Raw genomic sequence first — 57671 nt, forward strand, 5'->3', positions numbered from 1 at the left:
GGCCCCACCACCAGGATGGGACCGGCGGCGCGCGCATGCCGCGGTGTGGGCCCGCTCAGCTGCAGCACCGCACGCGGCTCCATGAGCGGGGCGGCGTAGGCGACCGCTTCGAAATCGTTGACCAGATGCACGCTGCGCAGATCGAGCGCGCCACGCAGGCGCCTGGGCGAAATGCTCCACGGCAGGTTGTTGCTGATGAAGGTGTCTTCGTCCAACGCGACTCCCGCACTGGCGATGACCACCGTATTTACGCGGCTCACCTGTGGCAGGAAGTCGGCCAGGATGGCGTCCAGGCTGGGGTACTCGGCACAGCGATAGGTGCGGTAATGCGCCAGCTCGATCGCGCCGCTGTCGGTCTGCAGCGCATGGCCAAGACGCACATGCGTGCCGCCGACATCGGCGGCGACGAAGCCGGTTGCGGCGGGAACGGCGGGCGAGACAGAAGCCTGAGCAGAGTGCGAGGTCGCAGCCACATGCAGTCCTTTGGTCCGTCTGATCGGCCCGTGCCGTCAGCGAGTACGGGCCTGTGTAGGAGTTGGTGACAACGATGTCAATGGTTCAGCCGGGTTGGATCGATCTTGCTGGCGGGCTCAAGTGCCAAATCACCCCCATCGACGGGTTGTATGCGGACTTCGTTGCGCAGGCTGGTCAACATCGCCGAGTTGGTGAGTTCCCATGGCGTGGCGGTACGCATCGGCGAGTCAGGCAGTTGGCACGGATGCGAAATCCGCGGGCCCAGAGGCGGCGCCGGCGGCGCTGGCCAGCACCGCGACCATCCATGCCAGCGGTGGTGCCCGACGCAGAACAGATGGGTACGCCATGCCGGCTCGGGCCGCGACCGCGACCGCTCACCGCAAGGCACATCGCTTCGGTCGGCGCAGCGCGGGTGCAGGCGGCCAGCTCTTCAGCGCGCTGCATTGCTCGCAGCGCCCGGCAGCGTGCTGCAGGCGGCGTTGTCGGTCGGCGGTGCCTGGGTGGGGTATTGCTGCCGACCGAGTACATAGGTCTGGCTGGTGGCGACGAAGCCATCGGCATAGGTGGCTTCGACGAAGTACGCGCTCCAGCCAGCTGCCGGAACCTGGACGGGCACCGCCACCTTGCCGCCGCGCGGCAACGGCAGCGGGGTCGCGTTGTAGCGGATGCCGCAGGCATGGCGGAAATCGCGCGCCTGGGGATTGCTGGCACTCCAGAGCCGCAGTTGGGTAGGGCGCTCGGACAAGCGCAGGCGGATCCGCGGCGCCGTTCCCGCCTGCAGCGTATCGCTGAGCTGCGGGAGCGCGCGCTGCTGCTGTAACCGGGTGACAAAAGGCACCAGGCTGTCGACCACCGATGCGCGGATGCCCTTATGCCCACTGTTGGGAACCATGCGCAAGGCTTTGCTGCCCGGCAATGCGTCGTAAAAGAAGCGCGTGTTATCCGGCAGGAAGAAATCGTCGCCGCTGGCATTGACGATGTACTTGGGCACCGACAGACGCTTGCGATACGGCGTACGCAGGTAGCTGAGCGGATCCTGCATCTGCACCAATTGCGCGAATTGCGGCGTCTGCAGCTGGGTGGTGATTCCCTGTTTGGCGTAGGCGTTGAAGGCGATCGGCCAATTGCCGCCGTAGGTCCGGTACATATGATCGAGCACGGCCGGCATGTTGAGGATGTCGATCACGAACGGCGCCACCGCCTCCACGCGCTGGTCGGCGATGGTGGCATGCCAGCTCGCCCAACCGCGCTTGGAGGCACCGGCCAGGATGAAACGATGGATCTTCAGCGGCGCCAGCTCGCGCTCGGCCAGCGACATGGTGCGTGCAATCGCCGCGGCCATCGGCACGTGCAGCAGCAGGGTCTTGCGCTGCGGCGGCGCTTTCAGGAATTGCGACCAGGTATAGGCAACGCTGTCATCCTCTCGGCGCGGCGCATCGTCACCGCGATAGCTCAGCGCCTGGTTGGGAATGTCGCTCAGCGCGATCACCACGGTGCGGCTGCGTTGCGCAAGTGCCGCCAGCGCTTCGGGCGTCAGTTCGCTGGCCGGTTGCGCCGCACTGCCCGCAGCCGCATTGCGGATGCCATTGGTGGACAGCAGCACGGCGCGGGTGGGCAGCGCATCGGCGGGGACGTAGATCGCCACATCGTGCTGCCACACGGCCGGGGTGACCAGCGATTCGGGCGACCAGGTCTGCGAGGTCAACACATAGTCGCGCCGCTCCACACCGTTCACCGTGCTGGTGGCGACCCGGGTATAGACCAGCGGTTGCCGCTCCACCGCGTCGTGATAGCAGACCAGCGCCTGGTCGAAGCCGACCTCCGGTCGCGTGCATTGCTCGGCGGCGGTGTCGGCCAGTGCCGACCCGGTGGTGAACAGCAGCAGCGTGAGGGCACAACGTGTCGACAAGGGCATCGGCATTCTCCGGATGCAGCGCGGTGCGCTGCGATGGTCAGCGAGCAGGCGTCCATCTGGCGTGTGCGGCAGGACGACAGACGGCTGCGCCGAAGTCTGGCAGACGCGTGCGTGCGGCGGTGTCTCAAGGGCGCAGGGTAGCGGCCCAAGCGAAGCCGCTATCGATCAACTCCACAGAATGCGACCACGGTGGCGCATCCGGTATGCGTACCTGGTGTGCGTACCTGCAGATGATGCTGCCTGCCGGCGAGCTTGCTCTGTCGGACGATAGCGCAGGCCGGCACGACCGGCGCACATGTCGCGGTGGCGACGGCGGATCTGGCCGCGCCCGCTGTGGTTGCGCGGGTGTGCCGCGCCGGCTGCCTGGTGGGCAGGCCGCAGCGTCACCGTGCGGCGTAGAGCGGCCAACACACGATGACGGGCAGTCGCCGGATGGGCACGGACGGCGCGCGGGGCCGGAGTGTACGAGCGGTACATGCCGATCCGCGTAGTAGTCTCGTCGGCAACGCTTACTTGATCCGCCGCACCTTGGCCGGGGTGTTATAGCCATCGATCTGCAGATACCAGACACCGACCAGGCCGGGTTTGATCTTCACCTTCGGGGCGTCCTTGCGCACGCCCGACAGGCTGGCCGCATCGGTCTGTTCCCACTCCTGCCCGTTGGCCAGGGTGTAGATACGGCCCTTGGAGAAGCCCTTGAACTCGCCCACGAGCGTGCTTTCGATCGGCTCCTTGCTGCCGAAATCGAAGAAGCCGCGGTTCTTGACGATAATCTCCTGGCGGCCGGCTTCCTTGGCCTGTTCGACCACCACCGCCGCCTCCTTGGCGACCTTGCCCTGCAACCAGTCGTTGAGCGAGGCCAGCTCGCTGGTGGTGAGCTTGTCCAGACCGGCGGCCTTGAACTGCTCGGCGCTCATCTGTGACTGCAGGTCGCCCTGCACGGCACGCTGGGCCAGCGCCGGCGTGGCGGTCAATGCAAGGGTCAGGCAGACCAGCAGTGGAATGCGGCGCGCGAGCGACATGGGAGCCATCCGTCAGTAAGAAGCCGCTAGTGTAGACGCTGGGCGGGCAGGCGGTTGCGGGTTGCCGTTGGCTCGCAGAATCTCTGGCGTCTGCCGGGTCCTGCCCAGTGCAGCCGCTCGATGAGCTGGGCATGGCGAGCGGGCAACAGAATGACCATGCCGAGCCGGGGGATGACCAGGTCGCTGTCTGCCGCGCAGGAATCGGTATGCCCTGGCAACGCGCGGGCGTGATTGAGTGGCGCCTAGTCCGGCGCGACGTCGGCCGTGGAAGGCTGGCGTTCGGCACGTGCCGGCCGGCGGTAGACGAATTCCGGTGCCACTGCCGCAGCTTCGCGCTCGGCCGTGGCGCGCACCTGTGCGTGCGCGGGCGAGCGCTCGCACACCGGATCCAGCGTGGCGGCATCGCCGCTGAGCGCCAGCGCCTGGCAGCGACAGCCGCCCCAGTCGATCTCGCGTTTGGGGCAGCCCTGGCACACCTCGGGCATCCACGCGGTGCCGCGAAAACGTACGAATGCCTCGCCGTGGTTCCAGATCTGCTCCAGCGTGCGATCGCGCAGATTGTCGAAGCGCATGCCTTCGATGGTTTCGGCGGCATGGCAGGGCAGCACGTCGCCGCGCGGAGAGATATTGACGAAGCGCTGGCCCCAGCCGCCCATGCAGGGCTTGGGCTGGCGTGCGTAGTAGTCGGGGGTGACGAAGTCGATCGCCAGGCGGTCGCCAAGCTCGCGGCGTGCAGTTTCTACCGCGGCAATAGTGCCCATCAATTGTTCGCGGCTGGGCATCAGTGCAGCACGGTTGCGCAGCCCCCAGCCGTAGTACTGGGTGTGGGCCACTTCGATGCGTTCGGCCTGCCATTCCAGCGCCAGCGCAATCATCTGCGGCACCCGTTCGGCGTTGTGCCGGTGCAGCACCGCGTTGAGCGTCAGCGGCAGGCCGCGCGCGCGCACGGCGGCGGCGAATTCGCGCTTCTTGGACAGGCTGTTGCGATACCCGGCAATGCGATCGGCACCGGCCGGGTCCACGTCCTGCACGCTCAACTGCACATGCTCCAGCCCGGCGGCCTGCAACTGGTCCAGCATCGGCTCGCCGCCGGCCACGCCGGAGGTGATCAGGTTGCTGTAAAGACCAAGCGCGCGCGCATGCGCCACCAGCTCGGGCAGGTCCTTGCGCAGCATCGGCTCGCCACCGGAGAAGTGCGCCTGCAGCACGCCCATGTCAGCGGCCTGCTGCAACAGCGAACGCCAACCACTGGTATCCATCTCTTCGCGCAGTGCCGCCAGCGCAATCGGGTTGGAGCAGTACGGGCACGCCAACGGGCAGCGGTGGGTCAGCTCCAGCAACACGGACAGCGGCGGTGGCGGCACGGCACTGCTCATAGCTTCAACAAACGCTTTTGGTGCAGGGTGCCGGTGAGTTCGATCACATCGGCTTCGATCTGCGCAGGATCGGCGTCGAATTCTGCCGCCAGCTCCAGCGCAATCTGCGCCAGCGAGCGCGCGCCGTCGAAACGTTGCGCCACCACCACGGCGATCTCGTCCAGTTCGACCACGCGCTCGGGTGCGAGCAGCACCCATTGGTCGCGTGCACGGTCGTGCTGCAGGCGCACGCCTGCGCGCAGGGCCGGCTGGCTGTCGCGGCCGATGCTGCTCATGCCGCAACCCGGCTGGCTGCGCGGTCGGGTACGAAGGCATCCGGCCAGACGATCCCCGGCGCGACATAGGCCACGTGCAAGGCATCCAGCTGCGCCCACAGCACCGAGCACTTGAAGTGCAGCGCAGCCTTGACCAGTTCCTGCTTCTCTGCGGTGTCGGCATGTTGCTTGACGTACTCCAGCGCGAAATCCGAATCGCGCGGCGCCTCGGTCAGGCGATGCTCGAAGTAGGCCAGCGCCTCGGGCGAGACGAAGTCGTAATGCTTCAGCATGCCGGCCACGCGCTGGCCGATGATGTTGGGGGCGAACAACTCGGTTAGCGAGGAGGCAATCGCTTCGAGCAGGCTCTTCTCGCGCACGAACTGCAGATACGCCTGCACCGCGAAGCGCGTGCCCGGCAGCAGGGCGCGTCCGGATTCGACCAGGTGGCGGTCCAGGCCCAGTGCGTCGGTCAGGTGCAGCCAGCGTGCGATGCCGCCGTCGGAGGCGCTGTTGCCGTCGTGATCGAGGATGCGCTGGCGCCAGATGCGCCGCAGCGCGGGATCTTCCATGCGCGCCAGGATCGCCGCGTCCTTCAAGGGAATGCAGCGTTGGTATTCGAAGCGGTTGAGCGCCCAGGCCTGCACCTGGCCGCGTTCGAGCTTGCCATCGTGCAGCAGCGCATGAAACGGGTGCTGGTCGTGATACAGGCGTGCGCCGATGGCGCGCAGCTCCGCTTCCAGTTGGTCCGGGGTGAGCAGGGCGGTCACAGGGTGATCTCCAGGCCGTCGTGCGCAACATCCCAGCCGTTGGCGCGCGCGCTGGCGTATTCGGGCGAATGGATATCGAGCACGGGATTGGTGGTGTTGATGTGGATGAAGATCTTGCGCGCCACACCGAGCGGTGCGAACGCCGCCATGGTGCCTTCCGGTCCATCGATGCTCAGATGGCCCATGCGCTGGCCGGTTTTCTGGCTGACGCCCAGTTGCACCATTTCATCGTCGCGCCACAGCGTGCCGTCGAAGAACACCAGCTCGGCGCCTCGCAGGCGCTCGCGCAGTGCGTCGGTCATGGCCGCGCAGCCGGGGATGTAGTGCACGCGGTGGCGGCCATCGTCGATGGTCAGGCCCAGGGTCTCCTCGTTGGAACCGGCCAGGTCGCCGCCGCTGCGCGATTCCATGAACAGCGGGACCTTGCCGGGCACCGAAAACGGGGTCAATTGCAGGCCCAGCAGCGACAGGGGCGTATCCAGCGCAAACGGCTGGCGCGACACGTAGTGCGGGTTGAGGGCGTCGAAGATCGGGTTCTGTGCCAGCAGGTCGAGTACGCGGCTGCTGGCATGCAACGAGAACGCCTGGCTCTCGCGCATCGACAGCAGCCCGGCGATATGGTCGATCTCGCCGCTGGTCAGCAGCACTGCCTCGATCGGTGAATGCCGCAGCCCGTGCTGCGGCCAGAGCGCAGGCGTGGCGAGAAGTTGTTGCCGGAAATCGGGTGAGGCGTTGATCAATACCCAGCGCTGACCGTCTGCGCTGACGGCGATGCTGGCCTGGGTACGACGTTGGGCACCGTCTGCTTGTTGCCAGGCCCGCTGGCTTGCGGGGGTATGGCAATTCCACTGCGGGTGCCCACCGCCGGCCGCCGATCCCAAGACAATGATGCGCATGGAGAGCTATTACCTAATCTGCCGGCCGCGGCCGGTCACGCATCGATGGGAAGGGCGGCAGGTGAGCTAAGAAACGGCCGGATCAAAACTCGCCGGAGACGTAGCAGTTGATTTCGGCGCCACAATTCACTTCACGGACGACAGGCTTCTTCCAGGTCTTCATCGGCTACCTCGCTGTGGGTGGAAAAACGCCGTCGCTGCGCAAGGCGGCGATGACGTGCAAGGAGCATAGGCAGGCGGTTTGGCCGAGTTGTAAAGAGCGCGTAAAAAGTCGATGCGATGCAGCGCTGCGTGTGCGCTATCGCACACGTCATGGCGCGCAGCGGTTACGAATCAAGCCCTTGCCGGGTGAACCGACCCTAAGTGCGCCCCGATGAGCTGCCACCGCCAGGCTGGAAATTGCGCGTTGTGGAGATGGTGATGCGCACGTTACCGTAGCTGCCAGATCCCAGTTATCGCCTGCCGCCGTGTCCACCGCTGTGACCAGTTCCTCATTCGATCGCCTGCAGGCAGTGCTGCAGCGCCCCGCGCTGGCATCGGTTGCTCCGGCATTGGGCGAAGCGCTGGCGCGCGCCTGGCAGGACGCACCGCCTGCGCCAGCCGACAGCGTGGCCTGGTCGCTGCTCGGCGATACGCTGGATGCACTGGCGCTGCTGGCCGCCGACGAGGCCACGTTGATCGCGGCATTGCTGTTCGACCTACCGACATTGCGCGGTGCGCTGGCCGGCCTGCCCTGGCAGCCCGCCGAACGCCGCGTGGCAGTGGAGGGGCTGCTCGACGGACTGGATGCGGCCGATCAGGTCTGGGCGCTGCATGCCGGGCGCGAGGCCGGACGCAACAGCGAGGGGCTGCGCCGCCTGCTGCTGTCCATCATCCACGACCTGCGCGTGGTGCCGATCCTGCTGGCACGGCAGCTGGCGCGCATGCGCGTGGCCGACCGCCTCAGCGAAGACCAGCGCCGCGCGCTGGCCCAGCTCACCCGCGACATCCACGCGCCGCTGGCCAACCGCCTGGGTATCTGGCAGGTGAAGTGGGAGCTGGAAGATCTGGCGTTCCGGCATCTGGAGCCGGAGACCTATCGCCGCATCGCCCGCGAAGTGGACGAGACCCGCATCGCCCGCGAACGCTATATCGAGGCGGTCAAGCGCACCCTGTCCGGCGCGCTGGCCGAGCAGGGACTGCGCGCGGAGGTGAGCGGACGGCCGAAGCATATCTACAGCATCTGGCGGAAGATGCAGAAGAAGCGGCTGTCGTTCGACCAGCTGTACGACGTGCGCGCGGTGCGGGTGATGGTCGATGACGTGGCCGCCTGCTATGCGGCGTTAGGGGCGGTGCATTCGCTGTGGACGCCGGTGCCCAGCGAGTTTGACGATTACATCGCCCGGCCCAAGGCCAACGACTATCGCTCGCTGCACACCGCCGTGGTCGGCCCGGAAGGGCGCACCATCGAAATCCAGATCCGCACCTTCGAGATGCACGCCCAGGCCGAGCTCGGCGTGGCCGCGCACTGGAAGTACAAGGAAGGCGGCAAGGGCGCCGAAAAGGCCTTCGACCGCAAGATCCTGTGGATGCGCCAGCTGCTGGAACAGGTGCAGGAGGGCGACCATGGCGAACTGGCCGGTGCGCTGGATGCCGAGCTGATCGAGGATCGGGTGTATGCGCTGACCCCCAAGGGCGAGGTCATCGATCTGCCGCAGGGCGCCACCCCGCTGGATTTTGCGTACCACGTGCACACCATGGTGGGGCATCGCTGCCGCGGCGCGCGTGTCAACGATCGCATCGTGCCGCTGACCTACCGGCTGCGCAGCGGCGACCGCGTTGAGATCATGACGGCCAAGGAAGCGGATCCGCGCCGCGACTGGTTGCTGGCGGCCAATGGATTCCTGGCCAGCGGGCGCTCGCGCGACAAGGTGCGCGCCTGGTTCCACAAGCTCGATCGCGCACGCAACGTGCAGGCGGGCAAGGATCTGCTCGACCGTGAACTCAAACGCCTGGGCCTGCAGCACGCAGATCTGGGCGTGGCCACGCGCAAGTTCCATGCCGACAGCGTGGACGAGCTGTACATCCAGGTGGCGCTGGGCGACACCGGACCCAACCAGGTCAGCCGTGCGCTGCTGGAAGCCGAGCGCGCGGCGTCGCAGCCGGCGGCGCCTGCGCCGCCGCGTCCGACCGCGCGCCGCGATGGGTTGGGCAAGTCCAAGTTCACCGTGCAGGGCGTGGGCAACCTGCTGGTGCAGCTGGCGCGGTGCTGCCAGCCGGTGGCCGGCGAACCGATCGCCGGCTACCTCACCCGCGGCCGCGGCGTGACCGTGCACCGTACCGACTGCGTGGCGCTGGCGCGCCTGGCGGCCGCCCACCCGCAACGCGTCTTGCCGGTGGAGTGGGGCAAGGCAGGCAGCGGCTACGAGGTGGATGTGCAGGTGCGTGCAGTGGACCGGCGCTGGCTGCTCAAGGACATCACCAACCTGATCGCGCAGGAGGACGCCCACGTGCTGGAGATCAACAGCGACAACGTGCGCGACACCGGACGGGCGCAGTTGCGCCTGCGGCTGAAGGTCAGCGACTACGGCCAGTTGTCGGCGCTGCTGGGCAAGCTGGATGCTTTGCCCGGCGTCAGCGAAGTGCGGCGGCTGGGCTGAGCGGCCGACGCGACCGCCGCGTTCTGCCTCAAGATGCCCCCTCCGGCCGATGCTGCTAGGACGCGTGCGCGTCCCGCACCACGCGCCGTCCGGCTTGCCAGCGATCCGGGCCAGCCGCTCACGCTGCAGCCGCGCCTGGCCGCACTGCAGGCGCCTTGAAAATTCGCCGAAAGAGTCCAACGCGCCTCCAGCCGTTCGCACCGTACCCGCCTCAACGAATCCCAAATCCCAAATCCCAAATCCCGAATCCCGAATCCCGAATCCCAAACAACCCACACCGCCTTCGCGCCACCCCGCTACCATGACGGGGTGAACGCGTCCCCGTCAGGTCGCGCCAAGGATGGACGCAACCGCATGTTTCCGCTGCCGCGCTGGGCCAGGTCGCCCCGCCTCTGGGCGCCGTTGCGCAGCCGCGCGCTCTGGCGCGTGGTGCTGGCGCTGTCGCTGTGCCTGCTGATGGGTGTGATCGTGTTGCGCCAGCCGCTTGCCGACTGGCTGTGGCCGGACACCCGGATCCAGCAACTGCTGCAGCGGGGCAATGCCGCATTGGCGCGCGGCAAGCTCAGTGCCGCCGACGGCAACGGGGCACGCGAACTGTTCGCCGCTGCACTTGCGCTGGATGGCGACCGCAGCGAGGCCCGCGCCGGGCTGGCGCGTACCGGTGCGGCTGCGGTGGTGCAGGCGCGTGCGGCGATCGCGGCCGGCGATGCGGCCGATGCGCAACGTGCGTTGGCGTTGGCAACCGCGCTGGAGGTGCCGCAGGCGCAGATCGCCCCGGTCTCCTTGCGTCTGCGCGATCTGCAGGCGCGCCGCGCCGGCTTGGACGCCCTGGTCGCGCAGGCGGTCGCCGCCCAGCACCAGGGCCGCCTGGATGGCACGCCCGACAGTGCGTTGCCGCTGTACCAGCGCGTCCTCAGCCTGGCACCGGACCGCACCGACGCGCTGGAAGGGCGCGAAGACGCCCTGACCGATCTACTGGCGCAGGCACGCCACGCCTTGGGACGCGATGCGCTTGGCGAGGCGGCCGCGCTGTTGGTGGCGGCCAAGCGCTACGACGCCGGCCACACCGACGTGCCGTCGACCGAAGGCCATTACCACCGTGCGCTCGAACAGCGGCGGCAGCGCGCCGATGCCTTGCTGCGGCGTGGTCGCCTGGCACCGGCGGCGCGCGATTTCATGGCAGTGCTGGCAGCCGAGCCGGAAGATGCCGGTGCGCGGCGCGGGCTGGATCGGGTGGCCAGCGAATATGCCGCCCAGGCGGGGCGCCAGGCCGCGGATTTCCAGTTCGACCAGGCCATGCAGTCGCTGCAGCAGGCGCGGGTGCTGGTGCCGGGCGCCGCCTCCATCGCCCAGGCCGAACAGGCGATCGCGCGCGCGCGCGATGCCCAGCGCGGGCCTGAAACCGGCTTGTCGCGCGGCGTACGCGAACGCCGGTTGCGCGCGCTGCTGCAACGTGTGGCCGATGCCGAGGCGCGAGAGCAGTGGATGACCCCGCCGGGCGCCAGCGCCTACGACACCGTGCGCGCCGCACAGGCGCTGGCCCCGCGCGATGCCCGCGTGCTGCAGGCCGCTGCGCGCGTCGCGCCGGCCAGCCGGCGCTGCTTCGAGGACGAGTTGCGCAACAACCGCCTGCGTGCGGCGCGCGGATGCCTGGACGCGTGGCAGGCGCTGACACCCACTGCCGACGCCTTGGCAGGCGCGCGTCGCCGTCTGGCGCAGCGTTGGATAGCAGTGGGGAGCGAACGGCTGGGCCAGGAAGACGCGGCATTCGCCCGTCGAGCGCAGGACGAGGCGCGCCAGCTGGACCCTGGCTTGCCGGAACTGACCGAATTCACGCGACGGGTCAAGGCCGTGGCCGAGCAGCGTTGAGCGGTCGTTGCCAGGTGTCGCCGACATCGGAGCCTGCCGAACCTGTAGCTCGACCCCGCATTCTGAAACAACGCGATCTGCCACGCGCAATCCTTCGCCCACCTGGAGAAGGTGCCCCGAAGGGGGAGGATGAGGGTACGAGTCAAGCCTGGCGATCTGTCTCCCGGCCGACACTGCTCACTTCGCAATAAACAACGCACGCACCGTCGCGCGTGCCGTATCCAGCGAAAAATGCTCGGCCACGTTGCGCAAGCCGTTGTCGGCTAAGCGCTGCCACAGCGCTGCATCCTGATACAGGCGTACGATCGCGCTGGCGAAGGCATCGGCGGCGTCGGCCACGCACACATCCTCGCCATCGCGCAGGTGCATGCCTTCCACCGCACAGGTCGTGCCGACCACCGGTTGCCCGTGTGCCATGCTGAGATTGATCTTGCCCTTGACGCCGGCACCGAAGCGCAGCGGCGCCACCGCGATGCGGACGTTGTCCATGAACGGCAACAGATCCGGCACATGACCATGCAACTGCACGCCGGGACATTCCTCGGCCAGCAGCTTCAATGCCTCGGGCAGATCCGCGCCGATGCAGTGGAACACCACCTCGGGCAAGCGTGCGCGCACCTGCGGGAAGATCGCACTGATGAACCACTGCACCGCATCCACATTGGGCGGGTGACGAAAGCCGCCGACGAAGACCAGGTCGCGGCGTTGCCCGAAGCTGGGGCCGTTGCCGGCCACCTCGTGCAGGTTGGAGAGCAGGGCGGTGCGGATCTGCGGCGCGTCCGCGTGCAGCTGCGCCTGTTCGGCAGCGGACACCAGCACGGTGACATCGGTGGCGGCCATGATCTCCAGTTCGCGCAGCCGGGTACGCTCGGCGCTGCGCAGCAGATTGGCGTCGCCGGCCAGTTCGGCGCCGCGTCGCTCGCGCAGGTAATGCAGGTCGACGGTGTCGAACAGCGTGCGTGCCTGCGGAGCGTACTGCTTCAACAGCGGCAGGCAGGCATGCGCGACGTGGTGGCGCACCAGCAGCACCACCGCAAAGCGCGGGCCATGGGTGCGCAGCCAGCTGCCGATGCCGTCCAGAAACGGTGCATACCAGACCTCCACGCCCAACTGCTGCAGCGCCTGGGTGTGGCGCCCGGCGTGCTCGCGGCGGGTTGGCACGAACACCACATGCGCGCCCTCCTCGCAAAGCAATCGGATCAGGTTGAACTGCCGCAGCGATCCCGAGTCGCGGTCCGGCTGCGGCACGCATTCGTCCAGGATCAACACCTGGCGTTGCCCACGGTGCAGCTGCGCCGGTCCGGGAACGGTGCCCACCGGCAAGTGCGCGGCCAGGGTGGGCTGCCATTTGTCGGCGAACACCCGCTGGTTGCGCACCTGATACGCCTTGACCCCGGTGCGGACGTCGGTGCCGTTGCTGGTGCCCTCGTCGTGCACCACCACGCTGGCCGGTTGCACCAGGACCTGGCGGCCGGCGGCGCGCACCGCAAAAGCCAGGTCGGTGTCTTCGTAGTAGGCGGGCATGTAGCGGCGATCCAGCCTGCCCAGCGTTTGCAGTAGCGTACGTGGCAGGGCAATCGCCGCCCCCGAGCAGTAATCCATGGCGCGGACATAGGCGTAACGCGGATCCTCGGCTGATTCGAAGCGGCCATAGCTCCAGGCACTGCCATCGGCGAACACCACGCCGCCCGATTCCTGCAACCGCCCATCCGGATAGACCAGTTGGGCGCCGACCAGGCCGGCGCCCGGATGCTGGTCGAAAGTGGCGATCAGCCGATCCAGCCAGTGGGGCTGGGGGATGGTGTCGTTGTTGAGCAACACCACGTAATCGCCGCGCGCCAGCGCGATGCCGTCGTTGCAGGCTGCGATGAAGCCGCCGTTGCTGGCACGCAGGTGATAGTGCAGGCCGGAAATCTGCGGCAGCTGCACGGCCGTGGCATCGCTGCTGCCATCGTCCACCACGATGATTTCCATCGCCAGCCGTGGCGGATGCGCGGCCAGCGCGCGCAGACAGGCCAGCGTGTGGGCAATGTGGTTGTAGACCGGAATCACCACCGTCACGCGTGGCGTGGCGCTGTGCGGCAGCGCGAACGGGGCAAACGGCGCTGCTTCGGGCAACCACAACGGGCTGCCCAGTGCGACCGGAGGTGCTTGCGTATGCACGCGAATGCGCTGCCAGGTGGCGCGCCACCCACGCGTGCGCATGCTGGCTACGGAGCGGTGGATCAGGCCGAGCACGCGATTGAACAGATAGCGCGCATCGGCCAGGGACATCGACATTGCGTTGGAACTCCAGCGTAAAGGCAAGTGGAACGTGGTGGCGATGACCAGCCGGGCGCGGATGGGTGGCGCAGCAGTGTACCGGCCAGATCCTGCCGCCTTGCGCCCGGCATCCAGCGCCGGAGCATTGTTAGCCGCGCTTAAGTCGGAACGGGCGGGCAGACCGCAACCATGACAGCGCTGCGCTAGACTCGCCGCACCCTACATTCTCGCATCCCCGTGCCCCGACGCTACGACCACGACGATTCCGACGATTTCCAGGACGACACCGACGAGCAAGGCTCCCGCTGGCAGCGCAGACTGATCGTCTGGGGATTTGCCGCGTTTGCGCTGGCGCTCGGTTTCCTGATTCCGTACACGGTGTATCTGAACAAGCAGGTCAGCCAGCGCTTCGGCGAACTGCGCTGGCAGATTCCCACCCGCGTGTACGGGCGTCCACTGGTGCTGGCGCCCGGCACTGCGCTGGATGCGGCCACCCTCAAGACCGAGCTGGATGCCGCCTCCTACCGCGACGACGGACAGGCCACGCTGGCCGGCACCTACCGGCAGGATGGCAGCCGCTTCCTCATCGCCAGCCGGGGCTATATCGATGTGGACGGGCGCGTGCCTGCACGGCGGATCGAGCTTGCGCTGTCGGGCGGGCGCGTGGCCAGCCTGCGCGATGCCGGCAGCCGCAAGGCGTTGAAGAGCGCGCGCCTGGACCCGGCGCGGATCGCCACGCTGTACGGGCAGAAGCAGGAAGAGCGCCGCCTGGTGCGCATGGAAGAAGTGCCCGAGCTGCTGGTCACCGGCCTGCAGGCGGTGGAAGACCGCGACTTCAACAGCCACCACGGCATCGACCTGAGCGGCATGGTGCGTGCGGCCTGGATCATGCTGCGCTCGGGCGGCCAGGTGCGCCAGGGTGCCAGCACGCTGACCCAGCAGCTGGCCCGCAGCGGCCTGCTCGGCATCGGCAAGGAGCAGACGCTCACCCGCAAGTTCAACGAAATCCTCTACGCGGTGATCATGGAGGCGCGCTACGACAAGCGCACCATCCTGGAGGCCTATCTCAACCAGGTCTACCTGGGCCAGCGGGGCGGGCAGGCGATCCACGGCGTGTCCTCGGGCGCCGAACTCTGGTTCGGCCGCGAGCTCAATTCGATGACCACCGAGCAGATCGCGCTGTTGATCGGGCTGGTCAAGGGGCCGTCGTACTACGACCCGCGACGTAACCCCGAACGCGCGCTGGACCGGCGCAACTTCGTGCTGGGCAAGCTGCACGAGAGCCAGTTGATCGACGCCGCCGAGTACAAGCGCGCACTCGCCGCGCCGCTGGGCGTACCGCAGGAGCCCGGCCTGGTGGCGGCCAATCGCTTCCCGGCGTACGTGGATCTGGTGCGGCGGCAGCTGGCGCACGATTATCCCGAAGGCGTGCTGCAGGGTGCCGGCATGAGCGTGCTCACCGGCATGTCGCCATCCGCGCAGGCGTATGCCGAAGGCGCCGTCACCGGCACCATCAAGCGGCTGGACAACAAGAAGCGCCCGCCGCTGCAGGCCGGCCTGGTGCTCACCGACGTGCACAACGGCGATGTGCTGGCGGTCGTCGGTAGCCGCGATGTGGCCAAGCCGGGCTTCAATCGCGCGGTGGAAGCGCAGCGTCCGGTGGGCTCGCTGCTCAAGCCCTTCGTCTACATGCTGGCGCTGGCCTCGCCGGACCGCTGGGCGCTGTCCAGCTGGGTCGACGATTCGCCGGTGACGGTGCAGCTCGGTCGCGGCAAGACCTGGTCGCCGGGCAATTCGGACAACCGCAGCCACGGCACGGTGCGGCTGGTGGATGCGCTGGCGCATTCCTACAACCAGGCCACGGTGCGCGTGGGCATGCAGGTCGGCGCCGACCGTATCGCCCAGTTGATCCAGGTGCTGGCCGGCATCAAGGCCGACCCGAACCCGTCGCTGATCCTGGGCGCCACCGACCAGAGCCCCTACGGCATGGCGCAGCTGTATCAGTTCCTGGCGGCCGGCGGCGAGATCCAGCCATTGCATGCGGTGCGCGGCGTGCTCGACCCGCAGGGCAAGCTGCTCAAGCGCTACGACAAGACCCCGGCACCGGCGCAGGAGGGCGATTCGGTGGCCGCCAACCTGATCAGCATCGGCCTGCAGCAGGTGGTCAGCAATGGAACCGCGCGGCAGTTGCTCGGCGATGGTCTGGGGCGGTTGTCGCCGGCCGGCAAGACCGGCACCTCCAACGACGGCCGCGACAGCTGGTATGCCGGCTACACCGGCGACCATCTGGCGGTGATCTGGATGGGCAACGACCAGAACGAGCAGACCGGCCTGTACGGCGCCACCGGCGCGATGCGGGTGTGGTCGAGCATCTTCGCCCGGCTGCCCAGCGCGCCGCTGAAGGTCAGCGGCAAGGGGCTGGACTGGCAAGCGGTGGATGCAGTCGGGACCGGCGTGACCGATGCCGGCTGCCCGGGCGCGCGCCAGTTCCCGTTCGTGGTCGGCTTCACGCCCGCCTATGTCCCTTGCGCGGGCGATGCGCCGTCGATCGATGGCGTGCCTGCCGATGCTGCCTCCGCGCCGGCCGAGCAATCCAGCGGCGGCGGCTGGCGGCGCTTCTTCGGCCTGGAAAAGAAGCCCGAAGAACCCGCGCCGGCGCCCGCTTCGGCGCCCCCTGCACACTGATTGGAGCGATTCGATGATCCCACTGCACCGTCTGCTCGTCCTGGCCGCGGCCTGCGCCACACTGGCTGCCTGCGTCAGCGCGCCGCCCACGCCGCCACCGACCTCGGTGGACCCGACCACGCCGACGCAGCGCTTGCTGCTGATCGAACGCGAGGCCGGCGCCGACGACACCGAGCTGTCGGTGCAGCCGCTGCGCGACCCGCAGGTGGACGACCTGCGCGACACCGCCAAGAGCAAGCGCCAGACCGGGGATCTGACCGGTGCGGCGGCGGTGCTGGATCAGGCGTTGGGGCTGGTATCCGGCGACCCGGCGATCCTGCAGGAGCGCGCCGAAGTGGCGGTGCTGCAGGCCGACTGGCCGGCCGCCGAACGCTTCGCCCAGCGCGCGATCGAATTGGGTTCCAGGACCGGCCCGCTGTGCCGCCGTCACTGGGCCACCATCGAACAGTCTCGCCTGGCGCGCGGCGAGAAAGAGAACGCCGCTTCGGCCAAGGCGCAGATTGCCGGCTGCACCGTGCCGGGCATGAAGCGGTATTGAGCCGATCGCCGGGTGCGTGGCGCCCGGTGAAGTCGGGCAGGGGGCGAAGGGAGCGGGTAAAGGGAAGCGGGCCATTGTCCAGCACCGACCTGTGCCATCCGGCGCAAGGCATCGCTGCCGACGGCGCAGTCGCGCAGCCGTCGTGTCGCCCAAGCGCATCGCTTGAAGCTGCGATCGAAGCCTGCGATCGCCACGGGCATCGGGGCCGCGCCCGACGTGCCGGTGGACGAGAAGTCGCTTGCGGCACGCCGGGGCCATGCTTGCCTGTCGAACAGAAGAGCGGGTGTGACGCGACGCTGCCTTGCCATCGCCAGGATCATCGCGTCGATGGCTGCATCGCGCACCGGCGAGAAACCAATTGCGATCAGACAGCCTCACTGCACACGCGCTAGGCTGTCGTGCTTTCCAGCCTGCATCCCTTCCATTCCATGTCCCAACTTGCCACTGCCAGCATCGAGGCGCTCAGCGAGGGTGGCGCGCTTGCGCGCCAGCTCGATGCGTTCGCGCCGCGCGCTGCGCAGCTGCGCCTGACCGGGGCTATCGCCGAGGCGTTCGAACAACGCGACGTGCTGCTGGCCGAGGCCGGTACCGGCACCGGCAAGACCTATGCGTATCTGGTCCCGGCGTTGCTGTCGGGCTTGAAGACCATCGTCTCCACCGGCACGCGCGCGTTGCAGGACCAGCTGTTCCATCGCGATCTGCCGCGCGTGCGCGCTGCCCTGGGCGTGGGCTTGCGCAGCGCGTTGCTGAAGGGCCGCGCAAACTATCTGTGCAAGTACCGCACCCAGCAGGCGCGTGGCGAACCGCGCCTGGCCACCCCCGAGCAGGTCACCCAGTTCCAGCGCATCGTGGCCTGGAGCGGGCGCACCCAGTACGGCGACATGGCCGAACTGGACGCCCTGCCGGACGATTCGCCGCTGCTGCCGATGGTGACCTCCACGGTCGACAACTGCCTGGGCACTGACTGTCCGTTCTATGGCGAGTGCTTCGTGGTGCAGGCACGCCAGCGTGCACAGGCCGCCGATCTGGTGGTGGTCAATCACCATCTGCTGCTGGCCGACCTGGCGCTCAAGCAGGAAGGCTTCGGCGAGATCCTGCCGGGCGCGCAGGCCTTCGTCATCGACGAAGCGCATCAGTTGCCGGAGCTGGCGGCCAATTTCTTCGGCGAAAGTTTCGGCATGCGTCCGTGGCAGGAACTGGCGCGCGACTGCATGGTGGAAGCGCGGCTGGTGGCCGGTGCGCAGGCCAGCCTGCAGGCGCCGATCCTGGCGCTGGACGATGCGCTGCGCAGCCTGCGCGCCGGCATGGAAGGGCTGCCGGCGCGTGGCACGCAGTGGCGCGCATTGGCCAGGCCGCAGGTGCGCGAAGGCTTCGATGCGGTGCTGTCGGCCCTGGCGCGGCTGGGCGAGGCCTTGCTGCCGTTGCGCGCCGCCTCGCCGGGGTTTGATGGCTGCACTGCGCGTGCGCAGGAAGCGCTGAATCGGCTGTCGCGCTGGCTGGGCGAAGACCTGCCGGTGGCCGATTTCGCGCAGGATCCGCCGGAAGACACGCTCGACAACGATGTGCTCTGGTACGAACTGAGCCCGCGCGGATTCCGCTGCCAGCGCACGCCGCTGGACGTGTCCGGCCCGTTGCGCGAGCACCGCGAAAAGTCACAGGCGGCCTGGGTGTTCACCTCCGCCACGCTGGCGGTGGGCGGGCAGTTCGATCACATCGCGCTGCGGCTGGGCTTGAGCGACCCGGTGACCTTGCTGCAGCCCAGCCCGTTCGACTGGGCACGCCAGGCGCTGTGCTATCTGCCGCCGAACCTGCCGGACCCGGCGGCGCGCGGCTTCGGCACTGCCCTGATCGCGGCGCTGACCCCGGTGCTGGAGGCCTCCAATGGCCGCGCATTCCTGCTGTTCGCCTCGCACCGCGCGCTGCGCGAGGCCGCCGACGCGCTACGCGGTGCGCCGTGGCCGCTGTTCGTGCAGGGCGAGGCGCCGCGCGCGACCCTGCTGCAACGCTTTCGCGATTCCGGCAATGGCGTGCTGCTCGGGTCTGCCAGTTTCCGCGAGGGCGTGGACGTGGTCGGCGATGCGCTGAGCGTGGTGGTGATCGACAAGCTGCCGTTCGCCGCGCCCGACGACCCGGTGTTCGAAGCGCGGCTGGATGCGATCCGCCGCGAGGGCGGCAACCCGTTCCGCGACGAGCAGTTGCCGCAGGCCGTGATCGCACTGAAGCAGGGTGTGGGCCGGCTGATCCGCAGCGAAACCGACCGCGGCGTGCTGGTGCTATGCGATCCGCGGCTGATCACCAAGAGCTACGGGCGCACCTTCATGACCTCGCTGCCGCCGTTCGCACGCACGCGGGAACTGGCCGACGTGCAGGCGTTTTTTGGGGAGCCGGGGCTGGGGACCGGGGACCGGGAACCCGGGTAAGCGCAGGGCGAAGTGCTCATGGCGGTGGCGTATCGTGCTCCTGTGCAATTGCAAGCGGGAACTGGCCGACGTGCAGGCGTTTTTTCAAGAGCCGGGACTGGGGACCGGGGACCGGGGACCCGGGTAAGCGCAGGGCGAGTGCTCATGGCGGTGGCGTATCGCGCTTCTGTGCAATTGCACCGGGTGGCACACCCCAACTCCACCTCTGCCCCCCAAATCGGTCAGTCGAACTGCACCTTCCCGGGTCCCCGGTCCCGGCTCAGTTGAACTACGCCTTCCCGGGTCCCCAGTCCCCGGTCCCGGCTCAGTTAAACTGCACCTCCCCCGGTTCCCCAGTCCCCGGTCCCCGGTCCCGGCTCTCTCCCATGAACATCCTCGCCTTCGAAACCTCCACCGAAGCCTGCTCCGTTGCGTTGCACGTGGATGGACGCGTGATCGAGCGCTTCGAACTGGCGCCGCGTCGCCACGCCGAGCTGGCCTTGCCCTGGGCTGACGCACTGCTGGCCGAGGGCGGCCTCACCCGGCGTCAGCTCGATGCGATCGCGGTCGGCCGCGGGCCTGGCGCCTTCACCGGCGTGCGGCTGGCGATCGGTATCGCGCAGGGCATCGCGCTGGCCCTGGATCTGCCGGTGCTGGCGGTCTCCACGCTGCAGGTGCTGGCCTTGCGCGCGCCGGCCGAGGCCAGGCAGGTGCTGGCCTGCATTGATGCGCGCATGGGCGAGGTCTATGCCGGGGTATTTGCACGCAACGCGGAAGGGCTGCTGGAACTCGCGCCCGAACGCGTGTGCACGCCCGATGCGGTGGTCGTGCCGGATGCCGCGCAGCGCTTGGCCGGGGTGGGAACCGGATTTGCGGCCGCCGACGGATTGCTGCAGCAGCGCCTTGCCGCCCAACTGAGCAGCGTCGATGCCAGCGCCTTGCCGCATGCGGCCGATCTGCTCACGCTCGCCGTGCCCGCGCTGCAACGCGGCGAAGGGCTGGCGCCGGAGCGTGTGGAGCCAGCGTACCTGCGCGACAACGTTGCACTGACCCTGGTCGAGCAACAGGCCGCACGCGCAGCGAAGGCCGCCGCCGCCGCGCCATGACACACGGCGATCTCGAACGCGCGCGGTTTCGCGGCTGCCTGCTCGGCCTGGCGGTCGGCGATGCGCTGGGTACCACGCTGGAATTCCAGGCGCCCGGCAGCTTCACGCCGATCGACGACATGCGCGGCGGCGGCCCGTTCGCCCTGCGTGCAGGGCAGTGGACCGACGACACCTCGATGGCGCTGTGCCTGGCGCACAGCCTGCTGCACCGGCAAGGCTTCGATGCGGCCGACCAGATGAACCGCTATTGCAACTGGTACCAGCATGGCTACCTCAGCAGCACCGGCCGCTGTTTCGATATCGGCAACACGGTGCGCCAGGCGCTGGAGCGCTATCTCGATGGCGGCCCGGCCTTCAGCGGTAGCCAAGACCCGCGCGCGGCCGGCAACGGCTCGCTGATGCGGCTGGCGCCGGTGGCGATGTACTACGCGCATCGTCCCGACGAACTGGGCGACCGTGCCGCCGACAGCTCGCGCACCACCCATGCCGCCGCCGAAGCACTGGACGCCTGCCGGTTGTTCGCGGCCCAGCTGCGCACCGCCCTGCTCGGCGCAACGCGCGAGCAGGTGCTGCGCACGCCTTGCGAGGGAATGGTCTCCCCGGCGGTGCGCGCCCTGTCCACGCGCGACCATGCAGCGGTTCCGGCAGCGCGGATTCGCGGCACCGGCTACGTGGTCGACGCGCTGTCGGCCGCGCTGTGGTGCTTCGCCACCACCGAGACATTCGCCGATGCGGTGTTGCGCGCGGCCAACCTCGGCGACGATGCCGACACCACTGCGGCGATCTGCGGCCAGCTCGCCGGCGCGTTCTACGGTGTCGAGGGCATTCCCGCCGCCTGGCGCGAACGCGTGCAGGACGCAGACGAAATCATGGCCTTGGCCGACCGGTTGCACGCCGCGGCGCAGGTGGCCTGAGACACCGGTCACCGCGGAGCTGCCACGCCATCTGCTGCATGCGGCAAATGACGCAATCGGCCATGCCGTTGCGCGGTCTAGGTGGATGTGCAAGCTAATCGCGGGTCGTCGTTGCCAGCCTGCTGCTGCACGTGCGCGCCGCTATGGCACCTTGGCGCTGTGCAGGCGTACAAGGCGGTGACCAGGCCGCGCAGGGCCGCTGGCCTGGGTCCACGCTCGGTCCAGGGGCATCACGGCACGAGGAGGGTGCGCCGCAGCGGCGCTGATCCTGCGCTTATATGTTCTGTCAGCCCGGTGCCGCTCGGCTGTGGTGCCTTGCATCGGGCGGTGAACGCCCGCGGGTGTCAGCGGTCGTCGTGCAGCTCGCCACCGGGCAGGAACAGCCAGGTGCGCGTGACCTGCAGGATGTCCACATCGTCCTTGGTCTTGGGCAGGGGCGGAAACGGCTGCGCCAGTTGCACCACGCGCAACGCGGCATCGTCAAGCAACGGAACCCCGCTGGAAACCAGCACGCGGCTGCTTTCCACGCTGCCGTCGCGGCGCACGCCTACGCTGATGACCACCTTGCCGCCCAGCCGGCGGCGGCGGGCATCGTCCGGGTAGTTCAGGTTGCCGACGCGCTCGGCGCGGTCCACCCAGGCACGCAGGTAGTTCGCGTATGCATATTCGCGGGTACTGGCCGAGACGAACTTGCGGTTCGGGCGCTTGGCGTATTGTTCCGAGCGCAGATGCACCTCGGCAGCCAGCCGGGCCATCTCGGCATCGCGCTGGATGCGTCGCGCATCGGCCGGGGTGAGCGGGTCGGTCTGCGGGTTCGGTTGCGGCGTCGGCATGGACTGCTCGCCGCGGCGGCTGCTCACCACCCGGGTCTGGGTGGGGGCCGGGGCCTGCACGCTGGTGGCGCGCTGCGCCTGCGGCGCCAGCCCGGTGCGTTCCTGTGGCACCACGCCCGGCTGGCTGTCGCGCGGGCGCTGGGCGGTGTCGTGGTCGCCGCCGCCCTGCTGGTTGGCCTGGGCCAGGAAGTCGGCCTGCTTGGGCGTCAGCGGGGTGCTGGTCTGGCTGAAGATCACGTCCAGGGTCGGAACCAGCGGGGCGTCCTCGCTGACCGCAAAGCCCACCCCCAGGATCAGCGCGCCGTGCAGCAGCAGCGAGACCACCAGCGTGGTGGTCAGCCGCCGGCGTTCGTCCATCGCTGCAGGCAGGGCCGCGGCCGTGCTCATTGCGCGGCGCCGGCCTCGATCGCATCGAACAGCAGCCCGGCGATGTTCAGGCCGAACTGCGCATCCAGCTCGCGCACGCAGGTCGGGCTGGTGACGTTGACCTCGGTCAGGTAGTCGCCGATCACGTCCAGGCCGACGAAGCGCATGCCGCGCCGGCGCATTTCCGGCCCCACCTGGGCGGCGATCCAGCGGTCGCGCTCGGACAGCGGGCGGCCTTCGCCGCGGCCGCCGGCGGCCAGGTTGCCGCGGAATTCGTCGCCTTGCGGAATGCGCGCCAGGCAATAGTCCACCGGCACGCCGTCCACCAGCAGGATGCGCTTGTCGCCGGCGCTGATGTCGGGAATGAAGCGCTGCGCCAGGGTCAGCCTGCGGTTGCCGTCGGTCAGCGTTTCCAGGATCACGTTGAGGTTGGGGTCGCCGGTGCCGCTGCGGAAGATCGAACGCCCGCCCATGCCATCCAGCGGCTTGAGTACGGCCTGGCCATGCTCCAGCACGAACGCCTTGAGCGCGGCGGCATCGCGGCTGACCAGGGTGGGGGGGCAGCACTGCGGGAACAGCAGCGCGGCCAGTTTCTCGTTGTAGTCGCGCAGGCCCTGCGGGTCGTTGACGATCTGCGCGCCGGCGCGCTGCGCCACGCTCAGGACCTGGGTGTCGTAGACGAACTCGGCATCCACCGGCGGGTCCTTGCGCATCAGCACCACCTGGCCGGGGCCGAAGGCCAGCTCGGCGAACGCGCCCAGGGTGAACCAGTCGTTCTTGTCGTCGCGCACGTTCAGCGGCGCGACCTGCGCCACCGCACGGCCTTCGCGCAGGCTCAGCCCGCCCGGGCGCACGTAATGCAGGCGGTGGCCGCGGCGCTGGGCTTCCAGCAGCATGGCGAAGGTGGTGTCTTTGGCGATCTTGATGGAGGCGATGGGATCCATCACCACGACGACGTCGAGCGACATGGGGCTAAACCTTTCGAACAGGCTGCCGATGGTAACTTCAAGCGGCGGGCGATGGCGCGTCCGGCCGGTTGCGAATGCGCGACTTGCCGGTCGAAACGCACCCGGACGCGGTCGGAACGTCCGCCTGGCGGGGCCCCGGCAACGCGCCCTTGACAGTCGATGCGGGTCTTGGGATATACATGCAGTTTCGTAGCGACGTCGGAAGGGATGAAGCGTTGCGCGTCCGGGGATATTTGCATGAGTGAAAACATCGCTGCGGGTGGGGAACTCGCAGGACTGAAGGTGATGGTGATCGATGATTCGAAAACCATTCGCCGCACCGCCGAAACGCTGCTGAAGCGCGAAGGGTGTGAAGTAGTGACAGCGACGGATGGTTTCGAGGCACTGGCCAAGATCGCGGACCAGCAACCTCAGATCATCTTTGTGGACATCATGATGCCGCGTCTGGATGGGTACCAGACCTGCGCGTTGATCAAGGGCAACCAGCTCTTCAAGTCGACGCCGGTGATCATGTTGTCGTCCAAGGATGGCCTGTTCGACAAGGCACGCGGCCGCATCGTCGGCTCCGAGCAGTATCTGACCAAGCCATTCACACGTGAAGAACTACTGAGCGCGATCCGCACGTACGTCCACGCCTGACCAGGGGGAAAGGCAACATGGCTCGAATTATATTGATCGAGGACTCGCCCACCGATCGGGCGGTCTTCAGTCAATGGCTGGAAAAAGCTGGCCACACGGTCGTCGCCACCGACAACGCCGAAGAGGGACTTGAGCTGGTTCGCAGCCAGGCGCCCGATCTGGTGCTGATGGACGTGGTGCTGCCCGGCATGAGCGGCTTTCAGGCAACGCGTGCACTCGCGCGCGACCAGGCCACCAAGGACATCCCCGTGCTGCTGGTCAGCACCAAGGGCATGGAAACCGACAAGGCCTGGGGTTTGCGACAAGGTGCCAGCGATTACATCGTCAAGCCGCCGCGCGAAGACGATCTGATTGCACGCATCAAACAACTGGTGCGTTGATGCGCTCTCCATTCGACATTCTCGAAGACTACGAGCGGCGTAGTCTTGCGCACGCCACGCCGCTGCCGGAACGCCAGTTCTCCGCAGACATCTGGCGTGGCGTCGGCTATCGCGTCGGCACCCGGCGGCTGGTTTCGGACTTCCGCGAAGTGGCGGAAATCGTGCCGATGCCGCCGGTGACGCCGGTGCCGGGCGCCCAGCCCTGGCTGCTGGGCGTGGGCAACCTGCGCGGCAATCTGTTCCCGGTGATCGATCTGAAGCAGTTCCTGGAGGGCCGGCGCACGGTGCTGCAGGAAGGCCAGCGGGTGCTGATCATGCGCCAGAGCGGCGGCGACGTCGCGCTGACCATCGACGAGCTCTACGGCCAGCGCAGCTTCGAACAGGTGCAGGCGGTCGAGCCTGGCGAGCTGGCCCAGGGCCGCTACGCCCATTTCATCGACCGTGCCTTCCGCAACGAGACGCAGGACTGGGGTGTGTTCTCCCTGGCGTTGCTGTCGCGCACTCCTGAATTCCGGCAGGCCGCGGCCTAAGCCGCGACCCCGCCACGTCATACAGATCGAGGTCGAACCATGAGTACCGCCCCGGACGCCCGCAAGACCAACAAGCTCGGCAGCGTCAGCACCAGCTTCTGGCTTGGCCTGCTGGTGTTGTCGATGATCGTGTTCGGCGCCAACACCGGCGTCGCCACCTGGCAGGGCAGCCGTCTTGCCGGTGCCGGCATCGGCGCCGCCGACCTGCAGGTGCTCTCGCAGCAGCTGGCCAACCAGGGCCGCGAAGCGGTCTCCGGTGACGCCAAGGCCTTTGCCGCCTTCAAGGAGACCAAGGGCCGCATCGACAGCACGGTGAGCGAACTCGATGGCCGCTACGGCCAGGAGGGCTCGGTGGCCAGCGCGATGGCGCAGCTCAAGGCGACCTGGGTGCCGCTGAGCAAGAACGCCGATCAGGTCATCGCCAGCGAACCGGCGGTGCTCGGCCTGGCCGGCAACGCCGAACGCTTCTCCGGCAGCGTGCCGCAGCTGCAGGCGCAGTTGAACGAAGTGGTGCGTGCGATGACGGTCAGCGGCGCGCCCGCCTCGCAGATCTACAACACCCTGCAGCAGGTCGTGGTCGCCGGCACCATGGCGCGCCGGGTGACCGAAATGCGCGCCGGTGGCGCCAATGCGGCCGCCTCCGGCGACGCGCTGGCACGCGACTCGGTGGTGTTCACCCAGATGCTGGAAGGCCTGCGCGCGGGCAACGAAGAACTCGGCATCGCCGCGGTGCGCAACCCGGCCGCCCTGGCGGCGCTGGAACAGTCGCAGACGCAGTGGGCGACGATGAAGAAGGACGTCGACGCCATCCTCGCCAGCTCGCGCAACCTGTTCGCCGCGCAGTCCTCGGCCGCGGCGCTGACCGCCGGCTCGGGCAAGATGCTCGACGACAGCAAGAAGCTGTTCGACGCGTTCTCCGCGTTCGGTTCGGTGCGCGACACCCGCCTGTTTCCCAACTTCTGGCTGGGCGTGGTGTCCGGCCTGGTCGCCTTGCTGGCCATCGTCGGCTTCGTCTGGAGCTCGGTGCGGGTGCGTACCCGCGAGCAGGACGTGCGCTACCAGGCACAGGTGGAATTCAACAGCCGCAACCAGCAGGCGATCATGCGCTTGCTGGACGAAATCAGCTCGCTCGGTGAGGGCGACCTGACCGTCAAGGCCTCGGTGACCGAGGACATGACCGGCGCCATTGCAGACGCGATCAACTACGCCGTGGACGAACTGCGTCACCTGGTGACCACCATCAACGACACCTCGGCCAAGGTGGCCGTGTCGACCCAGGAAACCCAGGCCACCGCGATGCAGCTGGCCGAAGCGGCCGGCCAGCAGGCCAACCAGATCACCACCGCCTCCGAGCGCATCAGCGAAATCGCTGCCAGCATCGAACAGGTGTCGCGCAACTCCACCGAGTCGGCCGAAGTGGCGCAGCGCTCGGTGGTCATCGCCGCCGAGGGTGCCGGCGTGGTGCGCGAGACGATCCAGGGCATGGACCAGATCCGCGACCAGATCCAGGAAACCTCCAAGCGCATCAAGCGGCTGGGCGAGTCTTCGCAGGAGATCGGCTCGATCGTGGAACTGATCAACGACATTTCCGAGCAGACCAACATCCTGGCGCTCAACGCCGCGGTGCAGGCCGCCTCGGCGGGCGAAGCTGGTCGCGGTTTCGCGGTCGTGGCCGACGAAGTGCAGCGCCTGGCAGAACGCACCTCCAGTGCGACCCGACGCATCGAAGGCCTGGTGCAGACCATTCAGGCCGATACCAACGAAGCGGTCAGCTCGATGGAGCAGACCACCTCCGAAGTGGTGTCCGGTGCGCGCCTGGCCGAAGACGCCGGTACCGCACTGACCGAAATCGAGCGCGTGTCCAACGCCTTGAACAACCTGATCAAGAACATCTCCATCGCCGCGCACCAGCAGTCGGCTGCGGCGACGGACATCACACAGACCATGGGCGTGATCCGACAGATCACCAGCCAGACATCGCAGGGTGCGGAGCAGACGGCCGAGTCGATCGGCAACCTGGCTCAGCTCGCTGCCGATCTGCGCCGTTCGGTCGCCGACTTCAAGCTGCCGGCGTGACCACGACGCGGAACGGGAAAGGATCAGCAGATGGCGCGTAGTCGCATTACGTCGATGCAGGAAGTGACCGGTGGCTGCGCAAGCGGTGTGCCGGCCGTAGTCAGGGGGCTGCAATGAGTGCGCTTCGCGATGCGATGAGCCACGCCGCGCTGGGCTGGGTCAAGCCGGAGCTGGACGAGACCTTGCGCCAGGCGCGCAACGAGATCGAGTACTTCGCCGAAGAACCCTCCGACACCAGTCGGATGCGTTTTTGCGCCGGCTACCTGCACCAGGTGCAGGGCACCTTGCGCATGGTCGAGCTGTATGCGCCGGCGATGGTCGCCGAGGAGCTGGAGCTGCTGGCCCAGGCCGTGCAGGCAGGCGAGGTGGCCGACCGCGACGAAGCCTGCGCCATGCTGATGCGCGGCACCGTCCTGCTGCCCGATTACCTGGAGCGCCTGCAGAACGGCCATCGCGACATTCCGATCGTGCTGCTGCCGCTGCTCAACGAAATCCGTGCCACGCGTGGCCAGCCGGGTCTGAATGAAAGCGTGTTGTTCGCGTTCGACCCGCAAGCCGGTGTCGCCACCGAAGCCGAGCTGGATCACGCCCGCGGCAGCCTGAGCGGGCGCAATCGCGAGCTGCTCGACACGGTCGGCAGCGCGGTCAAGGAAGAATTGCTGCGCGTCAAGGACGCGCTGGACCTGCACCTGCGCACCGGCGGCGACATCGCCGAGTTGCAGACCCAGGTCAACGACCTGGGCAGCGTGGCCGACACCCTGGGCATGATGGGCCTGGGCGTGGCACGCACGGTCGTCGTGCAGCAGCGCGATGCGCTGGCGCGCGTGGTCGACGGCCAGGTGCAGATGGACGAAGGCGTGCTGCTGGATATCGCCGGCGCGCTGCTGTACGTGGATGCCTCGCTGGATGACCAGGTCGCCAGTCTTGGCGCCGACATCGGCGATGGCAACGAAGCCAGCAACAGCGCCACCTCCTCGGAGGTGCGCCGCACCGTGGACGTGCTGGCGCAGGAAGCGATCGCCAATTTCGGTGCGGCGCGCGAGCACTTCGTCGCCTTCATCGAAACCAACTGGGATCACGCGCGCCTGGCCGAGGTGCCGCACCTGCTGGGCGAAGTCGGCGGTGCCTTGCGCATCCTCGAACTGCCGCAGGCCGCCGATTACCTGGAAGGCGTGCGCCGGTATGTCGATCTGGAGCTGATCGGCAAGCAGCGCGTGCCCAGCGGCCGCCAGCTGGACACCCTGGCCGATGCGATGGCCAGCCTGGAGTACTACCTGGAAGCCCTGCGCGAGCGCCGTCCCGGCCGCGAGGAGATCCTGGACATCACCCGCAACAGCCTAGAAACGCTGCGATATTGGCCGCTGCCGTCCGGGCAGCCGTCCGAATTGCCGGTGGGTACCGACCAGCCGGGCAGCGTCGTCGAGCCGCAACAGGTCGCCGTCGGCGGACTGCAGCTTGCCGGAACCCCGGATGCGGCGGCCAACGATGCCGCCCCGGCCGCCGCGCTGGAATGGGCCAACGCAATCGTGGTGGAACCGCCGTTCGTGGCCAGCGCGGTGCACGACACCGGCGCGGCAGCGACCGATACGGTGTTTTCGTTCGACCCGGTTGCCGCCGAGGAAACCGTGTCCGGTCAGGCGCACGTGCCGTTTACAGTGGCGCCACTGGACCTGTCCGACGATGGCGCGCAGGCGCCTGGCGATTGGCAGCTGGAAACGACCGAACAGGCGCCGCCGCTTGCTCCCTCCGCGTTCGACCCGGTGTCGGCCGAGCAGGATGGGCATCTCGCCAGCGAGGCCGCGCAGGTCAGCTACACCGTGGACCTGAGCGCCCTGGAACAGGAACATGCCGCGGCGCCCGTGGTGGCCGATGAGGCGCCGCTGCAGATCGAGCAGATCAGCTTGCCGGGCGACGCCGATCAGACCGACGCGCCGCTGGAGTTCATTGCCGAAAACCAGACGCGCCGTGCGCAGGTCAGCATCGAGGATGCGTTCTCGCCGCCGCCAGCTCCGCCTGCGCTGCCGCAGGAACCGGACGGCCCGTTCGTGGATGCCGTGCCCGATGCGCCGGACGCAGCGGTCGAAGCGACTGCCGAGCACACCACGCCGCGCGTGCAACAGGCCGTGGTCAGCGAGTTCGAGCTGGATGCGGCATCGGCTGCGTTCCTGGCCGATCTCGATGCAGCTGCCGCGCAGTTCGACACCGAGCGGCCGCAGGTCTCGCCGGGCAGTACCGATACCGCAGCCGATACCGCGCCGGTGCAGGCGCCTGGCGAGCCGGTGCCGGCGGCGGCCGATGCCGGCATCTTCGGCGGCTTCGGCGACAGCGATATCGATGACGACATCCGCGATGTGTTCCTCGAAGAATTCGACGAGGAACTGGTCAACCTGGGGCAGTTGCTGCCGGTCTGGCGCGCTGCGCCGAACAGCCCGGACAACCTGCGTCCGATCCGCCGCGTCTTCCACACCCTGAAGGGCAGCGGCCGCCTGGTCGGTGCCAGCGTGCTCGGCGAGTTCAGCTGGAAGATCGAGAGCATGCTCAACCGCGTGCTCGACAACTCGCGCCCGCCCAGCCCGGCGGTGGTGGCGATGGTCGAGCTGGCCTACCAGGTGCTGCCGCAATTCAATGCAGCATTGCGCGAGCAGGGCCGCATCAACGCGGACCTGCCGGAAATCCAGGCCATCGCCGAGCGCGTGGCTGCCGGTGAAGAGGTCTATTACGTGCCTGCGGCGGCGACGCCGGCAAGCACCGAGGTGTCCGCGGTTGCGGCCGTGGCCGGCGCATCTGCGGCCAGCGGCGGAACGCCGGCATCGGTGGACAGCGTGCTGCGCGAGATCCTCGAAGCCGAAGTCGCAACGCATCTGGACACCGTCAACGCGTGGCTGCAGGCCAGCCAGGCGGCGCCGCAGTTGGCGACCGAAGAACTGTTGCGTGCCGTGCACACCATGAGTGGCGCGTTCGCAATGACCGACGTGCCGGAAATCACCCTGGTGACGACCCCGGCCGAGAGCTATGTGAAGCGTCTGCTCGCGGCATCGGCAACGCCGTCGCCCGAAGGTATCGATGCGATTGCGGCCATGGCCGCGGCGATCGCCACCACGGTCACCGCATTGCGCGCCGACGCGCCAATGATTCCATCGTTCGCGCCGTTGACCGAGCGCCTGCGCGCCCTGGTGGACACCCTGCCGGAAGCGCAGTGGCCGCCGCAGGCGTTCCTGGAAGACCTGGACGATGTCGACGCGGCGAGCCAAGAGGCTGCCGGCGGCGACGCGAGGGTCGAACTGACCGGTGTGGAAGACCTGTCGCAGTACCTGGATGCCAGCGCACTGCCGTCCGAGTCCACCTCGCCGACGCCGCTGGCCGACCACACGCACGCCGCCGACGCCGACGCTCCGATCGCGGTGGACGAACTGGCCGAAGCCGAGGCCGATCAACACGCCGCGCATGCGCTGCAGGCACCGGCGCCGGACGATCACGCCGCACTGTCGCAGGATCAGCACGCCGCGCACGTCGACACCGCAGAGACGGCAGTCGACGACGCTGCAGCTGTGCAGGGCGACGCCGTGGGCGCCGACCATCACGAAGCTGCGACGCTGGCCGACGACGCACACGACACGCTGGCCGATGAGCCGGCGGTCGAAGCCGATGCCTGGGACGCCAACGAAGGGCAGCCTGCCGATGCCGCCGAAGCGGCGCTGGCGCACGCTGCGGCGCAGGTACCGGTCGATTCGGGTGACACGCAGGCGCATGACGTGCCCGATGCGAATGCGTCGTTTGCTGCGCACGACGCAGCAGCGGGCGATGCGGCTGCAGATGGCACGGACACCGGCGTTTCCACGCAGGACACCGTGGTAGTCGACGAGCTGGCCGACGCGGAAGCCGCGCTTGGCCAGGCGCAGACGCTTGCCAGTGCGGACGATGCCCACGCCGTGGCCGACGACGCGACGGTCGAGAGCATCGACGCGCTGGAAGCGGTGCACACCGATGCCCCGGTGGGCGAGGAGGCACCCGCCGCCATCGCCGAGGACTGGACGCCGGAAACCACGGCGCTGGACAGCGTGTCGACCGATCACGACTTGCCGCAGGGCGATCGAGGCGAGGCGGAATACGCCACCGAGTCGTCCGATGCCGATGCCACCGCGCCGGGCCACGCCGAGGACGTCGCCGAGGACGTCGCCGAGCAGGCAGGTGAAGACGAGGCCGCACCGTCGCACGACGCCCACGCCCACGCCGACGCCGACGCCGACGCCGACGCCGACGCACAGCATGCTGCGCAGTCGGATGCGGACGCCGAGGTACATGCGGAGCAGTCGCAGTTGGAGGAACCCGCTGCCTGGGACATGCCGTCCGAGACACACGCAGAGTCCGGCGAGCACACCGGCACGGCCGAACACACGGCAGTCGAGGACGCGACGCACGGCGAACACGTTGCCGAGATCGAGGCCGACCACGCCGACGCGGCGCATGCGCAGTCCGGTGGACATGACGATTCGATGCATACCGATGCGGCGCTGCCCGAGCACACCATCGAATCGGTGCAGGCGTTCGAAATGGCGCATGCGGCCGACCAGGTGGAAGAGGCGGGCGATCGGCCGGCGGACATTGCGCCCGACGTGCATGCCGAGCCGGTTGCCGAGACCGACGCACAGCACGATGGCGAACCTGCATCCGTCGATGCGACAGCCACGACAGACCAGGTCGGGCACCTGGAACAGGCCGGGCACGCCGATGCTGCCGAACACGACGCCTCTGCCAGCGAACACGCGGCTGCGCCGGAAGACACCGCTGCCTTCAGCGCGCCGGTGGAAGACCCCGCGCGTGCCGATACCGTCAGCAATGACGTCGGGGCCGCGTTCGATGTGGGCCCGCTCAACTTCGATCAACTCGATGGCGAACTGGTCGACATCTTCGTCGAGGAAGGCCGCGACCTGCTCGATCACAGCGATGGCCTGATCGCGCGGATGCGCGAAACGCCGGACGACCGCGAGGTGCTCAACGGCTTGCAGCGCGACCTGCACACGCTCAAGGGCGGCGCGCGCATGGCCGGCATCAACGCCATCGGCGACCTGGGCCACGCGATCGAATCGCTGCTCGAAGCTGTGGCGGCCAACCGCACCGATATCGACCGCGACGACGTGCGGCTGTTCGAGCGCGGCTTCGATCGTCTGCACCAGTTGCTGACCCGTACCGGCATGCACCGCGCGGTGGCCATGCCCACCGACCTGGTGGATGCCTTCGAAACCCGCACCCGTGGGCGCAATGCCGCAGAGCCCAGCGACGCGGACGTGCGTGCGATCGCCAAGGCGTCGGTGGAACCGGCACCGCTGTCGGCACCGATCCCGGTCGAAGGCCAGAGCGAAGACGATTTCCTGCCGCGCGTGCAACAGGAGCAGGTGCGCGTACGCGCCGATCTGCTCGATCGCCTGGTCAACCACGCCGGCGAAGTGGCGATCTACCGCTCGCGGCTGGAACAGCAGCTGGGCGCGTTCCGGGGCGCCATGGGCGAACTGGATCGCACCAACGCCCGTCTGCGCGACCAGTTGCGCCGCCTGGATCTGGAAACCGAAGCGCAGATCGTGGCGCGTTACCAGCGCGAGCAGGATCAGGGCGACCGCACCTTCGATCCGCTGGAACTGGACCGCTTCTCCACCCTGCAGCAGCTCAGCCGCGCGCTGAACGAATCGGCCGCCGACTTGGGCGGTTTGCAGGGCGTGCTGGAAGACCTCTCGCGTCAGTACGACGGCCTGCTGCAACAGCAGTCTCGTGTCAGCTCCGAGCTGCAGGACGGCCTGATGCGTGCGCGCATGGTGCCGTTCGACGGCCTGGTGCCGCGCCTGCGCCGTGTGGTGCGCCAGGCCGCCAGCGACACCGGCAAGCAGGTGCACCTGGTGCTGGAAGGCACCCAGGGCGAACTGGATCGCAACGTGCTCGATCGCATGGTCGCGCCGCTGGAACACATGCTGCGCAACTCGGTCGCGCATGGGCTGGAAACGCCCGAGCAGCGCCGCGACGCGGGCAAGCCGGAAGAAGGCAGCATCGCGATCCGTCTACGCCGCGAAGGCTCGGAAATCGTGCTGGAAGTGGCCGACGACGGCGCCGGGCTGGACCGCGAGGCGATCCGTCGCCGTGGCGAACAGCGCGGCCTGATCGAACCGGGCCAGGAACTGAGCGAGGCCGAACTCGACAACCTGATCTTCGCCTCCGGCTTCAGCACCTCCGAGCAGGTCAGCCAGCTGGCTGGCCGTGGCGTGGGCATGGACGTGGTGCGCAACGAAGTACGCCAGCTCGGCGGCTCGGTGGACATCCACTCGGTGCGTGGCCAGGGCGTCTCCTTCACCCTGCGCCTGCCGCAGACGCTGGCGGTCACCCAGGCGGTGTTCGTGCGGATCGGCGACACCACCTTCGCGGTGCCGGTGGCGTCGGTCAGCGGTATCGGCCGCATTTCGCGCACCCGCTACGAGTCGGGCGAGGGCGGTTATCACTACGCCGGCGAAGAGTACGTGCTGCACGACCTGGGCTCGCTGGTCGGCCAGGCCGCGGCGCGTGCCGATGGTCAGGCGCAGGTGCCGTTGCTGCTGGTGCGTGCGGGCGACCTGCGCGCGGCGGTGGCGATCGACCAGGTGCTGGGCAACCGCGAAATCGTGGTCAAGCCGGTCGGCCTGCAGATCGCCTCGGTGCCGGGTATCTACGGCGCCACCATCACCGGCGATGGCCGCGTGGTGGTGATCCTGGACGTGGCGCCGTTGGTGCGTCGTTACCTCAGCCAGCCGGCGCGTCCGGCGCTGGACACCCCCGCCGAAGCGCAGCGCCAGGTGCCGCTGGTGATGGTGGTGGACGACTCGCTGACCATGCGCAAGGTCACCAGCCGCGTGCTGGAACGCCACAACCTGGACGTCACCACCGCCCGCGACGGTGTCGAGGCACTGGAACTGCTCGAAGAGCGCGTGCCCGACCTGATGCTGCTGGACATCGAAATGCCGCGCATGGACGGCTACGAGCTGGCCACCGCGATGCGAGCCGACCCGCGCTTCAAGGCGGTGCCGATCGTGATGATCACCTCGCGCAGTGGCGAGAAGCATCGCCAGCGCGCCTTCGAGATCGGCGTGCAGCGCTACCTGGGCAAGCCTTACCAAGAGTTGGATCTGATGCGAAACGTGTATGACCTGCTGGGGATCGCCCGTGTCCGAGACTAATGGCGCAATGGGAACTCCGGTCGCCCTGCTGGGCCGGCCCGGACAGGCGCGCGAACGCCTGCGCGAAGCGCTTGGCCTGGCCGGTGCGCAGGTGGTGCTGGAAGACGAGCCTGCGGCCGTGGACGTGCAGATGCTGCGCGATGCCGAGCCGGTGGCGGTGTTGGTGGCGCTGGAGCCGGCCATCGAAGACGCGCTCGAAGCGCTGGAGCCGGCCTTCAACATCCCTGGCGTGACGGTGATCTTCGACGAGGCCGAACTCACGGTGCGCCGCGAGGGCTGGGAAGCGCAGCGTTGGGTACGCCATCTGGCTGCCAAGCTGCACGGCCATGCCGACGTGTTGCCGCCGGGTACCGAAAGCGAGCCCTCGCTGCAGCCCGAGCCTGGTCTTGCGCTTGCGCCGCAGCAGCATTCGGACCTGCAGCTGGACCAGCACCTGGAAGCGGCCGCGCATGCCTTCGAAAGCGTGCCTGGCGATGGCTTGTTCACCCATGCCCCCGAGCACGCCGAGACATCGGCCGGTGCCGGAACGGCCGCCCAGACGCTGGGCGATTCCAGCACCTGGGGCCTGGTGGATGAGGTCGCCGTGGTGGTGCGTCCGCGCACCGGACCGGACGTGGCTGCGCTGTCCACCGGCGGCCTGTCGCTGGTGGATCTGGAGCACAGCGGCGAGGTCACCGGTGCGGTGCTGGTGATGGCCGGGATCGGTGGGCCGGATGCGATCCGTCGCCTGCTGGCCGCATTGCCGCCGCAATTCCCGCGCGCCGTGCTGGTGCGCATGACCCTCGATGGTGGCCAGTACGGCAACCTGGTGCGGCAGATGGGGCGCGTGTCCGCGCTGCCGGTGGAGCTGGGCGAAGCTGGGCAGACCGTCGCAGCGGGCAAGGTCTATGTGTTGTCCGACGAGATCGGCCTGCAGCAGCACGCCGGCGCACTGGCCTTCGTAGCGCAGAGCGATCCGGCCGGGCTGATCGCTGCCTTGCCGCCGGCCGACAGTGCCGTGCTGATGCTCAGCGGTGCCAACGAAGCATTGGTGGAAACCTCGCTGGCGCTGGCCGAGCAGGGCGCCTGGCTGGCGGGTCAGTCCGCCGATGGCTGCTACGACCCGGCTGCGGCAGCGCGGCTGGCGCGACAAGGTATCTTGACCGGCGATCCCGCGCAGTTGGCGCAGGCGCTGGCACAGCGTTGGCCGGCGTAAGCCGGGCGCTTCCTCTCAGATCGGAACAGTGCGATGAGCTACGCCAATAACGACGAAATCCGCGGCGTCCTGATTCAGGCGGGCAACGAGCGCGTGCTGCTGCCCAACGCGACGGTGGCCGAGGTGATGTCGCGCGTGGCGGTCGAAGCGCTGCCGGACATGCCGCGCTGGGTGGTCGGGCGCATCGACTGGTACGGCTGGAAGGTGCCCTTGCTGTCGTTCGCACGCCTCAGCGGCCTGGGCGACGAACCTGCGGCATTGAACAACAAGGTCATCGTGCTGAAGGCGCTGGGCGGCAATCCCGCACTGCCGTACTTCGCCCTGCTGACCGCCTCGTTCCCGCAGCTGATCTCGGTGCCGCGCGACGGACTGCTGGCCGACGCGTCGGAAGACGCGCTGCCGGAAGGCGTGCACATGCGCGTGCTGCTCGGCGAGCAAAGCGCGCTGTTGCCGAACCTGGATGCCATCGAGTGGCAGGTGGCGCAGGCGCTGGCAGCGGCCGACGCCGCCTGAGGGCGGCTGACCCAGTTTCTGTTTTAGCCGTGTCTCACGCAGAGGGCTATCTGCAACAACGCGGTAATGGAGGCAGGCAATGAGCTTGCCGGCGTTTCTGCCGCGGCGGCACGCCGACGGTGTGCTGCTCTGCGACCTTGCCAGCGCCGACCCTGCCGCGGTTGCCGACTATCACGCGCGCAACCGTGCGCACCTGGCCGATGCGATGCCGCTGCGGCCGGAAGCGTTCTACACCGCAGAAGGCTGGCGGAGGCTATGCATCGCCTATCGCAATTCTGTTCCTGGCGAGCGCGAACTGCAGCTGGTGCTGGTCTCGACGCAGCAGGTGATCGGCACGGTGGGGTTTACCCAGATCCAGCGCGGTGCGTTTCAGGCCTGCCATCTCGGCTATGGTCTGGATGCCGCAGCGCAGGGCCGTGGCCTGATGCATTGGGCTGCCACGCAGGGCATTGCGTTCGTGTTCGGTCCGTTGGGCCTGCACCGGGTGATGGCGCAGTACGTGCCGGAGAATGTGCGCAGCGCGCAGGTGCTGGCGCGGCTGGGCTTCCAGATTGAAGGCCGCGCGCGGCGTTACCTGCAATTGAATGGGGTATGGCGCGACCACGTGCTCAGCAGCCTGTTGCGCGAGGACGGCGAGGCTGGCGAGAACGGTGAGCTGACCCAAGGCTGAGTGGCGCAGCGAAGGCGTGCGGTTTGTGAGGTCTCTGGCTGTGATTGTGCGTTGCGCGTTGGCCGGCGATCGCTGAGGCCCGGAGTCGCGTTGCACCGGTGCGTTGATGCCGGGACGGCGCGCTGAGGATGCACTGCGTGATCCTGCCTTGGCCGGAACTTTGGTGGACTGCGCGCTATGATCGGCGCCTTCAACGGCCAAGCGTGCCAATGAGCTGCCGTACTCGATGGATGGGTGGCACCAACGCCGGGGGCGCACGCGCATCGCCGCGCTGTGACCTGAAGGTGGAACACGTGTGTGCGGATGCGCTGGGCTTGGATATTGCCGCCGCCCGCTGCCCGCCGCCCGCATGCATGCATGCAGCGGGTCGCTGCAAGCTCAACTGTCGTCATCGATCCTCTGCGCAACAGCGAACCGCACGGGTCCAATACATCGGTGCGCACTGCGCTACACGCTTTGCTCTTGCGGTGGCACGGATCAGCAGTTGCTGCCGAACGGCTGCGGTTGGCCTTCATAACCAAGCGGCGTCCACAGCCACTGTACGATTGGTCCACGCCGATTCCGGGCAGCGGCCCTGCCAATCTTGCGGCTGAAACCCAGCTGCAGGCGCCGGGCTCAATCGGTGTTCGAGGCGACCTGCACTTCGATGCGCAGGCGATCATCCGGTAGCTGCGCATTGGACGCGATCTCGATCTGCGTGGACCAACCGCGATTGCGGCAGGCGGTACGCAGCTGGTCCACCCAGCGCCTGACGTCAGGTGCACCTGGTGTGGCGGCTTCGAGACGCAGCCTGGTCGGCGCTCGCTGGCCCGCGCGCAGATGGCGATCGATCCATTCGCCTGGAGTGCTCGACAGTGGCAGCAACTGCACTGCCGCGGCAGATGCAGCGCGCTGCTGCGCAGTGTCGGATGTCGCAAGCCTGCTGGCCGAGATCGGTTGTGACGCCGTTGCTTCGCCCGGTATTGCAGCAGTGTCGTCTGCCTGCCGTCGCTGGGCCGCGGGGGCCTTCAGTGGAGCCGTTTTCGGCGCAGTGCGCGATGGCAGTCCGGAAGGCTGAGTGGCTGGAGCGTCATTGTCAGCCTGGATGGGCGGTGTCGACTTGCCGGCCTCGGCGAGTGATCGCTGCTGGGTGTCGATTGCCGGCAGGGGTGCGCCGGGGACGTGTGCCGACGGGGGAGCCGCTGCGTTCGGCCGCTCCTGCGTGGTCTGTTGCGCGCTACCGTTGGCGATCGCGACAGATTCCCGCTCGGCAGACAGGGGCCGAGCGGCGCCGAGATCGGGGTCGGTAATGGCTGCCATCGGGGCTGCAGGCATCGATGGGGCCGGTGCAGCGACCATCGGTTCCGGCAAGGCTGCAGCCGGCGCAGGCGGTGCCGGTGGAGCGGGCGAGGCAGACGGCGCTGGACTCGGGGGAGCGGCGAATCTGTCTGACGGCGGTGCCGATGCAGGGCGTGGCATGGATGCCAATGGTGGTGGCATCGGCGAGCGTTCTGCGACCAAGCCGCTTTCGAATGCAGATGCAGAATCAGACTCGGCCGGGCTTGCCGCCACCGACCCAGCCTGCGGTTCATTGATCTGGTCTGCAGGCTCCTGGACGGCGACGCGTGCCGCCTCCATGGCCGGCACGGGCACCGGTGCGTTGGCCTGCCAGTGCAGCCCGACACCCACGGCCAGGATGACGGAGGCAGCCAGCGCCAGCGTCGGCATCCAGCGTTGTCGGCGCGCGCGCCGCACCGCCGGTGTTGCCGCATGCAGGGTATCGGCTGCTGCCGTAGCACCGTGCGTTACGGCCTTGGTCGTTACCTGCGACGTTCCGACGGCCTGTGCCGCGCTCTGTGCGCGATCGCCCGCTGCAGGACTGGACACCTCAGCGTTCGCATCCTGCGCAGCTGGCTGACTGTCATCGGCCGACGCAGCCGCTTCAGCGCCGTCGTGCCGATACCGTGCATCGCCATCGGTCGATTCGGTGCCGGTGGCCGGCGGCTGCAGCTGCTGCAGCCATGCACGCGTCGCGTCCTGCACGGGTGCGCCCAGCGCCTGCGTCGCATCTTCGCCGGCACCGAGGCGCGCCTGGACGGCGGCGCGCCGTGCGGCCTGGGCCAGGTCGGCCTGTGCGGCTGCCGCAGCAAACACCGCGGCCATCGATGCTGGCGGTTCGAACGGCTGCGCCGTTGTGTTGCGCGAGCTATCGGCCGGCGTTGCGGTGTGGGGTCTGTCAGCCTGCACGGCCGACGCGACAAACGGGGTGTCCATCGATGCGGGCGGCTCGAATTGTCCGACCTGTTGCGCGGCCGCATCGCGCGCGCCTTCCGCGGGCGGCGTGGCTTGCGTCTGATCGGATTGCGCAGCCGACGCGGCAATCGGCGCGCCCATCGATACGGGCGGTTCGAACTGCGCGGCGTCTTGCGCGGATGTGTTGCGTGCGCGCTCGGCCTGCTGCGCGGCCTGTGCAAACCAGGCATCCATGCGCGCAGGCGGCAGATAGCCCGGCTGGGCCTGCAGCAGTGCAGCCAGGCCGTCGTCGCCAGCCAGAAAGCGCTCGAAGGCCGCGCTCATTGCACTGCGTCCAGGCTCAGGCGCAGTTTGGCGAAGGCGTAGCGCAAGCGGCTCTTGACCGTCTCGAAGCCGTCGCCCACCACCTGCGCGATGTCTTCCACCGCCAGCCCGACGAAGAAGCGCAATACCACCACTTCGCGCTGCGCATCGGGCAGGGCCATGACGGCGACGCGCACGCGCTGTTGCTGCTGCCCCAGCATGGCCAGCTGTTCGGTGGACAGGTCGTCGTCGGGCAGCTGCAGGTGGGTGTCTTCCAGCGGTACCGAGGTGGCGACATAGGCGCTGCGCCGCGTGTCGAGCCAGGCATTGCGCGCGATCTGGAACAGGAAGCTGGTAAAGGCGGCCTGCCCCGGGCGATAGTCGCTGCAGCGGGTCATCAGCTTGACCCAGGTTTTCTGCGCAAGGTCTTCGGCCTCGCTCAGATTGCCTTCGCATTGCCATGCCAGGAAGTTGAACAGGGCGCGGTTATGGCGCTTGAACAACTCGGTGGCCGGTTGTTCGACAAACCCATTGGCGACGAGGAGCATGAGCTCCTCGTCGGGTAGCGGCGCAAGATCGGCTGGATGCATGCGCGCAGTATAGGCAACCGCCGCGTGCATCAGTCCGCGGTTGCGAGCGGCCGGCTGCCGAGTGCTTCGGCCTGCTGCACCATGCGCAGGAAGTCGGCGCGATACCCGTAACGATCCTTGCCGATACTGCCTGCGGCCAGGGCGCGCACCTGCGGGAAATCCCAGCCGTGCAGCTGGCTGCCACCGCGCAGGCGCTGGCCGAAACCGGCCACGGCCGCAGAGAACCGGAAGGCCTCGCTGGAGGCATCCAATGCCACCTTCTGGTCGCTGCGGATGACGGTGTCGAGCAGGCTGCTGCGGTGCGCGCTGGGCAATTTGTAGCGCAGCTTGAGGTAGGCAAGTTCGTTGTCTGCGTTGCCGGCCGGACGCAGCAGGCTGGCGGCGTAGCGCAGCGGATCCACCGACGCGGGGCTGGTGATCGGGGTGATTTCATACAGCGCGGTCACGCTGTGGCCGGCACCGATGTCGCCGGCATCGACCTGGTCGTTGTTAAAGTCCTCGCGGCGCAGGGCACGATTCTCGTAGCCGATCAGCCGGTACTCCTGCACCGTTGCCGGATTGAACTCGACCTGGATCTTGACGTCGCGCGCGATGGTCTCCAGCGTGGCGCCCAGTTCGTGGGTCAGTACCTTGCGCGCTTCCAGCGGCGAGTCGATATAGGCGTAGGCACCGTCGCCGGCATCGGCCAGTTGCTCCATCAGGGTGTCGTTGTAGTTGCCGGTGCCAAAGCCCAGCGTGGACAGCGCCACGCCGGAACGCCGCTTTTCGGCCACCATGCCCTTGAGCGTATCGAAGTCGGTGACGCCGACATTGAAGTCGCCATCGGTGGCCAGCAGGATGCGATTGATGCCGCCGCGCAGGTAGCTTTGCTGTGCCGCGCGGTAGGCCAGCTCGATGCCGCTGGCACCGGCGGTGCCGCCACCGGATTGCAGGCTGTCGATGGCTTCCACGATGCGCCCCTGCTGGTTGCCCGGCGTCGGCGGCAACACCACCGCGGTGCTGCCGGCGTAGGTGACCAGGGTGATGCGGTCCTGCGCGCGCAGCTGGCGCGTCAACAGCTTGAGCGAGGATTGCAGCAACGGCAGCTTGTCGGGCGCGTCCATCGAGCCGGAGACATCGACCAGGAACACCAGGTTGGCGGCCGGCAGCGCAGTGGTCTTGACATCGCGTCCATTGATTCCGATGCGCAGCAGCAGGTGCTTGCCGTTCCAGGGCGCGGGCGCCAGTTCGGTGCGTACCGCGAAGGGCTGGCCATCGCGGGGCGCGGGGTCGTCGTAGCGGAAGTAGTTGATCATCTCCTCCACGCGCACCGCATCCACCGGCGGCAGGCTGCCACTGGTGAGATAGCGCCGCACGTTGCTGTAGCTGCCGGTATCGACATCGATGCTGAAGGTGGACACCGGGTTGTCCGCGGCCTGCACGATCGGGTTGTCGCTGAGGGTCTGATAGGTTTCGCGGTTCTCGGCCGGGGCGGCCGGTGGCGCCTGCATGATCATGCTGCGGCTCTCCGGGAGTGCCATCAGCGCCGCAGCAGGCGCTTGCCGCGCCAGCGCGCCGCTGGGCATCGGTGCAGGCCGCGCGTGTACCGGTGGCGCTGGGGGGGCGGGCGTGTACGCGACCGGCGGAGACGGCGCGGACTCGGCAGCAGGCGTGTATGCGATGTCGTCGGTGTAGGGGGACAGCGCCGCTGCCTCGGGCGATGCGGGCGGGTCGCCGACGACGGGTGAGGTGGGTTCGTGCGAGCAGGCGCTCAGCAGCAAGGCGAGCGCGAGAAGGCTGTGACGTGGCATGGGAATCCTTTGCGTGGCGAGAACGAATGGGTGAACAACCGGGCAGCCCGAGGTCGCCGTGCACTGCGCCTCTGCAGTTGAAACGGGCCAGGGCGGCAAACGGGGTTAAACGGATGCAGTTTTTTTTTTGAAGCACGGCCGTGGCGCTCAATGGCCGTCGGCGGGAGTGGCTTGGCGCTGTCCGAGGGGTTTGCGGATCCGGCTCGGCGGCGCGTGGCGGGCGCAGCCGCGCTGGTCGGTTGACGTGCGTTGAGAATCCGAGACGGGTCGTGGCATTTATGCAGTCCGCCTTGGTTCGCGCAGGTCCTGGAAGCAAAGGATGGACGCTTCGTCCACGGATCAGATCGCCATCGGCTCGCGTCTGGCGATTGCACGCGGTGGACCGGAGGTGTTGCCGCTTGCTCGCCCGACGCCTTGCCTTTGTATTGGCGGCAGGTCCTGGCATACGCCATCGACGCAGCAGTCAGAGCGCAGGTCCGCCATGGCCGACATCCGCTTGCCCGCGTCCACTGGCCTGCATCGACGTCCGTGCAGGCTGTCTGCAGCAACAGCGCTGGCCGAAGTTGCGACCTTGCGAACGGAGGTGCGGCCGCGCGCATCATGCCTGCGGGCGTTATGCCTCAATCCGCATCGCGGCGCGGGGTAATGCGGTTTATCCGCGGGCGTCGCTGCCGCATGATGGGAGGCTGCGGCGCAGTGCGCAGCATCTGTTTCCGTTACGGAGTTCGCCTGGATGATTCAACGTCGTCATTTCCTCAAGAGCGCCACGCTGGGCGCCATCGCTTCCGGCCTGGCCGGATGGGGCGCGCGTGCGCAGGCCGCGGCCGCAGGCACGTCGGCTGTACGTCCCGCAGCGTTGCCCAAAGGCCAGGCGCGGGTGATTTCCACCTGGGATTTCGGCGTGGCCGCCAACCAGGCCGCGTGGAAGCTGCTGAGTACCGGTGGCATGGCGCTGGATGCGGTGGAGGCCGGTGCACGTGTGCCCGAAGCGGACCCGAACAATCCCACGGTGGGCCTGGGCGGGTATCCGGATCGCGATGGGCGGGTGACGCTGGACGCCTGCATCATGGATCACCTGGGCAATTGCGGCGCGGTGGCGTCGCTGGAAGACGTGGTGCATGCCATTTCGGTGGCACGCGCGGTGATGGAAAAGACCCCGCATGTGATGTTGGTGGGTGACGGCGCGCGGCAGTTCGCGCTTGCGCAGGGTTTTCCGCAAACCAAGCTGCTGACGCCGAGTTCGGAAGCGGCGTGGAAGCAATGGCTGAAGACTTCCCAGTATTCGCCCGAGGCCAACGTGGAAAACCGCGCCTGGCGCGACGCCAAGCTGCCCGGCGGCAAGGACAACCACGACACCATCGGCATGATTGCGCTGGATGCGCACGGCAATCTGTCCGGCGCGTGCACCACCAGCGGCATGGCGTGGAAGATGCACGGGCGGGTCGGCGACAGCCCGATCATTGGCGCCGGCCTGTATGTGGACAACGAGGTGGGCGGCGCCACCTCCACCGGCGTGGGCGAAGAGGTGATCCGCAATGTCGGCAGCTTTGCAGTGGTGGAAATGATGCGCCAGGGCAAGTCGCCGGCCGATGCATGCCGCGAGGTGGTGATGCGCTTGATCCGCCGCAAGCCGGAGCTGACGCGCACGCTGCAGGTGGGATTCCTGGCGATGAACACGCGTGGCGAGGTGGGCGCGTTCGCGATCCAGAAGGGTTTCAGCTATGCGGTCTGCGATGCGCAGCGGCAGGATCTGCTGGTGCCCGGCGACAGCCACTACACCACCGAGCCGGCCGCATGAGCGCGGTGGGCCTGGAAGTGGCCGCCGATTCGGTGGCATCGGCCGTGGCCGCGCAGGACGGCGGGGCGATGCGGGTGGAGTTGTGCGGCGGGCTGGATGGCGGTGGGCTGACGCCGTCGTTCGGCACGCTGGCGGTGGTGCGCGCGCGCTTGCGGATTCCGCTGTATGTGCTGATACGCCCGCGCGTGGGCGACTTCGTGTTCAGTGCCGATGAGGTGGAGGCGATGTGCCGCGATGTGCAGCAGTGCGTTGCGCTGGGCTGCGATGGCGTGGTGCTGGGCGCGCTGGATCGGCATGGCCAGGTCGATATGGAAACGATGCGCGTGTTGATCGAGGCGGCTGGCCCGCTGGGCGTGACCTTCCATCGTGCGATCGACGTCAGTGCCGAACCTGCGCGCGCGCTGGAAGATGCGATTGCGCTTGGCTGCGAACGCGTGCTGACGTCGGGCGCACGTGCGAGTGCGCCGGAGGGAATCGACACCATCGCCGCGTTGGTGCGGCAGGCAGGTGGGCGCATCGGCGTCATGCCGGGTGCCGGGCTATCCGAGCACAACATCCGCACCGTACGGCAGCATACCGGCGCCCACGAATTCCATGCGTCGGCGCGAGGCATGATCGCCGCCCAGGTGCCGTCTCCGCACCCGTATATCCGTGACCTGGGCGGAGACTATCAGCGGACCGATATCGTGCGGGTACAAAGGATGGTGGACGCGTTGCGGCAACAGTGAAACACGCGCAACGGGTCGTTCGGCCATGGGAGGCGCCGCCCGACCTGCTCAGGCACGACGACGGCGATGCCCGATTGACCGCCCTGCGTGTCGCGTCTACCGCTATTGCTGGTGTGAAGGTTCCGAGGTTATGTGCTGTTCGCTATCAGCGTCGTCGCCGACCTGCTCGGGAATGTGCAGTGGGAAGGAGGGGAAGCGTTCCCGTTCTTCGGGGTATGCATCGACAATCAACTCCCGGGTCTTCCACATCTGGACCGCCCTGGCCAGCGTCTCTGCGTTGAGCTGGCTTGCTTGGTGATAAACGAACTGCCCGAGATGATCGACGATGCCAAGGTGCGCGCTCTTCTGCGCCTTCCAGTTGCTGACGTTCGTGTAGTGGCTGCGGAGGCCTTCCTCGGACGGGTCTTCGACTCTGGGGGATGGGCCTGCGATGTCGCTCACCCGTGCCAGGAAATGACCATCCCTGCTTTCCTCCAGCATTTTCTTCAATGCCGGGATCTGACCGAAGGTGGTGGGAGTTCCGGCGTCGCGCTCTTGTGGAAGATAGGAGGGGGCGCCTTCCAGAAAGGGATTTCTTTCCTGATCGATGACCGTGCTCAGCATGGCCTGTGCGGTGGCTTCGATGCGTTCGAGCGCAACCTTGTGCAGAGGTTCGGTTGTGGGCGCCGAGGAGGATGCGCTGGCTTGATTGCCGGCAACAGGTGGCGAGAGATCCGGGGGGGCTGGGCCAGCCTGCTCTGGTTCGGCGGGGCGTGCAATCAGACGAAGACGGTCGAGTTCCGCCTGTAAATGCGGCGGCAGCCGGATCGTGCAACTGGCAGGTAATCTGGCGATCGACGAGGGCAGTCTGGAGAGATTCTCGCAGCCTCGCAGGTCGAGTTCTTCAAGTTGCGTCAGGCGGTGGATGTCCAGCGGCAGGGTGCGCAGGTTGCTGCAGTCTTTCAGACGCAGTCGTTTCAATGGCGCACTGCCGCCAAAAATCGGCGGATAGTTGCACAGCGCTGTGCAGCCTTCCAAATCGAGTTCTTCCAGCCTAGGCATTCGATGGATGGCCGGGGCAAGGTTGGACAGCGGCGAATTGCGTATCTGTAGGGTTTTCAGGTTTTGCAGGCCGGTGATGGAAGCCGGAAGCGATGTGATCCCGGTCCCCACCAGCTGCAGCTTCTGCAGGTTGACCAACCCCTCGTGCTCGCCGGATGCATTGGTGCTCGCCAGGCGTTCGGGAAGTTCCTTCAATTCCGGGCAGGAAAGGATGGAAAGCTCACGCAATCGGCTAAGGGTTGCGATGGATGCAGGTAGCGAGTCAAGCGGATTGTGCGCAAGCGTCAGTGTTTCCAGGCTCGCGAATTGCTGCATGGTGGCCGGAAGCTCCATCAACCCCGCTGCGTTGATCGTCATGTGCTGCAGATGAGAAAGACGGTATGCCTGATCGGGAAATTGCGGAAGGGGAACTGAGTGCAGCTCCAGCGCTACCCGCCCCGGTAGTGTTGCGTCTTCCAGCATGTCGGCTGTTGCCTTGAGCGCCCGGGCCGTTCTTGTTTCGACCTGCGGATCGTTGCTGTTGGCCTGGCGCCATGCGCTGTGCCAGCGGCTGCGATCTGCGCGGTAGTGTCGTTGCCATTGCGACAGGACGTCGCGGTACGGGCGAAGCGCTGTGGAGCGCTGCAATGGTGAAGCGCCAACGGTCGGTGGCACACGGGGGCGACCGGACCGGTAGCCAGGCACATATCTGATCAGGCCGCCGAGTATGCCGGTAGGGCGTTCGGGCGCGGAGTGTGCGGGTGGGACATCGCGCGCGGGTGCATTCGCATTGGACGCATCCTGCTCTGGCAGTCCGACAGGCGTGCCCGGCGGGCGTGGTTGATCGACGCGTCGCATCGCATTCCTCGTCTTGGCGGTAGCTCACCGACGATGATCGGCATGCAACGCTACTGGCGAATCCGTGGAGGCGAAGCCACCGTCATCACGACGAAGGATCGGCGACGTGGCCGCATGCCGTTGTGCAGCGCTCAGACTGCGTTGCGGGGGCGGGCGCCTGGCAGGGGCCGCATGCGTCGATTCGCGTGGGATCGAGCACCACGTGCTTGATGCGCTGGCGCTTCCATGTGTAGCTGATGTGGACCAGCCCATCGCGGGTCTGGATCGCGGCAGGATACGAAAATTCGTCCTTGGCGCTGTCTTCCAGCGTGAACACTCGCTGCCAGTGCACACCATCGTCCGATAGTGCCACCGCCAGGGTGCCGCGTCCTTCCCACCAGTTGGTGCCGGCGATGGCAAGGTTGTAGACCAGCAAGGCGCGGCCGTCGCGCAGCAGTACCGCGTCGGTGCCGGAATTGGGATTTTGCACATCCAGCAGTTGCATCGGTTGCCAATGCAGGCCGCCATCGTCGGAGAAGGTGCTGAAGAGCTTGTTCTGCTGGCTGCGGCCCAACGCCTGCACGCGTCCATCGGCATGCAGCAACAGGCTGGGCTGGATCGCGCCGATCACGCCCGGGTCGTTGAGCGGCATGCCGCGCTGCCAGTGTGCGCCATCGTCGTCGCTCCATTCCAGATGCGCGCGCCAGCCACGGTCTTCGCTGCTGCTGGGTGCCAGGATGCGCCCGCTCGGCAACTGCAGCGGCTTGTTCTTGATCGGCCCAAGGATGCCGTCCGGCAAGCGCTGCGGTGCCGACCATGTCGCGCCGCTGTCCATGGAGGTGAGCCGCAGCCCCCACCACTGCCGCGGGTTGGGGCCGAGTTTGTAATACAGCTGCACCTGCCCGCTGGTTGATTGGAAGAGCACCGGATTCCAGGCCGGCACATCGACACCGTGCTCGCCCGCGTGCGCGCCATCGGCGATGCGTTGCGGGGCCTGCCACTGCTGCGCGCCACGCCGCGCCAGCCAGATGCCGACGTCGGACGCACCTTCGCGCGTACCGCCAAACCAGGCCGCCAGCAGCTGCCCATCGCGGGTTTCCAGCAGGGTGGAGGCGTGCGCCTGCGGCGTGGGGGCGGGGTCGGCAATGAATTCGCTGTGCACGATGGGCGATGCCGGAGAAGAAGGAGAGCCTGCCTGCGCCTTGCAGGCAGCAAGACTGGCAACAAGGCAGGTCAGCAAGCGCGTGGATACCATCGGGTCCGGTGCTATGTGGAGTGAATAGAGACCTGTTTATCATCTATTTCATACCTGTGCTCTGGAACCGCTGGCAAAACGACTGCGCCGCTGGCGCCGCCAGGCGGGCGCAGCCGGTGCTTGAACTCTCCACGTATCACTCGGGCACTCCGATTCCGGGCGTGGCGTCCACATTCACACCAGGAGGGCGTGATGCAGGTCTATCGCGTGGATACCACGGCGGCCGCCGGTGCCGGCGGAACGATGGCGCAGACTGGCGTGGCCGATGACCTGACCAGCCTGCTCACGGTGCTCCAGGCGTTCAAGTGAGGCAGCGAACGACTGGCGATTGCAGATCGTGCTCGCCAGCGGTTCGCGTGTTCGGCGTGCTCAGGCCGCGTTGTCGTCGCGGACCTGCGGCGGCAACAGCGTCTGCGGCTTCTTTGCCGATTCGGTCTGGCACAGGAAGGCCATCCGGTGCGCCGCCTCGGTGCTGTCCATGGGCTTGCCGTGGACCTGCTCGGCGAACGCCTGCTGGGTGTGCTCCGCATCGGCGGGAACGGAATCTTGCGTAACGGTGGACGAGGACATGCAACGCTCCTGGAACCTGCAATCAAGCCGTCAACGTCGCAAGCAAGCGCATCCGTCACGGGGTCAGCCGGTGATCTTGCCTGGAATCTGGTCCGCCCGATACCAGGGTGGCAGCGGGCGGTGCAGGTGCACCGGACTTCCAGATAACGGCGCACAGTGCGCGGTCTGAAGGGTGGGGAGTCTGGATGGCTGACGCGGAGTTGGGCGGCGGTGGGTTTGGCGGTAATGCAGGGGGCCAGCGATGTGTCTGCGTGGTGACGCTGCTGGCTGGACAGTGGATTTGTAGATGTGCCTGATCGGCTGGCTGCATGCGGCGATGAAGTGCGTGAGGATTGACCCGAATCCGTACCCGTAGCCTCAACCCGTCTCCCGAGGACAGCCGGGTTTTATCCCTTCTCCCCTCGGGAGAAGGTGCCCCGCAGGGGCGGATGAGGGTGCGGCGTAGCTTGCTGTGCCTAGAGTCGCGCGCATCACGCACTGGGACCGTGCCCGCGCGCGCTATCGACGTTCAAGGAAATGATGGGTTTAGCGCGTGCGGCGCGCGCGCTCCAAGGCATACGCGCCAGTGGCGCGTATGCCGTGCTTTCTCGCTCCTAGGGGAGGGGCCTTTGTTCTGCGCGTGCCTGCCAGCGTCTGGGCCTGTGCGACGGTGCCGCGATCAATTCCCAGGTTTGATCCACACCTGCTGTTTCAGGCCGCGCACGCTGGGCTTGGCAGTGCTGTCCAGGTCGAACACCACCACCGCGTTGTCGCCCTTGCGCTGGAACGGCGCGGGGAAATACAGCGCCGTCTGCGGGCCGATGTTCCAGTGGCGGCCCAGGTTGACGCCGTTGGCCCAGGCGATGCCCTTGCCGAAGGCGCGCATGTCCAGATAGGTGTCGGTGGGTGTGCCGATGCGCAGGTTGCCGCGGTGAAACGCCGGGCCTTGTACGGGCTTGCGGGTCCAGCCGCGGAGGCTGTCGGGCGAACGCATCGGCAGCGGGAAGGCCTGCCAGCCGGTGAGTTGTTGGTTGTCCAGCAGCACCGGGTCGACCAGGCCGGCGCGGCCGTCGGCCATGCGTGGGCCGTAGTTGATGCGGCCGCTGTTTTCGACCAGGACATCCAGGGTGTGCTGGCCAGCCGGAATGTCCACGTCGGTGGAGATCTGTTGCAAACGCCGTTCGACGCTGCCCACTGGCTGCTGATCCACATACACGCGCGCTACGTCGCGCACCTCGCCCAGATACAGCGAACCCTTGCGCGGGCCGGTAATGGTGGTGCGGTAGAGGATGTAGCCGTAGTCCTGGCCGAAGTGCTCCATCGGCTGCGGGGTGTCGATGGCGATCGGGGCTGGCAGGTTGTCCCATAGCGAGGCCGATTCGCGCAGTTGAGTTTCCGGCAGTGTGGTGGTGGCGATCGGCGCGGGGAGCGCCGGTGCTTGCACGCCGGTGACGCGGGCGATGGCATCGCGCATCAGCGCGAACTTGGGGGTGGGCTGGCCGGCTTCGTCCAGCATGGCGTTGTAGTCGTAGCTGGTGGTCTGCGGTGCGTAATGGTCGCTGGGGTTGCCCTGGAAATTGGCGCCATTCATGAAGCCGAAACTGGTGCCGCCCACGAACATGTACAGGTTGGCCGAATAGCCCTGGCGCAGGATCCATTCCAGCTCTTCGGTCTGTTGCTTGGCATCGGTGTTGGCGTGCGGCGTGCCCCAGTGATCGAACCAGCCGGCCCAGTATTCGCCGACCATGCGCGGTTGCTCGGGGCGGAACTTGATCAGTTTGTCGAACGCGCTCTTGGCCTCGCCTGGCGCGAAATTCACCACCGCCAGGGTATCGGGCAAGGTGCCATTGGCGAGCATGTCGGCGCCGTCGGAGGTGAACAGCAAGGCCTTGTCGAAGCCGGCTTTGACGTACATGGCGCGGTTGTCGGCCATGTAGGCGTGGTCGTCGTCGTAGGAGCCGTACTCGTTTTCCACCTGCACGGCGATGATCGGCCCGCCATTGTGGTTGAGCAGCGGTTGCACCTGCTTGGCCACCGCATCCAGGTAGGCCTGGCTGGCGGCCAGAAAGCGCGGGTCGCGGCTGCGCACGCGGATATTGTCCTTGCCGAACAACCAGGCCGGATACCCGCCGGCCTCCCATTCGGCGCAAACGTACGGGCCCGGGCGCAGGATCACGTTGAGGCCTTGCGCGGCGGCTTCGCGGATGAAGGCGGCAACATCGTTGTTGGCGGAGAAATCGAAATGCCCCTGCTGCGATTCGACCAGATTCCAGAACACGTAGGTTTCCACCGTGTTCAAGCCGAGTGCGCGTGCCTTCTGCAGGCGATCCTTCCAGTAGGCGCGCGGGATGCGCTGGAAGTGGATGGCGCCGGAGAGGATCTGGTACGGCTTGCCGTCGCGCACGAACTGCGTGCCCTGCGTGCCGAAGGTGGGCCAGGGATCGTCCTTGGCCATCGCGGTGATGGGAAGCGCGAAGGCCAGGGCCAGAACGAGAGGGGTGAATGTGGCGCGCAGCATGGGCGATTCTCGACGGTGGCGAGTGAGTGGTGAGTGGGGGGCGATGGGAGTGGATTGTGTGCGTGTGGCGGCTTGTGCGTTGGCCCTCATCCGCCCTTCGGGCACCTTCTCCCGCTTGCGGGAGAAGGAAGAGGCAGGCCTCCCGCTTGGGGAGAAGGGAGGGGCGAGCCTCCCGCCCGCGGTGAGTGCGATGCCAGCAACGTGCGCTATGCAAACGACGGCGGCAAATCCTCCTTGTTGGCGCCGAAGGCCAGGTTCGGCGTCGCGCCCATAGCGAATTCCAGTGTGCCGCCTGCGGACAGATCGGCGTGGCGCAGCCAGGCACGGTTGATGGGTCTACCGTTCCATTTCAGCGACTGCACATAGACGTTCTGCGCGCTGTTGTCCTTGGCCAGGATACGCAGCGTGCGGCCGTTGCCGACGTCGAGCTCTGCGCGCTTGAACAATGGGCTGCCCACGATCCAGTTGCCGCTGACTGGATCCACCGCGTACAGGCCAAGCGCGCTGAGTACGAACCAGGCGCTCATCTGCCCGCAGTCCTCGTTGCCGGACAATCCATTGCGCGCGTCGTGATATTGCTCGCGCAGCAGCCGGCGCACCATCGCCTGGGTCTTGTACGGTTGGCCGGCATAGGCGAACAGATAGGCCACATGGTGGCTGGGTTCGTTGCCGTGCGCATACTGGCCCACCATGCCGTCGATGTCTGGCGGCGCATCGGCCGGCAGCTCGGAGCTGGTGGAAAACAGCTCGTCCAGCTTGGCCACGAAGCCATCGCGGCCACCGTACAGGTCCATGTAGCCGTACAGGTCGTGCTGGTTGAGGAAGGTGGCCTGCCAGGCGTTGGATTCGGTGAAATCGCGCCACTGTTTGCCATGGCCCATGCCGCGCGGGTCGAACGGTGTGGCCCAGTTGCCGTCTTCCAGGCGCGCCTGCACGAAGCCGCTGTCGCGGTTGAACACGTTGCGATAGTTGCGCGAGCGCGCGCGCAACGCGCGGGCATCGGCGCTGGCACCGGCCGCCTGCGCCAGGTGCGCGCAGGCCCAGTCGTCATAGGCGTATTCCAGGGTACGGCTGACCGCTTCGTCCACCTTGTCGGCCGGGATGTAGCCGAGCGTGCGGTAATACGCCAGGCCGTGGCTGGTGTCGTCCATCGCACGTTTGCGATACGCCGGCCATGCGGCTTCGTAGTCGATGCCGGTGAAGCCCTTGGCGTGCGCTTCGGCCAGTACCACGGCCGAGTGATAGCCGATCATGCAGCCGGTTTCCACGCCCTGCAGCGGCCAGATGCCCACGCCGTCCGGGCATTCGTTGGCGCCGCGCACCAGGCATTGCACCAGGTCGGGCACGCGCTCTGGCTGCACCAGGGTGAGCAGTGGATGTGCAGCGCGGTAGGTGTCCCACAGCGAGTAGGTGCTGTAGTTGTTGTAGCCGCTGGGCGCGGTGTGGATCTGCAGGTCCATGCCGCGGTAGCGGTTGTCCACGTCGGAGAACAGCGTGGGCGCCAGCAGGCTGTGATACAGGCCGGTGTAGAAGATGCGCCGTTGTGCTTCGTCATCGCTGTCGATGCGGATGCGGGCGAGTTCCTTTTCCCAGGCAGCGACGGCTTGCGCATGCACGCGCGCAAAGTCGAAGTCCGGCAGTTCGGCGTCCAGGTTGGCCAGCGCGTTCTCGGCGCTGACAGCGGAGATGCCGACCTTGATCAGCAACGGTGCGTCGGCGGCGTCGCGAAAGTGCAGCGCGGCCTTGAGATGGGTGCCGTCGCGGCGGTGCGTGCCGGCGGGCAGCGGTCGATCTTCGTCGTACAGCTGCACGCTGGCGAACGGCCGCGACAGCCGCAGGGCGAAATAGATGTAGCGCCCCTTGGCCCATCGATAGACACGGCGCCCGCCGGTCAGGGTTTGCGCATCGACCACGCGCAGCTGCGCATCGCTCACGCGAGTGGGAATGCCGGGTTTGTCCTGCATGCCATGGCACAGGTCCAGCAGCACGTGTGCGGGTTTGCCCTTGGGAAAGTGATAGCGGTGCAGGCCGGCGCGCGCGGTGGCGGTGAGCTCGGCATGCACGCCGCTGTCCTTCAGCCGCACGCGGTAGTAGCCAGGCGATGCGGCTTCGTCGCTGTGGTCGTAACGCGAGCGGTAGCCGGCATCGGGATCATCCAGCGGGCCGGGCACCAGCTTGACCTCGCCGGTGGCCGGCACCAGCAGGAAATCCAGCATGTCGCCGATGCCGGTGCCGGACAGATGGGTGTGCGAGAAGCCCATGATCGAGCCATCGGATTCGTGATAGCCCGAGCACGAATCCCACACCGCGTTGTAGGTGTCCGGGCTCAGCTGCACCATGCCGAACGGCAGCGTGGCGCCGGGAAAGGTGTGGCCATGGCCGCCGGTGCCGATGAATACATCGACATGCCGGGTGAGATCGGCGCGAGTGCGCGCGTCGGCCGGGAGCGCGTAGTTTCCGGCGCGCGCGCGGGCCAGTCCGGTTGCAAGTGCGCCGCTGCCGAAGAGGGCTGCGGCGATGGCGCCTTGGAGGAAGCCGCGTCGTGTTGCCATGGTGTTTGCTCTCGTAAATCATGGGCCGGTGCGGGAGCGCCCTCATCCGCCCTTCGGGCACCTTCTCCCGCACGCGGGAGAAGGAATGGGGCAGCTGTTCGCATGCGGGAGAAGGGCTGGGTCAGGCGTCCGCATGCGGGAGAAGGGTGGGGCAGGCGCTGTGTGGGAATCAGGCGCTACGCAGCAGCTGGGGCTTGCGCTGGTGCAGGTCGATGATCAGCTCGCCGAACAAGGTGTTGGCCCAGGCGAACCAGTCGCGGGTGAAGGTGCCCGGATCGTCCTTGTGGAAGGCCTCGTGCATGAAGCCGGTGCCGGCATGGGTGGTCTTGAGCCACTGCAGGCACTGGCGCAGTTGCGCGTCGTCGTCGCTGACCAGCGCGTACTGGATGATGGACATCGGCCAGATGGTGCCCATGCCGCTGTGCGGGCTGCCCACGCCCTCGGCGGCTGTGCCGCGAGAGAAATATGGGTTGCGCTCGCTCCACGCCAGCTGGCGGGTGCGCAGGAACACCGGGTCGGCGCGATCGCAGCAGCCCAGGTAGGCCAGGCTGAGTAGGCCCGGCGCGTTGGCGTCGTCGATGAACAACTGGTTGCCGAAGCCATCCACTTCGAAGGCCCAATACGCCTGGCCATCGCTGTCGCGCAGTTGGCCGAACTGTCGGGTTGCGGTTTCCACTTCATCGGCCAGTGCGCTGCACTCGGCGGCGAACACGGCGTCGCGATGCAATGCGGTGCTCATCGCAGCCAGTTGCCGCAGCGAGGTCACCGCGAACAGGTTGGCCGGCACGAACAGCGGAAACACGCAGGCATCGTCGGAGGGACGGAACATCGAGTGGATCATGCCGTTGGGTCTGGTCGGCTGGCCGTAGCCTTCCAGCACCAGGGTTTCGGTGGCCAGCGGCGAGGGGCGCTGGAACACGTAGGGGCCGCGGTCGTGCTTGCGCTGCTGCTCGCGGAAGGTGCGCACCACCACGTGCATCGCCTCGCGCCAGTCGTCGTCGAACGGTGCGGTATCGCCGGTGGCGCGCCAGTATTCGTGCGCGATGCGGATCGGGTAGCACAGCGAATCCACTTCCCACTTGCGTTCGCCCACGCCGGGTTTCATTTCGGTGATGTCGTTGAGCGACCACTTCAGGCGCTGGGTCTGGCCATCGGGCAGGAACGCGTTGGCGTACGGATCGAGCGTGATGCAGGCGGCCTGGCGCTGGATCAGGCCATGGAACATGCGTCGCAACGCGGGGTCACGCTTGGCCAGCGGCACGTAGGGGTGCACCTGCGCTGAGGAGTCGCGCAGCCACATCGCATGGATGTCGCCGGTGATGACGAAGGTGTCCGGCTTGCCGTTGCGGGTGCCGGTCTCCACCGTGGTGTCCAGCGTGTTGGGGTAGCAGTTCTCGAACAGCCAGGCCAGCTCGGGATCGGCGATCTGCGCCTTGATCTGCGCGATCTGCTGCTCGACCGCCTTGCTGACGAATCGGCGTTGCGCCTTGGGCGGGCGCTTGCTGACGAAGCTGCCGACGCCACGGGTGCCAGGGGCGGACGCCGCCGCGAAGGCAGGCAGCGCGCTGGCGAGCATGCCGGCGCCCGCGCCGGCACCGAGCAGCTGGAGGATGTCGCGACGGGTGTGCATGACCTCAAGACTCCGTGGGTTCACTGTAGCGGTCGCACGCCTGCAGATCGGCGCCGGTGGACGCGCCGGGGCGCGAGACGGCGATGAGACCTATGCATGACCAATTCCCGATGACCATACAACGTGTGCGCCGCAGATGCATAGTGCGGTCGCACAATTCGACGCCGTACGTGGTCAGCGGCGGCGATGGAGCAGGCCGCGACCACGGCGGCCTTGCCACCGGTGCCGCTCCATGGTGCGGGCGCATACACCGGGGCTGACTCCGCACCGCGGAACAGCGCCGGTCACGCTGGCGGGCGGCAGCAAGTGCGCTGCCGCGTCCAGCAGGACGGCGCCATCGCCGACATCTGCGGCAGGCACGATCTTCGGCAGGCGCGTCGCGGTGTCGCGCCTGCTCCGGAAGATCGCACTCGCCGACCACGCACAGGCGGGCATGCACGCCGATGGCACGGGCCATTCACCCTGGCGAGGTCGATGAACGCTCACCCGCAGCGATTGGGTCTTCCGGCTCTTCGACGATACGGAGGGACGATGAGCGACGCGCGGCGTGACCGGATAGGTGACGACGAGCGACGGGCTCGTCGTCACGTCCCGCCCGGCGTCCGGATTCGGCCGCTCCCTCAACGGGCTCGATCGAGCGGCACCGGCACCGTGCGCGAGGCCTTGGCGACGCCACCGCAGCCGGTGGCTTGCCTGCTGCAATGACCCTGGCCGATCAGTGGCCATGGCCGCCGATGTCGGCTGGCGATTGGCGGCCGCGCCGATCACTTCGGCAGCGGCGAACGTCCCTGGATCGTCAACGCCGCCGCCGCGCCGGGCGCGCCGGTGCCGGGCTGTCCGCCACCGACGAAGACCTGGTAATCGCCAGCCTCCACCGCGCGCTGGCCACTGCGATCCACATCGCTCAGGGCGCGTGCATCCAGCTGGAAGGTCAGCTCGCGCTGTTCGCCCGGCGCAAGATGCACGCGCTGGAATCCGACCAGGCTGCGCAACGGCGACTGCGGGCGGTTTGGGTACTGCAGATACACCTGCGCCACTTCGTCGCCGGCGCGCGCGCCGGTGTTGCGCACGGTCGTGGTCACCTGCAATGCGTTGCCGGCCTGCAGGGTGGCGGTGGACAGTTGCGGCGCGGTGTAGGCGAAGCTGGTGTAGCTCAAGCCATGGCCGAACGGGAACAGCGGCTCGCCCTTGAAGTAGCGGTAGGTGCGGCCCTTCATGTCGTAGCTGACGTAGGGCGGCAGGTCCTTGGTGGAGCGGTAGAACGTCACCGGCAAACGCCCGCCGGGGTTGTCGTCGCCGGCCAGCGCACGGGCGATGGCAGTACCGCCGGACTGGCCGGGATACCAAGCCGCCACGATCGCATCGGCGTGCTGCCTGGCCCAGTTCACCGCCACCGCGCTGCCGCTCATCAACACCACCACCAGCGGTTTGCCGGAGGCCTTGGCGCGTTCGAGCAGGGCCTGCTGCGGGGCGGGCAGGGAGATGTCGTTGCGGTCGCCGCCATCGAAGCCCGGCACGTCGATGCGCAGCTCTTCGCCTTCCACGTCCGGCGACAATCCGACGAAGGCCACCACGGCATCGGCCTGCGCCACTGCCTGCTCGGCCTCGGTCAGCTGCGCGGCTGCCGGTGCCAGCCATTCCAGGCGCACGCCCTGGTCCTGTCCGCGATGCTCCATCTCCAGGCGGATCTTGCGCGGGCGGGTGTCGTCGAAGTGCAGCACGGTCTCCACGTTGCGACCGTCGGCGTTGTGCATGCCGGCCGGCACGTGCCTGTCTTCGGCGTTGCCGGCAACCACCAGCTTGTCATCGATGTACAGCCGCACCGGGTCGTGCCCGGTGCAGTCGAAGCAGCGCGCCACGCGCACCGCCAACGTGTAGTCGCCAGGGCCTGGCGGCAGCAGTTCGCCACTCCAGCGCACTGCGTAGCGGTCTGCTGGTACGCCCTTGGCCGGGCTGACCTGGTCCCAGTTGAAGCTGACGGTACGGTCCTGGCGCACCACCGCCGGCTTGCCGGCCAGGTCGAGGTTGTCGAAATATTCGCCACGCAAGCCCGGCATGCCATCGCTGCGCAACGCGGTTTCAGGAATCATGCCAGGCACGCCGGCGGCCAGCGGCGCGCCTTGTGCGTAGCGCACCTGCGGCGCACCGAAGCGCTCGCGCAGACCCAGCAGCGGGGTCACCGGTTGCGCGGACGTGCCCTGGTAGTTGGCCTCCAGCGCGGCCAGCGCATCGGCATTGGGGCCGAGCACTGCCAGCCGCGTGCCTGGCTTCAGCGGCAGGGTACCGGCGTCGTTCTTCAGCAGCACGATCGACTCTGCGGCCGCCTGCAGGGCCAAGGCACGGTTGGCGCGGTTGTCGATGTCCTTGGCGCCCAGCCGCGCGTACGGGTCCCTGCGCGGGGCTTCCAGTTCGCCCAGGCGGTAGCGGGCGGCGAACAGCCGCACCAGCGATTGATCCAGCAACGCCTCGTCCACTTCACCGCGTTCGATCGCCGTGCCGAGTTCGCGATAGGCATGTCCGCAATTGAGGTCGTGGCCGGCCTTGAGTGCGGCGGCCGAGGAGCCGGCATTGTCCGGGCGGAAGTAGTGGAACTGGGTCATGTCGTCCACCGCATCGCAGTCGGATACCACGAAGCCCTTGAAGCCCCAATCGCCACGCACGCGGCCATTGAGCAGCCAGTCGGCCGCGCACGCGGGGATGCCGTGCAGCGAGTTGTAGGCGCACATCACCGAGCCGGCCTGGCCCTCGACTAGCGCGGCGCGGAACGCGGGCGTGTAGGTCGCTTCCACATCGCGTGGCGAGACATCCACGTCGAAACCATGCCGGCCTGGTTCCGGACCGCTATGCACGGCGATGTGCTTGGGCGTGGCGATCGTACGCGGGTGGCCCGGGTTCTCGCCCTGCAGGCCGCGAATGAAGCTGACCGCGAGCTGCCCGGTGAGGAATGGGTCTTCGCCATAGGTTTCCATGCCGCGGCCCCAGCGCGGGTCGCGGAAGATGTTGATGTTGGGCGACCAGATGGTCAGCCCGGCGTAGCGCTTGTGGTCCTTGCCCGGGCCGCCGGCTAGATTGAACTTGGCGCGCGCCTCGGTGGAGACCACCGTGCCCACCTGCTGCATCAGCTGCGTATTCCAGCTGGCCGCCAGGCCGATCGCCTGCGGAAACACCGTGGCATAGCCATTGCGGGCAATACCGTGCAGGCCTTCGCTCCACCATTCGTAGGCGGGGATGCCCAGGCGCGGGATCGCCGGCGCATCGTTCATCGCCTGGGCGACCTTCTCCTCGCGGCTCATCTGCGCTACCAGCGCGGCGGCGCGCTGTTCGGGCGTACCGCTGCGGTCGGCGGGTGCGGCGAGGGTGGTGCAGGACAGGCTCAGGCCCAATGCC

At 67.8% G+C, this 57671-nt stretch carries 39 protein-coding genes and 1 other RNA gene (2 of these 40 cut by a window edge); 18 read left to right on the forward strand and 22 right to left on the reverse strand.

Annotation, left to right across the window (positions count from 1 at the left end; genetic code table 11):
* From XcodCFBP4690_RS00945 to pqqA, 9 genes are all read right to left on the reverse strand, one after another.
* Window positions 1–473 carry the beginning of a glucokinase family protein gene (locus tag XcodCFBP4690_RS00945; RefSeq protein ID WP_104539191.1) on the reverse strand. Its footprint begins 562 nt before the window's first position, so the window shows 473 of its 1035 coding nt (coding positions 1–473); it begins with the start codon at window positions 471–473; the stop codon falls past the left edge of the window.
* A gap of 431 nt (window positions 474–904) precedes the next feature.
* The gene (locus tag XcodCFBP4690_RS00950; protein ID WP_104539287.1) at window positions 905–2389 is read right to left on the reverse strand and encodes a PhoPQ-activated pathogenicity-related family protein; all 1485 of its coding nucleotides are present in this window, start codon (window positions 2387–2389) and stop codon (window positions 905–907) included.
* A gap of 402 nt (window positions 2390–2791) precedes the next feature.
* Window positions 2792–2866, reverse strand: a non-coding RNA gene (locus XcodCFBP4690_RS00955) — sX9 sRNA.
* A gap of 32 nt (window positions 2867–2898) precedes the next feature.
* On the reverse strand, window positions 2899–3411 hold the full coding sequence (locus tag XcodCFBP4690_RS00960; RefSeq protein ID WP_104539192.1) for a hypothetical protein: 513 nt from the start codon (window positions 3409–3411) through the stop codon (window positions 2899–2901).
* A gap of 242 nt (window positions 3412–3653) precedes the next feature.
* Window positions 3654–4787 carry a pyrroloquinoline quinone biosynthesis protein PqqE gene (gene pqqE, locus XcodCFBP4690_RS00965; protein ID WP_104539193.1) on the reverse strand — a complete coding sequence of 378 codons (1134 nt, stop codon included), beginning with the start codon at window positions 4785–4787 and terminating at the stop codon, window positions 3654–3656.
* Entirely contained in the window at window positions 4784–5062 is a 279-nt protein-coding gene (gene pqqD, locus XcodCFBP4690_RS00970) for a pyrroloquinoline quinone biosynthesis peptide chaperone PqqD (RefSeq protein WP_104539194.1), read from the reverse strand. Before pqqD ends, pqqE begins: the two co-directional genes overlap by 4 nt.
* Window positions 5059–5811: a pyrroloquinoline-quinone synthase PqqC gene (gene pqqC, locus XcodCFBP4690_RS00975; protein WP_104539195.1), complete on the reverse strand. Its 753-nt coding sequence runs from the start codon at window positions 5809–5811 to the stop codon at window positions 5059–5061. Before pqqC ends, pqqD begins: the two co-directional genes overlap by 4 nt.
* Complete coding sequence (gene pqqB, locus XcodCFBP4690_RS00980) at window positions 5808–6707, reverse strand: pyrroloquinoline quinone biosynthesis protein PqqB (RefSeq protein WP_104539196.1); 900 nt, start codon at window positions 6705–6707, stop codon at window positions 5808–5810. The genes pqqC and pqqB overlap by 4 nt, the downstream gene beginning before the upstream one ends.
* 82 nt (window positions 6708–6789) lie before the next feature.
* Entirely contained in the window at window positions 6790–6870 is an 81-nt protein-coding gene (gene pqqA, locus XcodCFBP4690_RS00985; RefSeq protein WP_002812057.1) for a pyrroloquinoline quinone precursor peptide PqqA, read from the reverse strand.
* 235 nt (window positions 6871–7105) lie between these two features.
* On the opposite strand from pqqA, the gene XcodCFBP4690_RS00990 reads away from it, so the two are divergent.
* Both XcodCFBP4690_RS00990 and XcodCFBP4690_RS22635 read left to right on the forward strand, forming a co-directional pair.
* Window positions 7106–9346, forward strand: coding sequence for a RelA/SpoT family protein (locus XcodCFBP4690_RS00990; RefSeq protein ID WP_410049631.1), 2241 nt, complete (start codon window positions 7106–7108; stop codon window positions 9344–9346).
* A 354-nt stretch (window positions 9347–9700) separates the two neighbouring features.
* A complete protein-coding gene (locus tag XcodCFBP4690_RS22635) occupies window positions 9701–11215 on the forward strand; it encodes a hypothetical protein (protein ID WP_167394409.1) in 1515 nt (504 codons plus the stop codon).
* 177 nt (window positions 11216–11392) lie between these two features.
* On the opposite strand, the gene XcodCFBP4690_RS01000 is transcribed toward XcodCFBP4690_RS22635, so the two are convergent.
* Window positions 11393–13495: a glycosyltransferase gene (locus tag XcodCFBP4690_RS01000; RefSeq protein WP_146091799.1), complete on the reverse strand. Its 2103-nt coding sequence runs from the start codon at window positions 13493–13495 to the stop codon at window positions 11393–11395.
* Between the two features lie 219 nt (window positions 13496–13714).
* Between XcodCFBP4690_RS01000 and mrcB the strand changes: the two genes are divergently transcribed.
* The 5 genes from mrcB to XcodCFBP4690_RS01025 all read left to right on the forward strand — a co-directional run bounded on the left by mrcB (window position 13715) and on the right by XcodCFBP4690_RS01025 (window position 21119).
* Window positions 13715–16162 carry a penicillin-binding protein 1B gene (gene mrcB, locus XcodCFBP4690_RS01005; RefSeq protein WP_104539198.1) on the forward strand — a complete coding sequence of 816 codons (2448 nt, stop codon included), beginning with the start codon at window positions 13715–13717 and terminating at the stop codon, window positions 16160–16162.
* Window positions 16163–16175: 13 nt separating this feature from the next.
* Window positions 16176–16700 (forward strand): tetratricopeptide repeat protein, encoded by a 525-nt coding sequence (locus XcodCFBP4690_RS01010; protein ID WP_104539199.1) that lies wholly within the window; start codon window positions 16176–16178, stop codon window positions 16698–16700.
* A gap of 428 nt (window positions 16701–17128) precedes the next feature.
* Window positions 17129–19120, forward strand: coding sequence for a DNA repair helicase YoaA (gene yoaA / locus XcodCFBP4690_RS01015; RefSeq protein WP_104539200.1), 1992 nt, complete (start codon window positions 17129–17131; stop codon window positions 19118–19120).
* 365 nt (window positions 19121–19485) lie between these two features.
* The gene (tsaB, locus tag XcodCFBP4690_RS01020) at window positions 19486–20205 is read left to right on the forward strand and encodes a tRNA (adenosine(37)-N6)-threonylcarbamoyltransferase complex dimerization subunit type 1 TsaB (RefSeq protein ID WP_104539201.1); all 720 of its coding nucleotides are present in this window, start codon (window positions 19486–19488) and stop codon (window positions 20203–20205) included.
* Window positions 20202–21119, forward strand: a complete 918-nt coding sequence (locus XcodCFBP4690_RS01025) for an ADP-ribosylglycohydrolase family protein (RefSeq protein ID WP_104539202.1) — start codon at window positions 20202–20204, stop codon at window positions 21117–21119. The genes tsaB and XcodCFBP4690_RS01025 overlap by 4 nt, the downstream gene beginning before the upstream one ends.
* 344 nt (window positions 21120–21463) lie before the next feature.
* Here XcodCFBP4690_RS01025 and tolA read toward each other — a convergent pair whose 3' ends face one another.
* Entirely contained in the window at window positions 21464–22339 is an 876-nt protein-coding gene (gene tolA / locus XcodCFBP4690_RS01030) for a cell envelope integrity protein TolA (protein ID WP_104539203.1), read from the reverse strand.
* Entirely contained in the window at window positions 22336–23286 is a 951-nt protein-coding gene (gene gshB / locus XcodCFBP4690_RS01035; RefSeq protein WP_104539204.1) for a glutathione synthase, read from the reverse strand. The genes tolA and gshB overlap by 4 nt, the downstream gene beginning before the upstream one ends.
* Window positions 23287–23523: 237 nt before the next feature.
* On the opposite strand from gshB, the gene pilG reads away from it, so the two are divergent.
* The 8 genes from pilG (at window position 23524) to XcodCFBP4690_RS01075 (ending at window position 36482) form a co-directional block, all read left to right on the forward strand.
* Window positions 23524–23925 carry a twitching motility response regulator PilG gene (pilG, locus tag XcodCFBP4690_RS01040; protein ID WP_005913706.1) on the forward strand — a complete coding sequence of 134 codons (402 nt, stop codon included), beginning with the start codon at window positions 23524–23526 and terminating at the stop codon, window positions 23923–23925.
* A gap of 17 nt (window positions 23926–23942) precedes the next feature.
* A complete protein-coding gene (locus XcodCFBP4690_RS01045; RefSeq protein WP_029220782.1) occupies window positions 23943–24305 on the forward strand; it encodes a response regulator in 363 nt (120 codons plus the stop codon).
* A complete protein-coding gene (locus tag XcodCFBP4690_RS01050; RefSeq protein ID WP_003482487.1) occupies window positions 24305–24835 on the forward strand; it encodes a chemotaxis protein CheW in 531 nt (176 codons plus the stop codon). Before XcodCFBP4690_RS01045 ends, XcodCFBP4690_RS01050 begins: the two co-directional genes overlap by 1 nt.
* 39 nt (window positions 24836–24874) lie before the next feature.
* Window positions 24875–26911, forward strand: a complete 2037-nt coding sequence (locus XcodCFBP4690_RS01055; protein WP_104539205.1) for a methyl-accepting chemotaxis protein — start codon at window positions 24875–24877, stop codon at window positions 26909–26911.
* Window positions 26912–27024: 113 nt separating this feature from the next.
* Complete coding sequence (locus XcodCFBP4690_RS01060) at window positions 27025–34104, forward strand: Hpt domain-containing protein (protein WP_104539206.1); 7080 nt, start codon at window positions 27025–27027, stop codon at window positions 34102–34104.
* Window positions 34105–34111: 7 nt separating this feature from the next.
* Window positions 34112–35299, forward strand: a complete 1188-nt coding sequence (locus tag XcodCFBP4690_RS01065) for a chemotaxis protein CheB (RefSeq protein WP_104539207.1) — start codon at window positions 34112–34114, stop codon at window positions 35297–35299.
* 33 nt (window positions 35300–35332) lie between these two features.
* Complete coding sequence (locus XcodCFBP4690_RS01070; RefSeq protein WP_104539208.1) at window positions 35333–35812, forward strand: chemotaxis protein CheW; 480 nt, start codon at window positions 35333–35335, stop codon at window positions 35810–35812.
* Window positions 35813–35891: 79 nt separating this feature from the next.
* A complete protein-coding gene (locus XcodCFBP4690_RS01075) occupies window positions 35892–36482 on the forward strand; it encodes a GNAT family N-acetyltransferase (RefSeq protein WP_104539209.1) in 591 nt (196 codons plus the stop codon).
* 615 nt (window positions 36483–37097) lie between these two features.
* Here XcodCFBP4690_RS01075 and XcodCFBP4690_RS22285 read toward each other — a convergent pair.
* A complete protein-coding gene (locus XcodCFBP4690_RS22285) occupies window positions 37098–37781 on the reverse strand; it encodes a hypothetical protein (RefSeq protein ID WP_146091800.1) in 684 nt (227 codons plus the stop codon).
* A gap of 450 nt (window positions 37782–38231) precedes the next feature.
* Here XcodCFBP4690_RS22285 and XcodCFBP4690_RS22290 point away from each other — a divergent pair, with 450 nt between their 5' ends.
* On the forward strand, window positions 38232–39080 hold the full coding sequence (locus XcodCFBP4690_RS22290; protein ID WP_146091801.1) for a hypothetical protein: 849 nt from the start codon (window positions 38232–38234) through the stop codon (window positions 39078–39080).
* Here the strand turns inward: XcodCFBP4690_RS22290 and XcodCFBP4690_RS01085 are convergent.
* Together XcodCFBP4690_RS01085 and XcodCFBP4690_RS01090 are read right to left on the reverse strand one after the other, a co-directional pair.
* On the reverse strand, window positions 39035–39607 hold the full coding sequence (locus XcodCFBP4690_RS01085; protein ID WP_104539289.1) for a sigma-70 family RNA polymerase sigma factor: 573 nt from the start codon (window positions 39605–39607) through the stop codon (window positions 39035–39037). The genes XcodCFBP4690_RS22290 and XcodCFBP4690_RS01085 overlap by 46 nt on opposite strands.
* Window positions 39608–39636: 29 nt before the next feature.
* The gene (locus XcodCFBP4690_RS01090) at window positions 39637–41103 is read right to left on the reverse strand and encodes a vWA domain-containing protein (RefSeq protein WP_410049716.1); all 1467 of its coding nucleotides are present in this window, start codon (window positions 41101–41103) and stop codon (window positions 39637–39639) included.
* Window positions 41104–42130: 1027 nt separating this feature from the next.
* Here XcodCFBP4690_RS01090 and XcodCFBP4690_RS01095 point away from each other — a divergent pair.
* Window positions 42131–43195: a glycosylasparaginase gene (locus XcodCFBP4690_RS01095; RefSeq protein WP_104539212.1), complete on the forward strand. Its 1065-nt coding sequence runs from the start codon at window positions 42131–42133 to the stop codon at window positions 43193–43195.
* A complete protein-coding gene (locus XcodCFBP4690_RS01100; protein ID WP_104539213.1) occupies window positions 43192–43923 on the forward strand; it encodes a copper homeostasis protein CutC in 732 nt (243 codons plus the stop codon). Before XcodCFBP4690_RS01095 ends, XcodCFBP4690_RS01100 begins: the two co-directional genes overlap by 4 nt.
* A 102-nt stretch (window positions 43924–44025) precedes the next feature.
* Here the strand turns inward: XcodCFBP4690_RS01100 and xopL are convergent, their stop codons facing one another.
* From xopL to XcodCFBP4690_RS01140, 7 genes are all read right to left on the reverse strand, one after another.
* Window positions 44026–45801 (reverse strand): type III secretion system leucine-rich repeat domain-containing effector XopL, encoded by a 1776-nt coding sequence (gene xopL, locus XcodCFBP4690_RS01105; RefSeq protein WP_104539214.1) that lies wholly within the window; start codon window positions 45799–45801, stop codon window positions 44026–44028.
* An 85-nt stretch (window positions 45802–45886) separates the two neighbouring features.
* On the reverse strand, window positions 45887–47035 hold the full coding sequence (locus XcodCFBP4690_RS01110; RefSeq protein ID WP_104539215.1) for a sialidase family protein: 1149 nt from the start codon (window positions 47033–47035) through the stop codon (window positions 45887–45889).
* A gap of 369 nt (window positions 47036–47404) precedes the next feature.
* The gene (locus XcodCFBP4690_RS01120) at window positions 47405–47605 is read right to left on the reverse strand and encodes a hypothetical protein (RefSeq protein ID WP_104539216.1); all 201 of its coding nucleotides are present in this window, start codon (window positions 47603–47605) and stop codon (window positions 47405–47407) included.
* 658 nt (window positions 47606–48263) lie between these two features.
* Entirely contained in the window at window positions 48264–50102 is a 1839-nt protein-coding gene (locus tag XcodCFBP4690_RS01125; RefSeq protein ID WP_104539217.1) for a glycoside hydrolase family 35 protein, read from the reverse strand.
* Between the two features lie 206 nt (window positions 50103–50308).
* On the reverse strand, window positions 50309–52654 hold the full coding sequence (locus tag XcodCFBP4690_RS01130; RefSeq protein ID WP_104539218.1) for a GH92 family glycosyl hydrolase: 2346 nt from the start codon (window positions 52652–52654) through the stop codon (window positions 50309–50311).
* Window positions 52655–52823: 169 nt separating this feature from the next.
* Complete coding sequence (locus tag XcodCFBP4690_RS01135; protein ID WP_104539219.1) at window positions 52824–54284, reverse strand: glycoside hydrolase family 125 protein; 1461 nt, start codon at window positions 54282–54284, stop codon at window positions 52824–52826.
* A 764-nt stretch (window positions 54285–55048) separates the two neighbouring features.
* Window positions 55049–57671 carry the 3' portion of a glycoside hydrolase family 3 C-terminal domain-containing protein gene (locus XcodCFBP4690_RS01140; protein ID WP_104539220.1) on the reverse strand. 32 nt of this gene lie beyond the right edge of the window, so only the last 2623 of its 2655 coding nucleotides appear in the window; its start codon lies off the right edge, out of view — the gene reads right to left on this strand; it ends in the stop codon at window positions 55049–55051.

The organism is Xanthomonas codiaei (genome assembly GCF_002939785.1).
Lineage (GTDB): Bacteria > Pseudomonadota > Gammaproteobacteria > Xanthomonadales > Xanthomonadaceae > Xanthomonas > Xanthomonas codiaei.

Excerpts from the sequence above, each read along its gene's own strand:
- XcodCFBP4690_RS00950 (WP_104539287.1), bottom strand. The coding sequence starts at position 2,389 with ATGCCCTTGTCGACACGTTGTGCCCTCACGCTGCTGCTGTTCACCACC.
- XcodCFBP4690_RS00960 (WP_104539192.1), bottom strand. The coding sequence starts at position 3,411 with ATGTCGCTCGCGCGCCGCATTCCACTGCTGGTCTGCCTGACCCTTGCA.
- pqqE (WP_104539193.1), bottom strand. The coding sequence starts at position 4,787 with ATGAGCAGTGCCGTGCCGCCACCGCCGCTGTCCGTGTTGCTGGAGCTG.
- pqqD (WP_104539194.1), bottom strand. The coding sequence starts at position 5,062 with ATGAGCAGCATCGGCCGCGACAGCCAGCCGGCCCTGCGCGCAGGCGTG.
- pqqB (WP_104539196.1), bottom strand. The coding sequence starts at position 6,707 with ATGCGCATCATTGTCTTGGGATCGGCGGCCGGCGGTGGGCACCCGCAG.
- pqqA (WP_002812057.1), bottom strand. The coding sequence starts at position 6,870 with ATGAAGACCTGGAAGAAGCCTGTCGTCCGTGAAGTGAATTGTGGCGCC.
- XcodCFBP4690_RS22635 (WP_167394409.1), top strand. The coding sequence starts at position 9,701 with ATGTTTCCGCTGCCGCGCTGGGCCAGGTCGCCCCGCCTCTGGGCGCCG.
- XcodCFBP4690_RS01000 (WP_146091799.1), bottom strand. The coding sequence starts at position 13,495 with ATGTCGATGTCCCTGGCCGATGCGCGCTATCTGTTCAATCGCGTGCTC.
- XcodCFBP4690_RS01010 (WP_104539199.1), top strand. The coding sequence starts at position 16,176 with ATGATCCCACTGCACCGTCTGCTCGTCCTGGCCGCGGCCTGCGCCACA.
- yoaA (WP_104539200.1), top strand. The coding sequence starts at position 17,129 with ATGTCCCAACTTGCCACTGCCAGCATCGAGGCGCTCAGCGAGGGTGGC.
- tsaB (WP_104539201.1), top strand. The coding sequence starts at position 19,486 with ATGAACATCCTCGCCTTCGAAACCTCCACCGAAGCCTGCTCCGTTGCG.
- XcodCFBP4690_RS01025 (WP_104539202.1), top strand. The coding sequence starts at position 20,202 with ATGACACACGGCGATCTCGAACGCGCGCGGTTTCGCGGCTGCCTGCTC.
- tolA (WP_104539203.1), bottom strand. The coding sequence starts at position 22,339 with ATGAGCACGGCCGCGGCCCTGCCTGCAGCGATGGACGAACGCCGGCGG.
- gshB (WP_104539204.1), bottom strand. The coding sequence starts at position 23,286 with ATGTCGCTCGACGTCGTCGTGGTGATGGATCCCATCGCCTCCATCAAG.
- pilG (WP_005913706.1), top strand. The coding sequence starts at position 23,524 with ATGAGTGAAAACATCGCTGCGGGTGGGGAACTCGCAGGACTGAAGGTG.
- XcodCFBP4690_RS01045 (WP_029220782.1), top strand. The coding sequence starts at position 23,943 with ATGGCTCGAATTATATTGATCGAGGACTCGCCCACCGATCGGGCGGTC.
- XcodCFBP4690_RS01050 (WP_003482487.1), top strand. The coding sequence starts at position 24,305 with ATGCGCTCTCCATTCGACATTCTCGAAGACTACGAGCGGCGTAGTCTT.
- XcodCFBP4690_RS01055 (WP_104539205.1), top strand. The coding sequence starts at position 24,875 with ATGAGTACCGCCCCGGACGCCCGCAAGACCAACAAGCTCGGCAGCGTC.
- XcodCFBP4690_RS01060 (WP_104539206.1), top strand. The coding sequence starts at position 27,025 with ATGAGTGCGCTTCGCGATGCGATGAGCCACGCCGCGCTGGGCTGGGTC.
- XcodCFBP4690_RS01065 (WP_104539207.1), top strand. The coding sequence starts at position 34,112 with ATGGGAACTCCGGTCGCCCTGCTGGGCCGGCCCGGACAGGCGCGCGAA.
- XcodCFBP4690_RS01070 (WP_104539208.1), top strand. The coding sequence starts at position 35,333 with ATGAGCTACGCCAATAACGACGAAATCCGCGGCGTCCTGATTCAGGCG.
- XcodCFBP4690_RS01075 (WP_104539209.1), top strand. The coding sequence starts at position 35,892 with ATGAGCTTGCCGGCGTTTCTGCCGCGGCGGCACGCCGACGGTGTGCTG.
- XcodCFBP4690_RS22285 (WP_146091800.1), bottom strand. The coding sequence starts at position 37,781 with ATGGCAGCCATTACCGACCCCGATCTCGGCGCCGCTCGGCCCCTGTCT.
- XcodCFBP4690_RS22290 (WP_146091801.1), top strand. The coding sequence starts at position 38,232 with ATGCAGGGTATCGGCTGCTGCCGTAGCACCGTGCGTTACGGCCTTGGT.
- XcodCFBP4690_RS01085 (WP_104539289.1), bottom strand. The coding sequence starts at position 39,607 with ATGCATCCAGCCGATCTTGCGCCGCTACCCGACGAGGAGCTCATGCTC.
- XcodCFBP4690_RS01090 (WP_410049716.1), bottom strand. The coding sequence starts at position 41,103 with ATGATCATGCAGGCGCCACCGGCCGCCCCGGCCGAGAACCGCGAAACC.
- XcodCFBP4690_RS01095 (WP_104539212.1), top strand. The coding sequence starts at position 42,131 with ATGATTCAACGTCGTCATTTCCTCAAGAGCGCCACGCTGGGCGCCATC.
- XcodCFBP4690_RS01100 (WP_104539213.1), top strand. The coding sequence starts at position 43,192 with ATGAGCGCGGTGGGCCTGGAAGTGGCCGCCGATTCGGTGGCATCGGCC.
- xopL (WP_104539214.1), bottom strand. The coding sequence starts at position 45,801 with ATGCGACGCGTCGATCAACCACGCCCGCCGGGCACGCCTGTCGGACTG.
- XcodCFBP4690_RS01110 (WP_104539215.1), bottom strand. The coding sequence starts at position 47,035 with ATGGTATCCACGCGCTTGCTGACCTGCCTTGTTGCCAGTCTTGCTGCC.
- XcodCFBP4690_RS01120 (WP_104539216.1), bottom strand. The coding sequence starts at position 47,605 with ATGTCCTCGTCCACCGTTACGCAAGATTCCGTTCCCGCCGATGCGGAG.
- XcodCFBP4690_RS01125 (WP_104539217.1), bottom strand. The coding sequence starts at position 50,102 with ATGCTGCGCGCCACATTCACCCCTCTCGTTCTGGCCCTGGCCTTCGCG.
- XcodCFBP4690_RS01130 (WP_104539218.1), bottom strand. The coding sequence starts at position 52,654 with ATGGCAACACGACGCGGCTTCCTCCAAGGCGCCATCGCCGCAGCCCTC.
- XcodCFBP4690_RS01135 (WP_104539219.1), bottom strand. The coding sequence starts at position 54,284 with ATGCACACCCGTCGCGACATCCTCCAGCTGCTCGGTGCCGGCGCGGGC.